49 protein-coding genes, 2 tRNA genes and 2 rRNA genes are annotated in these 56,537 nt (G+C 57.4%); 21 read left to right on the top strand and 32 right to left on the bottom strand.

Translation table 11 applies throughout. The features are described 5' to 3' along the window. Positions 1–361: 361 nt before the first annotated feature. A complete protein-coding gene (locus E3E27_RS10520) occupies positions 362–1,093 on the top strand; it encodes a helix-turn-helix domain-containing protein (protein WP_014789194.1) in 732 nt (243 codons plus the stop codon). On the opposite strand, the gene E3E27_RS10515 is transcribed toward E3E27_RS10520, so the two are convergent. Further along, complete coding sequence (locus tag E3E27_RS10515) at positions 1,094–1,876, bottom strand: 4-phosphopantoate--beta-alanine ligase (protein WP_167774557.1); 783 nt, start codon at positions 1,874–1,876, stop codon at positions 1,094–1,096. A gap of 203 nt (positions 1,877–2,079) precedes the next feature. Between E3E27_RS10515 and E3E27_RS10510 the strand changes: the two genes are divergently transcribed. Continuing rightward, complete coding sequence (locus E3E27_RS10510) at positions 2,080–2,922, top strand: sulfide/dihydroorotate dehydrogenase-like FAD/NAD-binding protein (protein ID WP_167774539.1); 843 nt, start codon at positions 2,080–2,082, stop codon at positions 2,920–2,922. Then, positions 2,923–4,356, top strand: a complete 1,434-nt coding sequence (gene gltA / locus E3E27_RS10505; protein WP_167774538.1) for an NADPH-dependent glutamate synthase — start codon at positions 2,923–2,925, stop codon at positions 4,354–4,356. Between the two features lie 13 nt (positions 4,357–4,369). Here gltA and E3E27_RS10500 read toward each other — a convergent pair whose 3' ends face one another. Next, positions 4,370–4,834, bottom strand: coding sequence for a hypothetical protein (locus E3E27_RS10500; RefSeq protein ID WP_014789190.1), 465 nt, complete (start codon positions 4,832–4,834; stop codon positions 4,370–4,372). A gap of 126 nt (positions 4,835–4,960) precedes the next feature. Between E3E27_RS10500 and E3E27_RS10495 the strand changes: the two genes are divergently transcribed. Beyond that, positions 4,961–5,863, top strand: a complete 903-nt coding sequence (locus E3E27_RS10495) for an MBL fold metallo-hydrolase (protein ID WP_167774537.1) — start codon at positions 4,961–4,963, stop codon at positions 5,861–5,863. Here E3E27_RS10495 and E3E27_RS10490 read toward each other — a convergent pair. Further along, positions 5,855–6,652, bottom strand: coding sequence for an SDR family NAD(P)-dependent oxidoreductase (locus E3E27_RS10490; protein ID WP_206204888.1), 798 nt, complete (start codon positions 6,650–6,652; stop codon positions 5,855–5,857). The two genes, E3E27_RS10495 and E3E27_RS10490, sit on opposite strands and share 9 nt — an antisense overlap. An 84-nt stretch (positions 6,653–6,736) precedes the next feature. Here E3E27_RS10490 and E3E27_RS10485 point away from each other — a divergent pair, with 84 nt between their 5' ends. Next, positions 6,737–7,909, top strand: a complete 1,173-nt coding sequence (locus E3E27_RS10485; protein ID WP_167774555.1) for a nicotinate phosphoribosyltransferase — start codon at positions 6,737–6,739, stop codon at positions 7,907–7,909. Between the two features lie 68 nt (positions 7,910–7,977). Here E3E27_RS10485 and E3E27_RS10480 read toward each other — a convergent pair whose 3' ends face one another. The 3 genes from E3E27_RS10480 to E3E27_RS10470 all read right to left on the bottom strand — a co-directional run bounded on the left by E3E27_RS10480 (position 7,978) and on the right by E3E27_RS10470 (position 9,650). Next, entirely contained in the window at positions 7,978–8,181 is a 204-nt protein-coding gene (locus E3E27_RS10480) for a ferredoxin (RefSeq protein WP_088865231.1), read from the bottom strand. 131 nt (positions 8,182–8,312) lie between these two features. Continuing rightward, on the bottom strand, positions 8,313–8,846 hold the full coding sequence (locus E3E27_RS10475; RefSeq protein WP_167774536.1) for a metal-sulfur cluster assembly factor: 534 nt from the start codon (positions 8,844–8,846) through the stop codon (positions 8,313–8,315). A 63-nt stretch (positions 8,847–8,909) separates the two neighbouring features. Continuing rightward, complete coding sequence (locus E3E27_RS10470) at positions 8,910–9,650, bottom strand: ATPase (protein ID WP_167774535.1); 741 nt, start codon at positions 9,648–9,650, stop codon at positions 8,910–8,912. Between the two features lie 109 nt (positions 9,651–9,759). Here E3E27_RS10470 and bpsA point away from each other — a divergent pair, with 109 nt between their 5' ends. After that, the gene (gene bpsA / locus E3E27_RS10465) at positions 9,760–10,815 is read left to right on the top strand and encodes a N(4)-bis(aminopropyl)spermidine synthase (protein ID WP_167774534.1); all 1,056 of its coding nucleotides are present in this window, start codon (positions 9,760–9,762) and stop codon (positions 10,813–10,815) included. A 19-nt stretch (positions 10,816–10,834) separates the two neighbouring features. Here the strand turns inward: bpsA and E3E27_RS10460 are convergent, their stop codons facing one another. The 5 genes from E3E27_RS10460 to E3E27_RS10440 form a co-directional block, all read right to left on the bottom strand. Beyond that, positions 10,835–12,604, bottom strand: coding sequence for an LPXTG cell wall anchor domain-containing protein (locus E3E27_RS10460; RefSeq protein WP_167774554.1), 1,770 nt, complete (start codon positions 12,602–12,604; stop codon positions 10,835–10,837). 43 nt (positions 12,605–12,647) lie between these two features. After that, positions 12,648–14,624, bottom strand: coding sequence for a S8 family serine peptidase (locus E3E27_RS10455; RefSeq protein ID WP_167774533.1), 1,977 nt, complete (start codon positions 14,622–14,624; stop codon positions 12,648–12,650). Positions 14,625–14,925: 301 nt separating this feature from the next. Beyond that, complete coding sequence (locus E3E27_RS10450) at positions 14,926–16,743, bottom strand: aldehyde ferredoxin oxidoreductase family protein (protein WP_167774532.1); 1,818 nt, start codon at positions 16,741–16,743, stop codon at positions 14,926–14,928. Positions 16,744–16,975: 232 nt separating this feature from the next. Next, positions 16,976–18,100: a tungsten cofactor oxidoreductase radical SAM maturase gene (locus tag E3E27_RS10445; protein WP_167774553.1), complete on the bottom strand. Its 1,125-nt coding sequence runs from the start codon at positions 18,098–18,100 to the stop codon at positions 16,976–16,978. A 174-nt stretch (positions 18,101–18,274) separates the two neighbouring features. After that, positions 18,275–18,352 (bottom strand) — tRNA-Arg (locus E3E27_RS10440). A gap of 135 nt (positions 18,353–18,487) precedes the next feature. On the opposite strand from E3E27_RS10440, the gene E3E27_RS10435 reads away from it, so the two are divergent. The 3 genes from E3E27_RS10435 to E3E27_RS10425 are packed head-to-tail and all read left to right on the top strand — an operon-like array spanning position 18,488 to position 20,184. Continuing rightward, positions 18,488–18,853, top strand: coding sequence for a BlaI/MecI/CopY family transcriptional regulator (locus E3E27_RS10435; RefSeq protein WP_014789178.1), 366 nt, complete (start codon positions 18,488–18,490; stop codon positions 18,851–18,853). A 5-nt stretch (positions 18,854–18,858) separates the two neighbouring features. Further along, positions 18,859–19,641 carry a M48 family metallopeptidase gene (locus E3E27_RS10430; RefSeq protein WP_167774552.1) on the top strand — a complete coding sequence of 261 codons (783 nt, stop codon included), beginning with the start codon at positions 18,859–18,861 and terminating at the stop codon, positions 19,639–19,641. Positions 19,642–19,647: 6 nt separating this feature from the next. Further along, positions 19,648–20,184: a cytidine/deoxycytidylate deaminase family protein gene (locus E3E27_RS10425; RefSeq protein WP_167774531.1), complete on the top strand. Its 537-nt coding sequence runs from the start codon at positions 19,648–19,650 to the stop codon at positions 20,182–20,184. Here E3E27_RS10425 and E3E27_RS10420 read toward each other — a convergent pair. After that, positions 20,174–20,545: a DUF2304 domain-containing protein gene (locus E3E27_RS10420; RefSeq protein ID WP_167774551.1), complete on the bottom strand. Its 372-nt coding sequence runs from the start codon at positions 20,543–20,545 to the stop codon at positions 20,174–20,176. The genes E3E27_RS10425 and E3E27_RS10420 overlap by 11 nt on opposite strands. 5 nt (positions 20,546–20,550) lie before the next feature. Continuing rightward, positions 20,551–21,873: an HAD family hydrolase gene (locus E3E27_RS10415; protein ID WP_167774530.1), complete on the bottom strand. Its 1,323-nt coding sequence runs from the start codon at positions 21,871–21,873 to the stop codon at positions 20,551–20,553. Positions 21,874–21,930: 57 nt separating this feature from the next. Here E3E27_RS10415 and E3E27_RS10410 point away from each other — a divergent pair, with 57 nt between their 5' ends. Continuing rightward, positions 21,931–22,839, top strand: a complete 909-nt coding sequence (locus tag E3E27_RS10410) for a glycosyltransferase 4 family protein (RefSeq protein ID WP_167774529.1) — start codon at positions 21,931–21,933, stop codon at positions 22,837–22,839. Here the strand turns inward: E3E27_RS10410 and cas6 are convergent. Next, the gene (gene cas6, locus E3E27_RS10405) at positions 22,796–23,545 is read right to left on the bottom strand and encodes a CRISPR-associated endoribonuclease Cas6 (protein WP_167774528.1); all 750 of its coding nucleotides are present in this window, start codon (positions 23,543–23,545) and stop codon (positions 22,796–22,798) included. The two genes, E3E27_RS10410 and cas6, sit on opposite strands and share 44 nt — an antisense overlap. 214 nt (positions 23,546–23,759) lie before the next feature. Here cas6 and E3E27_RS10400 point away from each other — a divergent pair, with 214 nt between their 5' ends. Further along, positions 23,760–24,956: a proteasome-activating nucleotidase gene (locus tag E3E27_RS10400; RefSeq protein WP_014789171.1), complete on the top strand. Its 1,197-nt coding sequence runs from the start codon at positions 23,760–23,762 to the stop codon at positions 24,954–24,956. Here E3E27_RS10400 and E3E27_RS10395 read toward each other — a convergent pair. After that, positions 24,943–26,067, bottom strand: a complete 1,125-nt coding sequence (locus E3E27_RS10395) for an MFS transporter (protein WP_167774527.1) — start codon at positions 26,065–26,067, stop codon at positions 24,943–24,945. The two genes, E3E27_RS10400 and E3E27_RS10395, sit on opposite strands and share 14 nt — an antisense overlap. 98 nt (positions 26,068–26,165) lie before the next feature. Between E3E27_RS10395 and E3E27_RS10390 the strand changes: the two genes are divergently transcribed. Both E3E27_RS10390 and E3E27_RS10385 read left to right on the top strand, forming a co-directional pair. After that, positions 26,166–27,098, top strand: coding sequence for a serine/threonine-protein kinase RIO2 (locus E3E27_RS10390; protein WP_167774526.1), 933 nt, complete (start codon positions 26,166–26,168; stop codon positions 27,096–27,098). After that, positions 27,088–27,579 carry a hypothetical protein gene (locus tag E3E27_RS10385; protein WP_014789168.1) on the top strand — a complete coding sequence of 164 codons (492 nt, stop codon included), beginning with the start codon at positions 27,088–27,090 and terminating at the stop codon, positions 27,577–27,579. The genes E3E27_RS10390 and E3E27_RS10385 overlap by 11 nt, the downstream gene beginning before the upstream one ends. On the opposite strand, the gene E3E27_RS10380 is transcribed toward E3E27_RS10385, so the two are convergent. The 4 genes from E3E27_RS10380 to E3E27_RS10365 are packed head-to-tail and all read right to left on the bottom strand — an operon-like array spanning position 27,548 to position 31,598. After that, entirely contained in the window at positions 27,548–28,516 is a 969-nt protein-coding gene (locus E3E27_RS10380; RefSeq protein ID WP_167774525.1) for a radical SAM protein, read from the bottom strand. The genes E3E27_RS10385 and E3E27_RS10380 overlap by 32 nt on opposite strands. A 2-nt stretch (positions 28,517–28,518) precedes the next feature. Next, positions 28,519–29,703: an MFS transporter gene (locus E3E27_RS10375; protein WP_167774524.1), complete on the bottom strand. Its 1,185-nt coding sequence runs from the start codon at positions 29,701–29,703 to the stop codon at positions 28,519–28,521. Next, positions 29,703–30,623 carry an isoaspartyl peptidase/L-asparaginase family protein gene (locus E3E27_RS10370; RefSeq protein ID WP_167774550.1) on the bottom strand — a complete coding sequence of 307 codons (921 nt, stop codon included), beginning with the start codon at positions 30,621–30,623 and terminating at the stop codon, positions 29,703–29,705. Before E3E27_RS10370 ends, E3E27_RS10375 begins: the two co-directional genes overlap by 1 nt. Positions 30,624–30,683: 60 nt before the next feature. Next, complete coding sequence (locus E3E27_RS10365; RefSeq protein ID WP_014789164.1) at positions 30,684–31,598, bottom strand: phosphate uptake regulator PhoU; 915 nt, start codon at positions 31,596–31,598, stop codon at positions 30,684–30,686. Between the two features lie 88 nt (positions 31,599–31,686). On the opposite strand from E3E27_RS10365, the gene E3E27_RS10360 reads away from it, so the two are divergent. Continuing rightward, complete coding sequence (locus E3E27_RS10360; RefSeq protein ID WP_167774523.1) at positions 31,687–32,853, top strand: MFS transporter; 1,167 nt, start codon at positions 31,687–31,689, stop codon at positions 32,851–32,853. An 11-nt stretch (positions 32,854–32,864) separates the two neighbouring features. On the opposite strand, the gene E3E27_RS10355 is transcribed toward E3E27_RS10360, so the two are convergent. Continuing rightward, a complete protein-coding gene (locus E3E27_RS10355; protein WP_167774549.1) occupies positions 32,865–33,449 on the bottom strand; it encodes an indolepyruvate oxidoreductase subunit beta in 585 nt (194 codons plus the stop codon). 119 nt (positions 33,450–33,568) lie between these two features. Continuing rightward, on the bottom strand, positions 33,569–35,149 hold the full coding sequence (gene lysS, locus E3E27_RS10350) for a lysine--tRNA ligase (protein WP_167774548.1): 1,581 nt from the start codon (positions 35,147–35,149) through the stop codon (positions 33,569–33,571). A 129-nt stretch (positions 35,150–35,278) separates the two neighbouring features. On the opposite strand from lysS, the gene E3E27_RS10345 reads away from it, so the two are divergent. Then, on the top strand, positions 35,279–36,163 hold the full coding sequence (locus tag E3E27_RS10345) for a PhoI (protein ID WP_167774522.1): 885 nt from the start codon (positions 35,279–35,281) through the stop codon (positions 36,161–36,163). Between the two features lie 31 nt (positions 36,164–36,194). Beyond that, positions 36,195–36,806: a hypothetical protein gene (locus E3E27_RS10340; RefSeq protein ID WP_167774547.1), complete on the top strand. Its 612-nt coding sequence runs from the start codon at positions 36,195–36,197 to the stop codon at positions 36,804–36,806. Here the strand turns inward: E3E27_RS10340 and E3E27_RS10335 are convergent. From E3E27_RS10335 to E3E27_RS10305, 7 genes are all read right to left on the bottom strand, one after another. Next, complete coding sequence (locus E3E27_RS10335) at positions 36,800–37,366, bottom strand: DUF366 family protein (protein WP_167774521.1); 567 nt, start codon at positions 37,364–37,366, stop codon at positions 36,800–36,802. The genes E3E27_RS10340 and E3E27_RS10335 overlap by 7 nt on opposite strands. Positions 37,367–37,370: 4 nt before the next feature. Continuing rightward, the gene (locus E3E27_RS10330; RefSeq protein ID WP_167774520.1) at positions 37,371–37,847 is read right to left on the bottom strand and encodes a magnesium-dependent phosphatase-1; all 477 of its coding nucleotides are present in this window, start codon (positions 37,845–37,847) and stop codon (positions 37,371–37,373) included. Positions 37,848–38,012: 165 nt separating this feature from the next. Beyond that, a 23S ribosomal RNA gene (locus E3E27_RS10325) occupies positions 38,013–41,041 on the bottom strand. 120 nt (positions 41,042–41,161) lie between these two features. Next, a tRNA-Ala gene (locus E3E27_RS10320) sits at positions 41,162–41,238 on the bottom strand. Positions 41,239–41,290: 52 nt separating this feature from the next. After that, positions 41,291–42,779, bottom strand: a 16S ribosomal RNA gene (locus E3E27_RS10315). Together the 16S and 23S rRNA genes with 1 tRNA gene alongside form the textbook arrangement of a ribosomal RNA operon. 403 nt (positions 42,780–43,182) lie before the next feature. After that, positions 43,183–44,022, bottom strand: a complete 840-nt coding sequence (locus tag E3E27_RS10310; protein ID WP_167774546.1) for a ribose-phosphate diphosphokinase — start codon at positions 44,020–44,022, stop codon at positions 43,183–43,185. Between the two features lie 54 nt (positions 44,023–44,076). Then, on the bottom strand, positions 44,077–44,781 hold the full coding sequence (locus E3E27_RS10305) for a DUF1614 domain-containing protein (RefSeq protein ID WP_167774545.1): 705 nt from the start codon (positions 44,779–44,781) through the stop codon (positions 44,077–44,079). Between the two features lie 159 nt (positions 44,782–44,940). On the opposite strand from E3E27_RS10305, the gene E3E27_RS10300 reads away from it, so the two are divergent. Together E3E27_RS10300 and radB are read left to right on the top strand one after the other, a co-directional pair. Next, the gene (locus E3E27_RS10300; RefSeq protein WP_167774519.1) at positions 44,941–45,576 is read left to right on the top strand and encodes an MBL fold metallo-hydrolase; all 636 of its coding nucleotides are present in this window, start codon (positions 44,941–44,943) and stop codon (positions 45,574–45,576) included. 11 nt (positions 45,577–45,587) lie between these two features. After that, a complete protein-coding gene (radB, locus tag E3E27_RS10295) occupies positions 45,588–46,253 on the top strand; it encodes a DNA repair and recombination protein RadB (protein WP_014789152.1) in 666 nt (221 codons plus the stop codon). A gap of 63 nt (positions 46,254–46,316) precedes the next feature. Here the strand turns inward: radB and E3E27_RS10290 are convergent, their stop codons facing one another. Together E3E27_RS10290 and E3E27_RS10285 are read right to left on the bottom strand one after the other, a co-directional pair. After that, the gene (locus tag E3E27_RS10290) at positions 46,317–47,732 is read right to left on the bottom strand and encodes a DUF402 domain-containing protein (RefSeq protein WP_167774544.1); all 1,416 of its coding nucleotides are present in this window, start codon (positions 47,730–47,732) and stop codon (positions 46,317–46,319) included. After that, complete coding sequence (locus tag E3E27_RS10285; RefSeq protein WP_014789150.1) at positions 47,698–48,441, bottom strand: hypothetical protein; 744 nt, start codon at positions 48,439–48,441, stop codon at positions 47,698–47,700. Before E3E27_RS10285 ends, E3E27_RS10290 begins: the two co-directional genes overlap by 35 nt. A gap of 124 nt (positions 48,442–48,565) precedes the next feature. On the opposite strand from E3E27_RS10285, the gene moaA reads away from it, so the two are divergent. The 3 genes from moaA (at position 48,566) to E3E27_RS10270 (ending at position 51,401) form a co-directional block, all read left to right on the top strand. Continuing rightward, a complete protein-coding gene (moaA, locus tag E3E27_RS10280; RefSeq protein WP_167774518.1) occupies positions 48,566–49,492 on the top strand; it encodes a GTP 3',8-cyclase MoaA in 927 nt (308 codons plus the stop codon). Between the two features lie 81 nt (positions 49,493–49,573). Beyond that, positions 49,574–50,413 carry a DUF835 domain-containing protein gene (locus E3E27_RS10275; protein WP_167774517.1) on the top strand — a complete coding sequence of 280 codons (840 nt, stop codon included), beginning with the start codon at positions 49,574–49,576 and terminating at the stop codon, positions 50,411–50,413. Then, the gene (locus tag E3E27_RS10270; RefSeq protein ID WP_167774543.1) at positions 50,385–51,401 is read left to right on the top strand and encodes a class I SAM-dependent methyltransferase family protein; all 1,017 of its coding nucleotides are present in this window, start codon (positions 50,385–50,387) and stop codon (positions 51,399–51,401) included. The genes E3E27_RS10275 and E3E27_RS10270 overlap by 29 nt, the downstream gene beginning before the upstream one ends. 12 nt (positions 51,402–51,413) lie before the next feature. On the opposite strand, the gene E3E27_RS10265 is transcribed toward E3E27_RS10270, so the two are convergent. After that, positions 51,414–52,910, bottom strand: coding sequence for a replication factor C large subunit (locus E3E27_RS10265; protein ID WP_167774542.1), 1,497 nt, complete (start codon positions 52,908–52,910; stop codon positions 51,414–51,416). 5 nt (positions 52,911–52,915) lie between these two features. Beyond that, positions 52,916–56,537, bottom strand: a 3,622-nt coding sequence (locus E3E27_RS10260; RefSeq protein WP_240910732.1) for an LAGLIDADG family homing endonuclease, incomplete at its 5' end; no start/stop codon positions are given.

The raw sequence follows: 56,537 nt of genomic DNA, 5'->3' as shown, positions 1-56,537 counted from the left end.
GACTGTTTTTAAGGTGGAACTTTTCAAAGTGCTTCTTTGGTGTGGGTTTAACCTTAAATCGACGCCCTTCGGGCGTCAGGAGGAGAGTAAACACCTTATCGGGGCTTACCTAACGTGTTCTCTTCTGGAAGATGGCATTTAATGGGTAAAATCCTCCCCTGCTGGGCTTTTCGACGGAGAGCTACGAACTTTTGGTCAAGCTTTTTTCCAAAAGCTCCCTTCGCAAGCGCTGGCAGAAGTGGAGGTGCATGTTTTGAAATGCAAAGTTGTCTCCCCCAGATTACCGGTTTTATAGGATCCAGGCAGGAAAAGGTTAGGCAATTGCCGAAAAGCTTATAACGATTGACGAATATCCTCCACTATGCTTGAAAAGGAAAAAGAAGCTCTGGCAAAGAGGATAGCGGGGGAAATAACCCTTTCCTCAGACCCCGGCAAGACAATGCGCAAATGGCGCGAGATATTCGGAATCAGCCAGACAGAGCTGGCCGAATACCTTGGCGTCTCTTCTTCGGTCATAAGCGACTACGAAGGCGGAAGGAGAAAGAGTCCTGGAGCATCTACCATTAGGAAGTTCGTTGAAGCGCTCCTTGAGATAGACGAAAAGCGCGGGGGAAACGTCATTAGGGCCTTCAGCAAGACCATCGGTAGTGAGCTACCAACGAGCGCTATACTTGACATCAGGGAGTTTGCGCTCCCGATAACCATAAAGGACCTCGTGAATGCTATCAAGGGGGAAGTAGTCGCCAACATACACCTCCTCGACAGGCGCATCTACGGCTACACCGTCGTTGATAGCATAAGGGCGATCCTCGAGATGAGCAGTGAAGAGTTCCTCAAGCTCTACGGCTGGACGACGGAGCGGGCGCTGATATTCACCAAGGTCACTACTGGGAGAAGCCCAATGATAGCGGTCCGCGTCCAGGGCCTCAAGCCGGCGGTGGTTGTTCTCCACGGCGTAAAGAAGCTCGACGAGCTCGCGGTCAAGCTGGCCGAGCGTGAAAGGGTCCCGCTGGTGGTTTCCAACGTTGCGAGCGAGACCGAGCTCATAACCGGCCTCAGGAGGCTGGTGGAAAAGACTGAAAAGGAGCTGTGATCACTCGAGCTCCTTCCTTCTCCAGATTCCCTCGCCTGCAAGTCGGGTTAGCCGGTCCCTCATGTGAAGGAGAACGTCGCTCAGGGTCTTGCCGTTGTCATACTCCTCAAGTATGCCGAGAAGCTCCTCCCGACTGTAATCCTTCATCTCCCTCGCCAGCTCGGTCATTCTGGGGTACGCCCTAACTACGTTGTCTACTATCGTTATGTCCGCCATTCTGGCGCTCCGCGAGAGGGGGTTTAGATCCACCGTTATCACGAACTTGCCCATTCTCACGAGGGCCTCCGTCCTGTCACCGTCCTCAAGCGGGACGAGAACAACGTCAGCCTTCCAGATGCCGTTTTCATCAACCTTCCCCCTCTCGTGCTCAAGGCCGGGGATTCTTTTGGTCGGGTTTATTCCGAGTATCTCCTCCGCCCCGTGCTTTCTGAGCTCCTCCGCTATGGCCTTAACGCGCTCCTCCGTGCGGTAGAAGAGGTTTATCTCGAGCTTGGCGTTTAGCGCTTTTGCCAGCTCTATCGTTTCCTTTGGGACAAGTGCCGCGACGTTGCCGTTTACGGAAACGACGGGGTGCTTAGCCAGGAGGAACTTCGCGACCGCGGCGCGCATGGCCCTCTCGGCCGGCTCTATGGTTTTCTCCCCTATCAGGTAGTCGAAGGCCTCCCCCCTGCCGTGGGCTATCAGTCCGGCCTTCGCGGTCATCCCCTTCTCCATGCCCTCGATGATCCTCTCCCGGTAGTACAGGCTCCAGTAGCGCGGGTGGCTCTTTGGAATCTCGACCATCTCGATCACCGGATTCAAATAGTGCCACCCGCTAAAAAGACTTCCGAAACTTGAAAAAACCCCACTAGTCTTTAAAGAAGACACTACGGCGCTTTTTTCAGCGGGAAGAGAGTTCTAAACCTTTGGTTCAGAAAAGGCCTATAAACCATGGGTTCCAAACCTTTTGTGAACAAGGTTGTACAAATGACCAAGGTGATGCATCTATGTACAGGATAACGGCCAAGGAAGAGCTGGATGTGAGGGACTTCTTTCTCGAGGTCGAGGCACCGCACGTGGCCAGGGCCTGGAAACCGGGCCAGTTTGTCGTTTTGATGATACATGAGAAGGGCGAAAGGATCCCCATGTCCATCTACTACGCCGACGGGGAGACCGGAAGGATAGGCATGTTCATCAGGAGGCACGGGAAGACCACCTTCGACCTCTGGGACAACTTCGACGTTGGAGACTCCCTCTACGCCGTTGCGGGACCTCTTGGAACGCCGATCGAGGTCAAGCACTACGGAAACGTCGTCTTCGTCTCCGACGCAGTCTGCGGCCAGGCGGAGAACTACGCCACGCTCAAGGCCATGAAGGAGGCGGGCAACTACACAATCTCCATCCAGACCTTCGAGGACAAAGCCCACTCCTACCCGGAGAAGTTCCTGGCGAAGCCCGTCGCGGACGAGCACTACCTCACAACAGAGGACGGCTCGCGCGGAATCAAGGGACACTACCTCGACGTTCTGAAGGAGCTCATCGAGAAGGATAAGGTGGATATAGTCTTTGGCGGTGGAAAGCTGGGGTCGCTCAAGAAGCTGGCTGAGCTTACGAAGGAGTACGGAATCCCAACAATCGTCACGGTAAGGCAGATAATGGTGGACGGAACCGGTATGTGCGGTTCCTGCAGGATACTCTACGACGGCGAGATAAAGTTCGCCTGCCGCGATGGTCCGATGTTCGACGCCCACAAGGTGGACTGGGACGACGTCATAAGGCGCGACTCCCGCTTCGTTCGCGAGCAGGAGATTGCAAAGAAGCACTACCTTGAGTCCAAGGGGGTGGTCTGAATGGCGAGGCCAAAGCTCATCAAGGAGCGCGTTCCGACGCCGGAGAGGCCCGTTGAGGAGCGCATTAAGAGTTTCGTCGAGGTCAACCTCGGCTACGACTTCGCCTCGGCGGTCAAGGAGGCGGAACGCTGCATACAGTGTCCACCCGAGTACGCCCCGTGTATCAAGGGATGCCCGGTGCACATTAACATCCCGGGCTTCCTGAAGGCCCTCCGCGAGAACGCGGACAACCCTGACGAGGCCGTCAAGAACGCCCTGCGCGTTATATGGAACGACAACACCCTGCCGGCCGTTACGGGCCGCGTCTGCCCGCAGGAGGAGCAGTGTGAGGCCCCGTGTGTCATGGGAAAAGTGGGGGACCCCATAAACATCGGCAAGCTTGAGCGCTTCGTGGCCGACTACGCGAGGGAGAAAGGAATTGACGAAGAACTTCTCGGGGAGTTCATAGCCGAAACTGACGGAAAAGGAAAGGTCGCCGTCGTCGGCGCCGGGCCGGCTGGACTCACCTGCGCCCTCGAACTTGCAAAGCTGGGTTATAAAGTGACCATCTTTGAGGCCCTCCACGAGGCCGGTGGAGTTCTTATGTACGGAATTCCGGAGTTCAGGCTGCCCAAAGAGGTTCTCAAAACCGAGCTTGACAAGCTGGAGAAGCTCGGCGTTGAGGTCAAGACCAACTACATCGTTGGCAAGACCGTTACCGTTGAGGAACTCCTCCAGGAGTACGACGCCGTCTTCATCGGCACCGGTGCTGGAACGCCGAAGCTCCTGAACATACCCGGAATCCTCCTCGACAGAATTTATAGCGCCAACGAGTTCCTGACGAGGGTAAACCTCATGAAGGCTTACCTGTTCCCCGAGTACGACACGCCGATAGCCGTTGGAAAGAAGGTCATAGTGATAGGTGCCGGAAACACGGCAATGGACGCGGCGCGCTCCGCGCTCAGGCTCGGGGCTGAAGTTACCATTGCCTACCGCCGTGGAAGGGAGGATATGACCGCGAGGATAGAGGAGATAGCGCACGCCGAAGAGGAGGGAGTTAAGTTTGAGTTCTTCCTCACACCGGTCGAGTTCCTTGGTGAGAACGGTAAGGTAAAGGCGGTCAAGTTCATGAAGATGCGCCCGCTGGAGGAGCGCGACAGTCGCGGAAAGAGGAAGATAGAGCCAACCGGTGAGTACGTTACCCTTGAGGCCGACACCGTCATCATAGCCATCGGCCTTGAGCCGAACAGGATACTCGTTGAGGCCAGCGGATTTGAAGCCAACCCGGACGGAACGCTCGTTGTGGATGAGAACCTGATGACCAGCATTCCGGGAGTCTTCGCGGGCGGAGATGCAGTAAGAGGCGAGGCAACTGTCATTCTGGCGATGGGAGACGGAAAGAAGGCCGCGAAGGCGATAGACGAGTACATAAAGTCCAGAAAGGCGAACGCGTGAGTTCTTTCTTTTTTCACCACTGTCTTTTTCTGTCGCCGAAGAAGAACTTCATGAATCCCGAGAAGTCCTCGCCGCGGAAGGCCGCGTAGAGTTCCTGGGTTTCTTCCGGCGTTAGCCACTCTATCCTCTCGGGGATTCCCTCCTCGAAGAGGTAGAGTATCTCATCACCCTTTCTGGCCACGTCAAGGGTGTAGATTTTCTTTCCGTGCTTTTTGGCCATCTCAATCTCCCTGACGACGAGGGAGGTGAACTTCCCGACTATCGCTATGGCCACGAATATCTCGGCATCTGGAATCATGTGGTCGGTTGTCCTGAGACCGTAGTCGGAGGGAACCACGAAGTTGTTGGAGCCGAGCTTCTCCTCGAGTATCTCAAGAATGGCCTTCTCAGTGCGGGTGTGGTAGAGTATCGTGGGCTCGCTCAGGTAGACGAGCGGCCCGTAGGTTTCCTTCTTCTTTTTCCTGAAGAAACCAAGCATGGGACCACCTCAGGTGGGGATAATGTCATCATCTTGGCATCAGGAGGGATGACACTCTTCATCGGTCAACCTTCACTAACGGGTATGGCTTATTAAGGTTTAGTCTGAAAGTTCATGGGAAGAGCCATGAGAGTTGTTCCACTCGCGTCAGAAAGCCTCGGCGTGAGGAGCCTGGCAACGTTTGTAGAGGCCAGAGGAATAAAAATCCTCATCGACCCCGGTGTGGCTCTCGGGCCGAAGCGCTACGGCCTGCCGCCGGCTAAGATAGAGCTTGAAACCCTCCAGAAAATGAGGAGGAAGCTCCAGGGCTACGCGAGGAAAGCGGACGTGGTGGCTATCTCTCACTACCACTACGACCACCACACTCCTTTCTTCGAGGGACTCTACGAGAGCTCGAGCGAGGAGTATGCCAAAGAAATCTACTCGGGAAAGCTCCTCTTCATCAAGCACCCTAAAGAAAACATCAACTTCAGCCAGAGAAAGCGCGCCTGGGCCTTCCTCAAGAAGGCGGAGCCGATAGCAGAGAAGATAGAGTTCGCGGACGGGAGAAAATTTGACCTCGGCGGGGTTAGGCTTGAGTTCTCACCGGCGGTTCCCCACGGGAGCGAAGGTTCCAGGCTCGGCTTCGTTGTGATGACGCTCATTGACGACGGCTCTGAGAGAGTAATCCACGCGAGCGATATTCAGCTCCTCAACAGAAAAGCGGTGGAGTGGATAATCGAGAAAGTTCCAGACCTGCTCGTAACCGGTGGCCCGCCGACATACCTCGGTAAGCGCGCCGAGGGAAGCTGGGAGGCGGGCATTAAAAACCTCAACGAGATAATCCGCGAAACAGGGGCGGAGATAATCCTCGACCATCACATAGTGAGGGACAGGAACTACCCGCGCTTTTTCGACGAGCTGGAGGAGAGGCCCAAGACCTTCGCCGCCTACCTGAAGGTCGAGGACAGGCCGCTAGAAGCCTACAGGAGGGAGCTTCACAAAAGGGAAGGGGGCGAAAAGGTGGAACTGCCCTTCAGGCTAGGTTGAGAGAAAGCCGCCGTCCACGGGGATCACGGCTCCGTTGATATAGCTGGCAAGGTCGCTCGCGAGGAAGAGCATCACCCTCGCCACCTCGTCCGGCTGACCGAAGCGACCCATCGGGAGGCGTGCGTTGAAGTTGAAAGATATGCCTATCTTCTCCATGTCGAACTTCATTATCGCCTCCTTCTTGAGCCTCTTCACGCCCTCGGTCTCTATCCCACCGGGGACTATAACGTTCGCCCTGATTTTCTTCCCGTAGTCCCTCGCTATCGCCCTCGTCAGCGCCACGACGCCGAGCTTGGCCGCGTCGTAGTGGGCAAGGCCCTTTGCGAAGGGCAGGAAGGCCTCTATCGAGCTGACGTTGATGATGACGCCGCCTTTATCCTTTCGCGCCCTGACGAAGTGCTGGCACATCCAGAAGACGGAGTGGAGGTTTATCTCCATGACCTTTTCGTAGAAGCCCTCATCGACCTCCGTGAAGTCCCTGAACCAGTAGACGCCGGCGTTGTTGACGAGTATGTCCGGCTCGATGCCCTCCAATTCCTTCCAGAGCGCGTCTATCTCGATTTTCCTGGAGAGGTCAACGCGGTGGGTGCTAACGCTCACCCCGAACTCCTCCGCGAGGGCCTTCGTCTCCTCCAGCCCGGACTCGTTGAGATCCACGAGTTCTAAATCCGCCCCGGCCTCGGCAAATCTAATCGCCGCCGCGCGGCCTATCCCTGAAGCGGCCCCGGTTATGAGTGCCCTTCTCTCCTTCAGGGAGACGAGTTCGTTTAGGGGTTTCAGGGTCACCATGTTTATTGATTTGCAGTTTTCCCGATAAACTTTACTCAGAAAAGCCTTAAATCCAGAGAGGAAAAGTTGTTTCAGGTGAGGAAGATGAGGGATTTCTACATTGCCCACGAGGATGATATAAAAGCCGGAAAGACCACCGACGTTTACTTCATCAGGACGCGGAAGATACTAGTCGAGAAAGGCATTCACAGGAAGGTTTTCGCCGACATAACCACGACGGGACTTCCAAAGGGCTGGAAGTGGGGTGTTCTGGCGGGAATCGAGGAGGTTGCCAAGCTCCTTGAAGGCCTGCCGGTGAACGTCTACGCGATGAGAGAAGGCACGATATTCCACCCCTACGAGCCGGTTATGCAGATCGAGGGTTACTACGAGGAGTTCGGGATTTATGAAACCGCTTTACTCGGCATGCTCAGCCAGGCGAGCGGCATAGCCACCGCGGCACTGAGGGTGAAGATAGCGGCCAACTTCAAGCCGGTCTATTCCTTCGGCATAAGGCACATGCACCCCGCCATCGCCCCGATGATAGACCGCTCGGCCTTCATAGGCGGCTGCGACGGTGTGAGCGGAGTCCTCGGCGCGGAGATGATGGGAGAAAAGCCCGTTGGGACGATGCCGCACGCGCTGATCCTCACCGTTGGCGACCAGGTCAAGGCCTGGAAGTACTTCGACGAGGTGGTTGAGCCAGAAGTCCCGAGAACTGCTTTGGTGGACACGCTGTGCGACGAGAAGTTCGAGGCCCTAATGGCGGCTGAAGCTTTGGGAGAGAGGCTCACCGCCGTCAGGCTCGACACTCCGGGCTCAAGGAGGGGCAACTTCAGGCGCATCATAGAGGAGGTTCGCTGGGAGCTCGACCTGAGGGGCTACGAGTGGGTTAAGATATTCGTCAGCGGTGGCCTGAACGAGGATAGCATAAGGGAGATAGTTGACGTAGCCGATGCCTTCGGCGTTGGCTCAGCAATAGCGAGCGCGAAACCCGTGGACTTCTCCCTTGACATAGTCGAGGTTGAGGGGAAGCCCATCACCAAGCGCGGCAAGCTGAGCGGGAGGAAGCAGGTCTACCGCTGCGAGAACGGCCACTACCACAGGGTTCCAGCGGATAAAAAGCTGGAAAAGTGCCCTGTCTGCGAGGCGAAGGTCGAGCCGCTCCTCAAACCGCTCATCGAGAACGGCGAAATCGTTGCCGAGCTTCCGAAGGCGAGGGAAATAAGAGAATACGTTCTGGAGCAGGCGGAGAAGTTCGGGCTTAGCCTGGAGTGACCGTTCTTCTTTTATTCTTATTAAATCTCCAGAAAAGCAAGGTGCAATGAAGGGAAAAAGAAGAGGCTTCAGGCCTCCTCGATGTAAATGCAGCTGACCGGGCAGGCCTCGGCGGCCTCGACGGCGCAGTTGTAGAGGTTCTCGTCCTCGATAACCTCGACAATAGGAACGCTCTTGCCCTCGTCGTTCATCTCGAAGACGTCCGGGCAGAGGCTGGCACAGATGGCGTCTCCGATACAAACGTCCTGGTCAACCCTAACCTTCCAAGCCATGGAACATCACCGGACTTAGATGAACTCCGGCGAATATAAACTTTTCGTCGGGGAAAAGAACCCCAAAGGGCGAAAATCCGTGGAAAAAGGGAGCGAATAGCCCGTCAATGAACAGAAATTGACAGAATGGATCAGTAAAGGCCCAGCCTCTTCTTGTACTCGGGACTTATCCTGTCGGGCGTCCAGGGCGGGTCGAATGTTAGTTCGATTTCGGCGTCCTTGACGCCGGGGATCTCCAGTATCTTGTCCTCGACGGCCCTTAATATCCACATAGTCATCGGACAACCGGGAGTGGTCATCGTCATCTTGACGTAAACGGTGTTATCGGGGTTTATCCTCAACTCGTAGATGAGGCCGAGGTTCACCACGTCGATTCCGATCTCTGGGTCGATGACCTCCTTGAGCTTCTCAAGGATCATGTCCTCCGTGAGCTTAACGTTTTCGCCGCCTTCCTGAACTTCGCGCTCGCGGTTGATGGTTATCAAGCCGATTCCCTCGAGCTTCCCGAGCTCCGAGTGGAGCTTTATGAGGACGTTGTCTATATCCGGAGTGTCCTTCGCGAGTGTAACGGTAACGTCCCCCTTATCGTTCACCTCGATGGATCTGACAAACTTCCCATCGACTATCTCATTAACGATCTTTTCGACTTCTTCCTTCGTGACCATTACTCACCACCTGGGCGGGGTTCGGGAAGACAGATTTAAACCTTTTGGGTCAGAATTGTGGAATCAGCGGGTGAGAACGTCGAGTATCAGAGCCTCGGCTATCTCCGGTGTTATGGCCCTGGCCCTCAACTCGCGGAGAACCCGCTGTAGTGCAAACCGCTTGACGCTCGGTGCCCTCCGGAAGGTCTCCCAGAGCAACGGACAGCCGAACCTGAGATCGTACTTTCCTCCAATCAGCTCGATTATCTCGGCCTTGTCGAGGGCAAGGAATGCGGGAAGGTTGAGGGTCACCAGCCCATCGGTCTCGTAGATCGATATCAGCCCCGAGCTAAGGAGGTCGCCGCTGGCGAGGATCCCTATCCCGTTCTCCCGTGCGTAGCGCTCAACGGCCTTCATAACCATCGCGTGGCATTTACCGCATATTGGAGCGCCCTTGTCCATCTGGTCGGTTATCACGTCGAGGTAACCGGGCACATCAACGAAAACCGCTCCCTCGGAGCTGGCCCTCCCAATAACGCTCCCGTTCATCTGGGGAAGCCTGGCCGTTACGGGCACGACGTCGAAGCCGGCCCAGCGGAGTATCCTTAGCGTCGCCGTGCTGTCGGAGCCGGCGGAAAAGGCAAGGGCTATCCTAACTCCGATCGGCGAGCGGTCGAAGTCCTTCCCGCTAAGACGGTATTCCACCAGCGCCCTCAGCCTGGAGTAGGCTCTCTCCCCGATTTTCTCCCTGACCCTTTCAAGGGCCTCGAGGTTGTACTCGAGGCGGTAGCGCTTGACGAAGTCTTTCTCAACTGGCCTTATCATCGTGGCCAATAACGCCGGACACTTATTAAACTTGCCGCCGGGAAAAACCTTAAAAGAGGCCCACCCTAACCCCGTTTACGAACCAAAAATCCTTCTGGAGGTGCTTGCGATGATCGAGATAGTGGAGAAGGTTAAGGAGAAGACGAGCATTCCGGTTTACGAGAGAACCATCGAGAACGTTCTGAGCGCAGTTCAGGCCAGCGGTGACGTCTGGAGGATAGTGGATCTCAGTGAGGAGCCGCTTCCGCTCGTCGTGGCGGTCATAACGGCGCTCCACGAGCTTGGCTACGTCGCCTTCGACGGTCCGAACGTCGTCCTCACCCAGAGCGGCAGGAAGCTGGTGGAGAAGTACGGGATCGGCGCGAGGAAGGACTACACCTGCTCCCACTGCGAGGGCAAGACCGTGGAGCTTGAGGCCTTCAAGGACCTCCTCGAGCAGTTCAGGGAGATAGTGAAGGACCGCCCGCAGCCAAAGCACGACTTCGACCAGGCCTACGTTACGCCGGAGACGACCGTCGCCAGGATAGCCCTGATGCACACGAGGGGAGACCTTGAAAACAAGGAGGTCTTCGTTCTCGGCGACGACGACCTGACCAGCATAGCCCTCATGCTCTCCGGCCTGCCGAAGAGAATAGCTGTCCTCGACATTGACGAGAGGCTCGTCAAGTTCATCGAGAAAACTGCAGATGAACTCGGCTACGAGAACATCGAGATGTTCACCTTCGATCTCAGGGAGCCACTCCCGGACTACGCGCTCCACAAGTTCGACACCTTCATAACCGACCCGCCCGAGACCGTTGAGGCGATAAGGGCCTTCGTCGGCAGGGGGATAGCGACGCTTAAAGGGCCCGGCTGCGCCGGCTACTTCGGCATAACGAGGCGCGAGAGCTCACTCGACAAGTGGCGCGAGATCCAGAGGTTGCTCCTCAACGAGTTCAATGTTGTCATCACCGACATAATCAGGAACTTCAACGAGTACGTGAACTGGGGCTACGAGGAGGAGACGCGCGCCTGGAAGCTCCTGCCTGTCAAGGTCAGGCCGAGCTACAACTGGTACAAGAGCTACATGTTCAGGATCCAGACGCTCGAGGGCTCGAAGGGCTTTGAGGAGAGGATCACCGTCGGCGACGAGCTCTACAACGACGAGGAAGCCTCGACCACCTGAAAACCAGAAAAGAGGGGATTTACTTCTTCCCCTTTCTCCTGCCTCTCAGGACCACGATCCCGGCCAGGCTAATCAGCAGGACTCCGGCCCCGATGTAGAGGTAGGCCGTTTTTCCTTCCCCCGTCTCAGGTTCGGCGGCGCGGAATCCATTGACCCCGTAGGCGGTTATTGCCAGGGGGTTCTTCGACGGGTAAATGACGACGTAGCCGTCCAGGCCCCCAACCACCGCCTCCCCCGTTGCGTTGCCAATGTAAAAACCATCCCTCACGAGCAGGAAGGTGGCGTTGGCCAGTTTCACCGTTTCGCCCTCTACCTCCGGGTCAGGTATCTCCGCGTAGAGAAGGTTCCTGAGGAACGAGACCGCCCTCTCGTAAATCTCAGAGTCCTCAAGCCCCGCTTCCTGAAGCGCCCAGGCGACCCTTGCCGTCGAGGTAATCCCGGCTATAGAACCCTGGGTGTAAGGGAAGGCCCCGTTGGGATACTGCCTCTCCGCAAGCAGGCTCAGGGTTTCGTTGAGCTCCCTATCCATTCCGAACTCGCTGAAAACTATGACCCCGTAGGCGAAGTAGTATGTCGGGACGTTGTAGTAAACGGGGTTTCCAGTTTTTGGATCCTTTGTTTCGAGCATCCATGTGAGGTTTTTGCTGAGGTAGTCAAGGGAAGAGGAATAGTTGTAGCTCACGTTGAGCAACCTGAAGACCCATACGACGTACTCGGTGTTGTAGAAGTCCCTCCAGACGCCGCCCTTCCCAGTTGAGAGGAGGTAGTCCACCTCGTCGTCGTAGTCCAAGCCCATGAGGGCCTTAACCCTCGCGAGCTCCGCCACCTGCCAGGGAAGAAGGCCTGAGATGCCGGAGGGCAACTCGGGGGTCTCGTTGCAGAGAAGGCGGTAGTCTGCCAGGATTATCCTCTCCCAGTCGTCGGTGGGGTTTATCTTGGAGAGGTACGGGCAGGCTATGGGACGGAGCTCCTCAAAGCCCTTGATTTTGGAAACGCTCAAAAGATCGAGGACGCGGTAGTGAAGGACGCCCCAGAAGCCGAAGTGCTCCCTCTTGAGCAGTCCCTCGCGGTATTTCTCATCTCCCGTCGCGTAGAGTGCCATTGCCACGGCGACTGTGGAGTCAAAGTCCCCGTTAAGCTCAACCTCCTCGCCGAGGTAGGCGAGGGCGAAGGCGCGGTAGGCTTTCATCTCGCCCTCCACTTCCATCTCCCTGAGCTTCTCCCTTTCACCGAGCGCCATGTAGCCGAATATCCGCTCCGTATCTGTCCCGGGCTCGGTTCCCATCAGCCAGCCCTGGGCGCGGTTTATGGCCTCTTCCACCTGCTTCCTGAAGCCCACGAGGGTCTCGTTGATGTAGCCCCCATCAACGAACTCCCTGAGGGCTATTAACGCCAGTGCCGTGTCGGTGTAGTCGTTCCAGGAGCCGTCAGGGTTCTGCTTGTATATCAGCCAGTATGCGGCGCTGTTGAGGGTCTTGCCGTACCTGCCGCGGGCGACGTTTTCGCCCCTCATCAACGCGAGCATCGCCATAGCCGTGTACTTGGCCTCGTGCTCCTCCCCGCTGGCGAAGCCCCAGGAGTCGAAGGGCGTTCTCATCGCCAGCAGCCACTCGCAGCCCTCCAGAACCTTCCCGTAGTCTCCGGTTCTGTAAAGGGCCAGAACTGCAAAGGCTGTGTCCGGGACGGTAGGCTCGTAGACGTAGGGCCTGATTTGAGCCTCTCCAGCGCGAATCGGCACGGCGGATAAAAGCATGAGCGTGAGCAGGGTTATTGCCAGAAGCTTCCTCACTTCGATCACCCCAGAAACGAAAGAAAAGAGGGGTTAAAAGGGTTCACCCGTAGTAGACCTTTCCGTAGAGGGTGTAGGAGGCCCAGCCGTAGGTGTTGTAGGCGTAGACGAGGAACGTCCAGTCACCAGGGGCGGGGTTGCTGTACTCGACGTGCTCGTTGCTGTCGTAGCTCTCGGAGCGGTCCACGATGTTGCCGTTCGGGTCGTAGAGGTAGAGGTCAAGGTCGTGGGCGCTGGTGTCGAAGACGAGGTCGCCGGTTATCTTGGTCGCGCCGCTGTTCACGGTCATGGTGAAGCTGTCGCTCTTGTCATAGTAGTCGTGGACGTACCCGGTGAAGGTCTGCTCATCGACGGTTGGCTCGGTCGGGGTGGGAGTGGTTCCGCCGGACTGGCTCAGAGAGCCGTCGCTGACGACGTCAACCTGATAGTTGGCTGCACCGCTGTAGCTGACGACCTTGAGCGTCCAGGTTCCGGCGGTCGGGTTGTAGTAGCCAACCTTTTCGAAGCCGTAGTAGGCGGTGTAGGAGTAATCAACCTGGTTGCCGTTCGGGTCGTAGAGGTAGAGGTCAAGGTCGCTTCCGCTGTTGTCCCAGTAGAGCGTGGCCGTGACGAAGGTGGCTCCGCTGATATCGAAGGCGTGGGTGGCGCTTCCCTTATCGGCGACGGAGCCGGTGAAGACGAGCTTGGAGAGGCTGTCGTAGTAGGCCGCCTTGTAGGCGTTCACCCTACCGGCACCGTAGGCGATGTCCGCTATCTCGTCGGGCTTGACTATGTCGGCGGTCTCGATGAGGGCGGTCTTGACCTTGTCAGGGGTCCAGTCCGGGTGGGCCTGGAGTATGAGAGCGGAGATTCCGGCGACGTGCGGGGTGGCCATCGAGGTTCCCGGGGCGGCGACGTAGTAGTCACCGATGGTAACGTCAGTGAGCTGGGTTCCGCTGGCTCTAGCCGCTATGATCCAGTTGCCCGGAGCGACGACCTCGGGCTTGAGCCTGTTGTCGGCGGTTGGTCCCCTGCTCGAGAAGTCGGTTATGACGTCGTACTTATCGACGGCGCCGACGGTGATGACCTTGCTGGCCGCTGCCGGTGAGCCGACGGTGTACTTGTCAGGCCCGCTGTTTCCAGCGGCAACCACCACAACGAGTCCAGCGTCCCAAGCGTTGTTAACGGCCTGGCTGAGTGAGTCGGTGCCATCTGAACTCTGGCTCGAGCCAAGGGAGAGGTTGATGACCCTTATCCCGTACTTGTCCTTGTTCTGGACCGCCCAGTCCACGCCGGCTATGATGTCAGATATGCTCCCCGAACCATCGGCACCGAGGACCTTGATGCCCACGAGCTTAGCACCGGGGGCCATTCCCTTGTACTGGCCGTTGCTGGCCGCTCCGGTTCCGGCTGCTATGGAAGCGACGTGGGTTCCGTGGCCCTGGTCATCGTAGGGGGTGGTCTTTCCGTTCACGTAGTCCACCCAGCCGATGACCTTGCCCTGGAGGTCCGGGTGGGAGGCGTCGATACCGGTGTCGATGATGGCAATGGTTATTCCAGAACCATCATAACCGAGGTTCCACATATTGGTGGCCATGACCTGAGCGGCCGACTCGTCAAGACCCTCGGTTTCAACGTTGACCTGAACCTTGTAGTCCTCCTGAATGAACCTTATTCCGGAAACCTTCGTGCTGCCGAAGAAGCCGGTGTCGATCATGCCGGCGACCACGAGCAGATCCCTGACCTTCATCTTGACGGCAACCGCAGGGATAATCTTGTAGGTGTACTTAATTTCAGCACCCATAGCCTTGAGAACCCTAAGGGCCCTGTCCCTGTCGGCCGGGCTGTTGAACATCATGACGGTGCTTACCTCCTGGTTCCAGTTCATTCCCTGAACCTTCTTGAACAGCCCAGGGGTCAGGAGGCCGTAGTTCTTCTGGACCTGCGGGGCAACCGCGGGCTTGGCCGGCACGGCTGCAACCGCACCCGCCATCATTCCAACGAGTAACAGGGCAACCACCAACGCCTTCCAACCTTTCATTTCGAGACACCTCTTTTCAACGGTGTGTTTTAGTATCCATCTGGGTATTATACCCGTCATCAAGGTTCTAATGTGGACACCCAAATATAAGGTTTTCGGACATCAAAACGTACGTTGAACATATCGGGCGAAATTTCCGGGAATTTTGTTGATATTTGTAAACTAATTGCATACCATATCGTAACTTAAGATTGAATAAATCGTGCCCAATTGACCAGTCAACTCCCAATTATATACCAAGAATACCACATACTGGAAAATCTACAAAATATGGAAAATAAACCAAAGTGGAAAACTTGCCTCAGAACTCGTCGATACCGAGCTCCTTCATCTTCTCCTCGGTTATCTTTCCGTCCTCGGTCCAGCCGCGGAACTTGTAGTACTTCGGAAGCATCAGGTGCAGCCTGACGACGTGCCCCTTGTTCGGCCCGTTCCTGACGGGCTCCTCAAGCAGTCTCTTCGGCAGGGTGTCCTCCTTGAGCGGGTCGAGGCCGGCCCTGAGGTTGAAGAGCCTCTCGGCGTTCCAGATGCGCTCGCCTATCTTGAGGTACTCCTCGGTCGAGAGGTCCCAGCCAAGGGCCGCGTTCAGCATGTCGCGGTAGTCGTCCGCTCCGAGACCGAAGGTCGTGAAGACACAGAGTCCGGCGGCGTCAATGAGGGCAGTTAAGTCCTGGAAGAGTATGACCATCTTGACCTTCTCGTCGCTTATGTCGTGCGGGTCCATCTTGTAGGGATAGCCGAGTATCTCTGGGCTTATCATGTACTGCTTGATGTGGCAGCCGCCGCGGTTGTTGGTGGCGTAGCCGAGGCCGTGTCCCTCCGCTCCGCGCGGGTCATATGCAGGAAGCTCCTGCTTCTTGACACCCATGAAGTACTCCGTACCGTTGTACATCTCGGCCAGGCGGTAGCCGCCCTCGGCGAGCTTGTCACCGAAGCCCTCCCTCTTGGCGATCTTCTCGATGTAGTAGTGCAGAACCTCCGTGTTGCCCCACCTGAAGGGCGGAGCCTCCTCGCCGAGGTCCTCCTGCTTGAGCAGGCCCTTCTCGTAGAGCTCCATCGCAGTCGCGAGGGTTCCGCCGAGGCTTATGGTGTCCATACCGTACTCGTCGGCCCAGTGGTTGGCCTCGATTATGCTCGCGAGGTCGTTTATTCCGTTGTGCGCTCCGAGCGCCCATATGCTCTCATACTCAGGCCCTTCAGTTATGCCGAGGGTTGGGAGCTTGTTGACCCTTCCACAGCCTATCGGACAGGCGTAGCACGGCTTGTTCCTGATGAGGTACTTGGCCGCCATGGCCTCACCGCTCTGCTCCTCCGCGTACTCGAACTGGCTGTACTGGAAGTTCCTCGTTGGGTAGAGGCCGTTCTGGTTGATGATGTTAACTAAAACGGCCGTTCCATACTTCGGCAGTCCACCGCCGGCGGTCGGGTCGTTCCTGAGCTTGTCGGTCTTCTCCTTGACGACGCTCGTGAACTTCGCCCTGTCGGCAACCTCAACGCGCTTGTGTCCGCGGACGACTATCGCCTTCAGCTTCTTGCTTCCCATCACTGCACCAACGCCACCCCTACCGGCGGCCCTGTGCTCATCGTTCATCACCGCGGCAAAGCGAACGAGGTTCTCGCCGGCAGGACCTATGAGTGCAACGCGGATTCTCTTGTCTCCGATTTCCTCCTTGAGGGCCTCCTCGGTCTCGGTGGAGGTCTTGCCCCAGAGGTGGCTGGCGTCGCGAATCTCAACGCTCTCGTCGTTTATGTAGAGGTAAACCGGGTGGTCGGAGGCTCCTTCCACTATGATGGCGTCCCAGCCCGCGAACTTGAGCTCCGCACCAAAGAATCCACCCGAGTTCGCCATTGCAATATAGCCCGTCAGCGGGCTCTTGGTTATCACCATGTACCTCCCACCGGTGGGAGCGGTGGTTCCGGTCAGAGGCCCGGTGGCGAAAATCATCTTGTTCTCCGGGCTGAAGGGATCCACGGTCGGGTCCATCTCCTTGAGGAGGTAGTAGATGCCGAACCCCCTCGTCCCGAGCCACTTCTTGGCGAACTTCTCGTCGAAGGTCTCTTCCTTGATGGTTCCATCTGTCAGGTTCACCCTCAAAATCTTACCCCAGTACGCGAACATACATTCATGCCTCCAAAGGTTCTTGGAATCATTTTTGTACATTAATGCTAATAAATTTGACGAAAGCAAAAAAAGGGACAATGATGAACAAATTAAGCATTTTTGTTTAACATTCCAATACAATCGGTCGAAAACCCGAATGGTTGTTTTCCACTTCAAACCACTTCCCGTTTCCGTCAGTCCCCGGGAGAAGCCAGAAAAAACCGAACTGACGGAAAACGAAAGAATGTAGTCACCAGAAGCCCTTCATGCCCTTCTCGGGAATCGGGCAGAGCACTATTCTCCTAGCCCATAAACAGTCGGCACAGCTGGGGGTATTTCCCCAGCAGTCGTAGTTGGTGTCCTGGACGAAGGAGCAGGACTCGTTGAGGGGGCAGTCGGTACAGCTCGGGTAGAGGGCGTTTTTAACAACGTAACGGAACCAGCTGTATTCCCTGCTCGTCCAAATCTCCTTCAGGCTCTTCTCCCTGACGTTGCCGAAGGAGTAGGCGTAAACCTTCTTCTCCCTACCGAAGACTATCTCGGGGTAAGTGTGCAGGAAGCGGTAGCATGGGGCGACTTCGCCGTCCCACCTGACGACGGCGACCTTCTTCTCGACGAACTCGCACTTCCTCTCGGTTCTCAGGGAGAACTCGGCTATTTTGTGCAGGTAACCGTGGTAAATTGCTTCCAGCTTATCGACGATGGGCTTCATATCGACGCTCCCATCATAAACGATTAGCTCGGAGTGCTCCTTGGTTATTGGGATAAGGTTTGAGATCAGGAGCGTATCAACGCCGAGGGAGCCGACGTAGTGCGCTATCTCCGGTAGCTCCTCGTAGTTCTCCTTCGTTGCGACGACCTCGACGCCGATGTGCGGAACGTCGCTTCCCAGTTTCTCCTTCACCTCCTGAATCTTCCTTATGCGCGAGCTCGTGTAGTCCGGCTTTATGTGGCCGATGTCAACGGGCTGAGTTGGAACGGAGTCTATGGAGAAGTAAATCAGGTCGAGGCCAAGCTTTACAAGCTCCTCTATCCTCTTGTCCGTTAGAAGGAAGCCGTTGGTGCTTATGCCAAGGGCGAAGCCGCGTTTCTTGACCTCTCTGGCCATGTCCATGAAGCGCGGGTGAACGGTCGGCTCGCCGATTCCGCCGAAGTATATCATCTCAAGCTCCGGAAGCTCCTCGGCGTCGTCGAGGATTTTGAGGAACAGCTCCCAGTCCATGTCCCCCTCTGGGTCCTCCCAGTACTGCTTGAAGCACATCTCGCACCGGAGGTTGCAGCGGTTGGTTATCTCGAGGTAGAGGTAATGGATATCGGGCTTCTTCGGGATTAAAACCTTGTAGTCCGACAAATCGAAAAGGTGGTGGTCCTCCATAACTGACACCTAACGGGAAAGTTAAAGGTGATCCCTTATAACGGTTGGTGGACAGTCTTGGGCAACGAGTTTCTCAACCAAAAGATTCCAAACCCAGACACTCCAAGTGACTGAAGAAAGCCTCTAGGAGGAGCCACAACTCTGATCAAACTTCGCGCAGGCGAAGTTTGTAACTGGCGGGCCGGGCGGGATTTGAACCCGCGACCTTCGGCTCCGGAGGCCGACGCTCTATCCTGGCTAAGCCACCGGCCCAGGCCCATAACTACTCAATCACTGACTTTAAAAATCTAATTCCCGACGGCCACAGTACAGAAGAGAACACTCCTGCACAAAAACTTTTTAGCCACGATACCCTATCAAATACCAAGAGAAAGGACGGTGATGGGCATGGAACCGCACGAGTTCAAGCTCACTGAAGAAGGAATGAAAGCCGTTCTCCCGCCCCTCGAGGCCGAGATAATGGAGCACATGTGGAAGGTCAAGGTGGCGACGGCAGGCCAGGTCTACGAGTACATGAAAGAAAAGCACCCTGACATAAGGCGCTCGACGATAAGCATACTCATGAACCGCCTCTGTGAAAGGGGGCTGCTCAAGAGGAGTGTCGAGAAAGGAAGGGGAGGAATGAGATACGTCTACACAATAACCACCACGAGAGAGGAGTTCGAGGAGAAGGTCGTCCAGAGCATCTTGGACGCTCTCATGACGAACTTCAAGGAGGCGACCTACGCGTACCTGTCCAAGATTAAGAAGTGATGAAGATGCTGTTCATCGTTATAGCCCTTGAAGTTCTGCTGGCGGTAATAGCGCTGGCGGAGCTGGGCCTAGAGATATCGCTGGTGGCCTTCGGAACAGTGCTGGCTCTCTACCTCTGGGTCTCCACCATGGACGTAAAGGGGAACTACGTTCCCCTCCAGAGGGAAGAGATGCCCTGGCTCTACGACGGCATAGCAGAGATGGCCAAAAAGGCAGGCCTTCCAATGCCCAGAGTATATATCCTCGACGACTACATACCCACGGCGTACTCCTTCAAGAACACTATAGTGCTCTCCCTCGGCCTCTTCGAAGTTTTAGACCAGGGGGAAATACTAGCGGTCGCAGCCCACGAGCTGGGCCACATAAAGAACGGCGACACCAGGACGTTCCCCCTCCTCGCCTACGGGAGGTACCTCATGGTGCTCTTCACAGCCGTGCTCGTACTCCTCACCAGAAGCCTCGCCGTAAGCCTGGCGGCCGTTACTCTGCTCGCCCTCTACGAGGTAACCAGGGCGAACTTCCACAAGGAGCGCGAGTTCCAGGCGGACGAGACCGCGCTGAGACTGCTCGACACGCCGATGAACCTCAAGCGCGCCCTCGAAGAGCTCAAGTACTACGAGGACCTGCGCGTTGGCGTCAAGATGGGCGCCCTCCCTAGCATCGAGCCGTCCATCGAGAGGAAACAGAAGGTTCAGATAATCGAGACCCACCCGAGTTACGACGAGAGGATATTCAGAATCCTGGTGGAGATGAGCGGGAACAACATGTTCAACAACCGCGTGCAGTGATGTGGTATGCCGGTTGAGATATTCCTCGACAGGGAAAAGGCGGGGAGGATAAAGAGAATCCGCCCCACCAAGGACGAGTACTTCATGCTCATAGCCAAGCTGGTCTCTCTCAGGGCAACCTGCCCGCGCCTGAGGGTAGGTGCAGTTGCGGTCAAGGACGGCTACATTCTCGCCACCGGCTACAACGGGGCGCCAAGGGGAATGGACCACTGTATAGACATCGGCTGCCTGATCGTCGATGGCCATTGTCACAGAGCTGTTCATGCGGAGCAGAACGTCATAGCGATGGCGGCAAGGAAGGGGATAAGCCTTGAGGGAGCGACGCTCTACGTCACCCACTTTCCCTGCGACACCTGCTTCAAGCTGGTCATAAACGCGGGCATAAAGGAGATAGTCTACGAGGAGATGTACCCCAACGAGGCCACCGAGATACTCCTCAGGGAGGCACAGGAAAAGGGGATAGTGAAGATAAGGCAGTTCAAGCTGCCGAAGGAGAGAGTGAGGGCGTTCCTCGAGGAACTCTTCGGGGAGTTCAGGGATTGAGCCTCTCCTCGATTTTCTCCAGCTTCTCGTTTATCTCCTCCAGTTCTATCGCCACCTTTCTCGTGAGTTCGGTGATTTCCCTCTCGGTCTTGTCCACGGCGAGGTAGACCTTGAAGATCAGGATATACGAAAGGCCGATACCTATGACGAAGAGGGCATCGAGGCCCCTTCCCAGGCCCAGGAGCTTCTTTATCTCGTTGGCTATCTCGACGGGGAAGATGGAAACTATCAGAAGGCCGAGGAGTATGGTCTCCCAGAAAAGGAAGTCGCCCCACTCGAACTCCTTCTTCCCGTACCTTCCCAGGACATAGACCATCAGCACGAGAACGACCGTTATAGCTATGTATTGCACCGCGTACATCACCATCACCTCAGCTTGTCAAACAGCAGGTTGAGGGCTATCTTGACGCCCTCGAGTATGTTGGTACCCTTCTTCATCGAGTACTCCGTGTAGACAGCCTTGATTGGAACCTCAACGATTCTGCAACCTGCTTTAGAAGCCTCGATGATGATCTCGCTGGAGACTGCGTAGCGGTCGCAGGTTATCCTTATCTTCGCGGCACAGTCCCTACTGAAGCATCTCAGCCCGCTCTGGCTGTCGCTCACGTACTTTCCGGCGAAGACGGCAGTTATGGCGTCGAGAATGAAGTTGCCAAAGCGCTTCACGAAGGGCATCTCCCTGGTGTCGCCCTTGAGCCTAGAGCCGACCGCGAAGTCGGCCCTTCCCTCAGCGACTGGCCTCATGACGCGGAGGGCGTCACTTACAAGGTGCTGGCCGTCGGCGTCGAAGGTAACCACCAGCCGAGCGCCTTTCCTGAGGGAGTACGCTATTCCAGTTCCAAGGGCCCCGCCAAGACCCCGGTTGATGAGGTGGGTTAGGACTCGAACGCCCCGAGAACGCGCTATCTCCCCCGTTCTGTCCATGGAGCCGTCGTTCACAACCACTATCTCATCGCGCCTGAAGTAGCGGAGGAGATCGTCGAGGACTTTGCCCACCATCAGCTCCTCGTTGTATGCGGGGACAACGATGTAGGTGCTCAGGAGATTCTCAGCGAGGGTCGTGAATTCCCTCATCGTGGGAACCTCAAAGTCCGGCTCGGCATCGACCGAGAAGCTCATTCTTCCCGACTCATGGGAGGTCACAATAACGGAGAGCGCGCCCAGCTCCCTGGCCGGAAGAACATCGTAGCCGTGGTCGCCGACGACGAGGGTCTTCTCGGGGGGGACGCCGAGGGTCGAGACTATGCGCTCCAGCTGGCCGGGATTGGGCTTGAGTTCATCGGCCGTAACGTCGTCCCTGGTGGAGACCACATCGAAGTAATCAGAAATTCCGTGCATCTCAAGGGCCCTGAGCGCTGCTTCCCTGGAGCTTCGGGTCATCACCGCCAGCCGAACTCCCCGGCTCCTCAAGAAGTCTAAGGCGTCGATAACACCGTCAAAGAGAAAGCTTTCCTCCATTCTCTCCGTCTCAAGCCTCACGAGGTGAGCGTAAAGCTTCCCGAATTCCCGTCCGGTTTCCCGGGCTATCCTCTGAAGGCTCTCGTACATCGGCGTGAGATCGCCAAGAAGGCGCTCTGGAATGCCCTCTGCCAGAAGGCGTGTCTTAAGCTCCTCCTTGAGTTGAGCGAAGGGCTTCGGCGCACCGACGAGGGTGCCGTCAAGGTCGAAGACCACCAGCTTGATGTCCATGCCATTTCACCGAAGGATTTATTTTCGAACGCTCGTAAAGGGGTAGGGTGCCTGAGTATGATTGAGGTGGCTCCGCTTATAGGTTTAACCCTGACGCTCATCCTGACGCCTTACCTGGCCAAAACCTTGAAGAACGCAGGGGTGGTGGGAAGGGACATACACAAGCCCAACCGCCCGGAAGTGGCCGAGATGGGCGGGCTGGCACTGCTCATCGCGATTCCCTTTGCCCTCGCGCCGTTCCTCGACGCTGAAACCGCGAGGGCCCTCATCACGTTCCTGCTCTTTGGCGTCGTTGGGGTGATAGACGACCTGACGGCATTAAAGCAGTCCCACAAGGTTGCGCTGTCCCTGCTGGCGGCCGTTCCCGCGGCCTTTCTCGGCGCCTCCAGCGAGGTGAGCGTTTTTGGATACACGATAAATCTAGGAATCCTGTACCCAGTCTTCGCCGTTCTCTTCGTCACGGGCTCCGCCAACCTTGTGAACATGCTCGCGGGATTCAACGGGCTGGAGGTGGGAACGAGCGCGATAGCCCTGGCTTTCCTCGCCGCCATAACAGACGGCCCGGCCAGGTGGCTGGCACTCACCGGGACGGGAGCGGCCCTCGGCTTCCTCTGGTGGAACCGCTATCCAGCGAGGGTATTTCCGGGAGATACCGGAACCCTGAGCCTAGGCGCGCTGATAGGGCTGGTAGGGATAACCGGCAAGGTCGAAGTCTGCGCGGCGGTTCTGCTGGTCCCGCACTTCCTGGACTTCACGATAAAGGCCCTCGGCGTCCGTTTCGGCGTCAGAAAGCACGGGAGGACGGAAGTGATGCCGGACGGAACGCTGAAAGCTCCACCATACCCGAGCTTTCTGGGGCTGATAATGAGAAGGGTCAGGGTAACGGAGCCGCGGCTGGTGGCTATAGTCTGGGGGATAGAGTTTATTCTCGGCCTCCTGGTTCTTGCTCTTCATCTATCACCTTGACCATTCCAAAGCCGTACCTGGTCTTCTCCCCAAAGCCGTTCTCGTAGCCGAAGCGGGCTATCTCCCTCGAGCCGGTGTAGCGGAATATCATGAGAGAACCGCGGTAGTAGGTGTCCTTGACGAGTATCCTAACGGGCTTGAACTTAACGACCTCGATTGAGAAATCCCTCTCCTCGGGCATCTCCCCCATTATAGCCGAGTAACGCATTAGCATTACCTTGCGGAGCTTGTCAAAGAAGCTCTCCTCGTTGGGGTAGAGATCCCATATCTTCATTCTGTTACCGCTGAGCTTGACGGTCCTTACCATTATCGGGCTGAGGGTCGAGAAAAGGGCACTTCTCTCAATTTTAGGCTCCTTGAGAACCTTTATGTCCTCGGCAATAAAGGCGGCATCACCTATCTGGAGAACGGGACTATCGATGAAGCCCTCAACGACGGCCTTTATCAGCTCGCTCGATGAGGAGGAGACGTAGAGAGAAACGTCATCTGAGAGAACCCTTATCCCGCGGTCTGGAATGAGTTCGCGCTTCCTCACCATTATGCGAGAGAAAGTGAAGTAATCGACATGGCTCACCTCGGCTTCCCTAGCAATCTCGGGAGAAACTATCGCCATCTTCTCGAGGAGCTGCGTGTAAACGTCATAGTTGTAGTTGAACGGAAGAATAGTGCCCTCCTCCGCGGGCCTGAACTTTATCTCCACCCTCATTACAACCCACCCCTCGGTATAACCTCCCTTATACTCCGTGTTTAAAGTTAATAAGAATTTCGCAAATTAAACCACCTGGAAATTACCTCGAAGCATCGTCCAGCAAATCCGCACGTCCGAGGCCAAAAGTATATAAGGCAACGCATCAACATTGGGAGAAGGATAGAGTTAAAAAGACCCTTCTTCAGATAATTCCATGTGAGAGGTGAAAATTATGAGCGTTGAAAACGTTGGTGTCAAACCATCGGACGAGTACGATGATTACGTCACGTATCTCAAGAGACGCATAAGACAGCTCGAGCTACAGGTGAGAACCCTCGAGGCTGACAAAGAGAGGCTGGAAAGGGAACTCTCGCGCCTCAGAATGGAGATGTCGAGGTTAAGACAGCCACCGGCCTTCGCAGGAACGCTCCTCGAGGTCCTCGACGATGATAGGGCCATAGTCCAGAACTTCAACGGACCACGCTTTGTCGTCAGGATAGCCCCCTGGATAGAGAGAGACAAGCTCAAGCCCGGCTCCAGGGTAGCCCTCGACCAGAGAACCATGGCCGTCGTCGAGCTTCTCCCGAGCGAGAAGGATCCGAGCGTCCTCGGTTTCGAGGTCATCGAGAGGCCCAAGGTCAGCTACGATGACATCGGCGGCCTGGACAAGCAGCTCCAGGAGCTGAGGGAGGCGATAGAGCTCCCGCTCAAGCACCCCGAGCTCTTTGAGAGGGTCGGAATAGAGCCGCCCAAGGGAGTCCTCCTCTACGGACCTCCCGGCTGCGGAAAGACGCTGATGGCCAAGGCCCTGGCCCACGAGGCCAACGCAACCTTCATACGCGTCGTCGGTAGCGAGCTGGTGAGGAAGTTCATCGGTGAGGGAGCAAGGCTCGTCCACGAGTTATTTGAACTCGCCAAAGAAAAGGCCCCAACCATAATCTTCATCGACGAGATCGACGCCATCGGAGCGAAGAGAATGGACGAAACCACCGGCGGCGAGAGGGAAGTGAACAGGACCCTCATGCAGCTTCTCGCCGAGATGGACGGCTTCGACCCGAGGGGCAACGTGAAAGTGATAGCGGCCACCAACAGGCCGGACATACTCGACCCGGCCCTGCTAAGGCCCGGACGCTTTGACAGGCTGATAGAAGTTCCACTCCCCGACTTCAGGGGAAGACTGGAGATACTCAAGGTGCACACGAGGAAGATGAACCTTAAGGACGTGGACCTGCGCGTAATCGCGGAGATGACCGAGGGAGCGAGCGGTGCCGATTTGAAGGCCATAGCCACCGAGGCGGGAATGTTCGCAATAAGGGATAGGCGCGAGTACGTTACCCAGGAAGACTTCCTCAAGGCCATAGAGAAGGTCTTCGGAGCAGAGCAGAGGTTGGCCCAGCAGATAGCGATGCACGAGGTCATGTACGGCTGATTTCTCTCTTTTCAGCCACTTCCTCAACTTTTATTATCGCTAAGGCAACCAGATACATCGCCGGCATAGCCAGAAAGGCCCTCTCATAGCCAGTTTTGTCTATCAGGAGTCCGATGAAGTATGGCCCAACAGTGGCACCGAGGAAGCCAACCATGTTAACGAAGCCCATGACAGGACCAAGGTTCTCCTCACCCGCCTTCTCCGCGGTGTAGGCGGTAACGATGGCCCCGACCGAGTAGAAGGTCAGGCCCAGGGGGACAACAACCCACGGCGAGGCCGTCAGCGCCAGAACCAGCGTTAGGAGGGCGTTGAGACCAAAGACCATAGCTATGCTCCCCTTTCCGATTCTATCGTAGAGGGCGCCGCCGAAGATGGACCCGGCTATGCCGATGAGGGACAGCAGGGAGAAGAACAGGGAAGCTTCCTGCACCGAAACCCCAGAGTTCACGAGGAACGAAACGAGGAACGTGAGGAGGCCGAAGAAGGCCGCCAGAACTATGAAGTTTGCAACGCTAAGGGGAATGACGTTCCGCGGAATCGAAAACCTGACTCGGGACGGCCTGGAAACCTCGCCTCTGACGGCGAGAGCGAGCGCTATTCCGACGGCAAGGCTCATAACCGAGAGCACCGGAAAGGCGTAGCGCCACTTGAGGTTCACCGCTATCGGAACCACTATCAGGGGGGCTATCCCGCTCCCAACGGGAGGGCCCACCATGAAGACTCCCAGAGCGGAACCCTTCCTCTCCCTGTAAACATCGCTTATGAGCGCGGTGGCCGGGGCGTAGTACAGGCCGGAGAACAGGCCGTAGAGTGCGCGAACTGCAATCAACTCCCAGTACTGGCTGGCGAAGACTATGAGAGCCGATGATATGGAGTATCCGATTATGCTGATGAGCAAGAGATACTTCCTTCCTATCCTGTCCCCGATATAACCAGCAGGGACCTGAATAAGGGCGTAGGGAAGCAAGAGGGCCGTCATCAGAAGCCCGGCCTCCGCGTTGCTTATGCCCAGCTCGGCCCTTATCATCGGTATCAGTGGTGGAACGGCCATTCTATGGGCGTAATTGAATATCCAGCCGAGGCTCACAAGGGCGAGGAGCTTCCTGCGCATGGTTTTCGATAGACAGTTTAACGTTTAAAAGTCTGTTGGGCAGGAGCGGCCAACTACTTTTATAAATCTCGACAAAAAAGCAGGTTCAGGGAGAGAAGATGGTGAGCAAACTCCTGGCGCTCGAAGCTTATCCCAACCTCAGGGACCTTGACTTCCGGATACTCAGAGGGGTAGAGCTGAACATGCGCCACCACCGCTGGGTTCCCCTGGAGGACGTGGCGAGGTTCGCGAGAGTGGACGTTGAGACGGCCTCCTTCAGGCTCGGAAAGCTCGACGATTGGGGCCTGGTGGTGAGGAGGGGAGACATAGGCTACATAGGCTACCAGCTCACGATACACGGCTACGACGTCCTGGCGATAAGGGCCCTCGCGAGAAAGGGAGTGGTGGAGGCCATAAATCCCGCCCAGGTTGGGGTGGGTAAGGACGCTGACGTCTATGTTGGAATAACGCCCTCGGGCGAGAGGGTGGCGGTCAAGTTCAACCGCATAGGTGGGAGAACCGCATCGAGGAGAGCCAGTTACCACAGGCACGTCTTCAAGGACAAGCACCACACGAGCTGGCTCTACGTTTCGAGGCTGATAGCCAAGAAGGAGTACGAGGCGCTGACACTGCTTAGCCCAATAGCGAGGGTTCCGAGGCCGATAGCATGGAACAGGCACGTGGTGGTCATGGAGTTCGTCGAGGGCACCGAGCTGGCGGAGCTTCGCGATACCGATCTGAGCAGGGAGGAGGCGGGGGAGATACTCGAGAAGGCCCTCGAGGAGTACCTCAAGATAGTCCGCTTCGGCATAGTGCACTCGGATATGAGCGAGTTCAACATCGTCCTGACAGAGGGGGGAATACTCATCATCGACTGGGCGCAGTACATAACCACCGCCCACCCCGAGAGCTACGAGCTGCTAAAAAGGGACGTAACAGTTCTCCTGAACGCGTTCCGCAGAAGGTGGAGGGTTGAGCGCAACTTTGATGAAATCTGGCCTGCCTTTGAGGAGGCCTGGAGGGAGAGCAGGGGTGAGGGAGATGGTGATTAAGTACGAACCCCTCAACAGAAGGGAGAGAATCGTGAGGCTCTTCCGCGAGGCTATAGAAGCCGAGAACAGGCGCGACCTCGAGACGGCAAAGAAGAAGCTCGACGAGATAATGGATCTCGCGAGGGAAGAAGAGCCGGAGTTCTACTTCGAGGCATGCTTCAGAATGGCCGATATCTTCGTCCAAGAGGACAACTACCGCGGGGCTGTCAAGTGCGCCTTACGGGGAATCCACAGGGCGCCGAGTCTCGACCTCTACCGGCTGGGCGTGAAACGGCTGGGGGACATACTCTTCATAATGAAGCAGAACGGCCGGCTCGGCGAACTGGCGAGCGAGATGGACGTCACGCTGGGCCTGATAAAGGAGGACGAGGAACTTCACAGCTTCGCCCTGGCACTCGTCAGGCTGGCCCGGGGAGAGGAGGTGGCGGAGGAGTTCTCCCTTGAGGAGTTCAACGAGGTTCTGAGGAACCTCCGAGGATAGAGTCAAGGATCCTTTCCACGTACTCCGTTTCCGGCCTTACCGGGAAGTTGTACGGCTCTTTTCTGGGCCTCTCGTTGTAATAAGGCCTGTTGCAACCGGGGCAACCGTGAGTTGTAAAGACCTCTGGCGGAACGAGCTCGAGGAGCCTCTCCCTGGACAGGCCGAGGCCGACAAGATTGCCGTTTCCATCGAACTCCAACTCATCAACCCCGACCAGACCCTCACGAAGGAGGTAGCTGACCAGCTGAATCCTGCGATAGCGGGCGAGACTCGGGGGTCGGTGGTTTTCCAGGCGGGTCCCCCTGACCGGAGTGAACGCGAAGAGGGAAACGTCGGCGTCCATCGAGTATGCCCTGGCCAATGTCTCGACGGCCTCCCTGTCGGTCTCGCCGAGGCCTATTATGATGTGGATTAGGGCCTTCCCTGGGCCGAACACATCGATGATGTCCTTGGTAAAGTCCCACATATCGCCCCAAGAGTAGGGGGAGTCCTTTATCTCAGGGTAGAGCCTCTCGCTCGCCACGTCCAAGCCAACGCCGATGTAGTCCACCCCAAGGGAGCGAAACTTCTTGAGGACGGTTTTCTCAACCGGCGTTATCGAGACGGAAACCGGCAGTCCAAGGGGTTGGAGCTCGCGGAGCAGGCTGAAGGTGTCCTCGACCATTCCAGGGTAGTCTATCGTCTGGAGGCATATCCTCGCAAAGCGGCCCGAGGGAAGGGCCTCAACGACTTCCTCCACCTCAAAAGCTGGCCAGGTTATGCGGGAGAGCTTTTTCAGGTCCGCCCTGCTCTCCCTCGCCTGGGGACAGAAGGCGCAGTTGTTGCGACAGCGGCCCTCATGGTAGGTCATGAGGTACGCGGTGGTTGGTCTGGCAAGCATTCTAGCCCTTATCAGTCCCATAGCTATCGCCGTTCCGTAGGAGACCCTGACGAGCATCTCTACCCCCCACCCGGCTCACTTCCAGAGCTTAAAAACCTTGGGAGCTGAACCGAGAGCAGGGCCAGGAAGGCTATCCAGGGGAGAAGCGGAAAGACGGCGCCGTAGCCCGAAGCTTTGGCCACGTAACCGAGAAGAAGCGGACCGATGAGGAAACCGAGGTCGAAGAACATCGTGTATATGCCCGAGCCAAAGGAGCGTATCCTCTCGGGGAGGTAGGCCAGGGCCATCATCTGGAGCGACGGAACGGCCAGGCCGAAGCCGGCTCCGATTATCGCGGCGCTGACGTAGGCCCCGGGAGGGAAGAGGCGGGCGTTGAGAATAACGTAGGCCGCTATGATTAGGGAAAGACCCAAAGAGGCTACTTTGACGGGGCCCCTGAGGTCGGCCTGCCTTCCCCCAATGACCCTTGTAAAGAGGGAGGAGGCGCCCATTATGCTGGCGTAAGTCCCGAAGGCGGCCGTTCCAAGGCCCGAGACCTTGTAGATAGCAGGTAAAAACGTGTTGAGGCCGCTGTAGGCGAGGCTCATGAAGAGCAGGCCAAGGGAGGCGAAGACGAAGAAGGGGCTGAGGAGCTGCCGGTAGCTGGCCCTCTCCTCGCTCTTCCTCCGCCTGGGCAGGTGCTTACCCACGTGACGGTAGGCGTTGAGGACGAGAAGCGTGGAGACCAGCGAAAGAAAGGCCGCGACTGAAAAGGCTACGGTGAAGCCCGAGAAATCGGTTATGTAGCCCCCCAAAGCGGGACCGATGAGGTTGCCGAGCGAGAACATCGTGCCCCTCCAGCCAAGGGTCTCTCCAACGCGGCCCTTAGGCGCGAGGTCTATGGCCGTGGAGAGGTTCGGCGGGAAGAATATGCCCATCGCGAAACCGTGAAGCCCCCTACCGAGGGCGAAGAGCCAGAGCTGGGAGGTGTAGTAGGAGAGCACGTAGAGAACCCCAGCGACGATGCCCAGAACCGTCCCGGCCACCATCAGGTGAAACCTCAGCCCTCTGTCGCCGAGGAAGCCGCCGAGGGGCTTCGTCACGAGGGCCACGACCGCGGAGACCGCGGCGACTATTCCAACCAGGAACGGGTCGGCGCCGAGGGATATCGCGAAGGGCGATATGAGAGGACCGACTAGGGCTATTCCAAGAAAGAAGAAGAACGTCGCGAAGTGCAGGTACCAGATGTCCCTGGTAGCGCCCACTAAACACCAGCCTCCGGTTCCTCCATGCCGTCCTTCATGAAGGCGTAGCTCATGTGTTTAGTATTTTTCGCGAAGCCGACGTTGCCCTTTGCATCGACCATTATGATGCCCATGGTATCGGGGCCAAAGTACTTGGTCGCGAGGCTTATCGCGGCTTCGCTCGCGCTCTGGGCGTCCATGCCCAACCTGACGAAGTCGGTGGCGCTTTTAGCCAGGGCGAGCTTTATCGCGACCTCGCCGAGGCCCGTGCAGGAAGCTCCAGCCACTTCGTTGGCGTAGGTGCCGCCGCCGATTATGGGGGTGTCACCGACCCTGCCGAACATCTTGAGGAAAACTCCCCCGGTTGATGTCCCTGCAACCACCTCCTCGCCGTCAAAAGCCACCGCCCCGACCGTGCTCCTCAGCACCTCGGGGTACTCCCTGATGAGCTCGTTCAGCTTCTTCCAGTGCCTCGTTTCGCCCCTCTCGATGAGCTTCTTTCTGAGCTCCTCCCACTGCTTCAGCCGCTCCTCGGTAACCGGGTCGTACTCCTCGAAGCCGAGAAGCCTCGCAAACTTTACAGCTCCTTCCCCGATTAAAAGCACGTGGTCGGTCTTCTCCATGACCTTCCTCGCAACGCTTATCGGGTTCTTGACCCCCCAGATTCCGGCAACGGCTCCTGCATCGAGGGTCTTTCCGCGCATTATTGCCGCGTCCATCTCCACCTTCCCGTCGAGGGTAAGAACACTCCCCGTTCCCGCGTTGAAGACCGGATTGTCCTCGAGGGCCTTCACCGCTTCCTCGACCGCGTCTAAAGCTGAGCCCCTCTTAAGCTCCCTCCAGCCCGCTAAAACGGCCTCTTTAACACCAGCAATGACCTTTGGAATGCGCTCCTCCTTCCTTATCGTTCCGGCGCCGCCGTGAACTATTATCGCGACCATGAGAACCACCGTAATAAAAAGCCCTCGAACGGTTAAAAGGGTTATGGAAACGAGGAGAAATCAGCTGAGGGCCATGTTGATGACGGTCTCACCTATATTCTCGAGGTACTCCAGAATCCTGCGGTAGCTCTCAAGCGCGATTGACTGGCGGTAGTCGATGGAGCGTATCTCCTCCTTCAGCTCGAGCATCAACCTGTCTATCTTGCCCAAGTCCCTCGCCTCTATCTGGGCCATCATCTGGTCGAACTTCTCCTTCAAGTAGGGAACGTTGATTTCCCCCGGGTTCTCGGCTATGCGCATTATGTGATCCCCTATGCGCTCGATGTTGCGGACTATGAAGAGTATGCCGAGCAGGTCAAAGGTTCTCCTTATTATCCCACTCTCCTCGGTGACACCGCGCTTGGTTAGGAGCCTGTTCACCGCGCGGATTATGAGGAAGTAGAACCTGTCCAGCTCATTCTCGAGATCGCTGATGTCCCGGAGTATTTCACCGTCCCCGGGGTTCTGAATGAGGAGCTCAAGATCACCAAGCATAGATATTATGAGGGAGCGTATTCTGTTTAGGAGTTCGGCCAGATTGACCTCCTCCTCGTCGAGGAGACTTTTGGCGACGATGCGCTGGGGCTCGTCGAGGATTATCTCCACTCCCGGAAGGCTCTGGAGAACCTTTCGCATCTTGACCTTGTATATCGGCATCTCCTCCGCCAGGTGTATCTCGAGGACGTCGTAGCCCTGAATGTAGGCAGATATTACCAGGCGGACGGCCATGTCGGGAGAGTACTCCCTCGATATGCGGAGAACCTTCTTCTCGCTTACCTCCCTCGGCTCCTTGGGGAATATGGTTATGCTCCCGTCAGGGTTTATGGAGAGGGGAACGACGTCGCCCTGGCCAAGCCCGTGCTCCCTGACCCATTTCTTTGGGAGTGAGATTATGTATGAACTCCTGCCGGTAAATTGTATCTTTCTGAACTCCATAGATACCACCGCCGATATATAGAAGGCGCGGGAGGTATAAAAGGCTTCGATTCGATAGGCTTATAAACGCTATGAGGGACGTTTCACTATGCTCTCAGGCTACGGCAGGGACGCGAAGATACTCATAGCGGCGAACGCGGCCGGTCAGCTCTTCCTCCAGTTCTCCATATTCATTATGCCGTTCTATCTGGCTGTTCTCGGCTACGACATGGCACAGATGGGGACGTTCTTCTCGATACAGACGTTTACCGGCGGGCTGTTCTTTCTGGTAGCCGGCCAGGTTTCACTGAGGCTTGGCTACAGAAAAACCCTCATCATCTCCGCCCTCCTGGGGCTGGCCGGGAGACTCCTCCAGGTGGCGGCGGTGAACGACTACGTCCTCGCCCTCGGGTTTTTCCTAGTCGGCGCCAACATGGGTATGAGACAGCCAAACTTTACCGCCCTCCTCAGTGAGGAGGTCGGAGAGGAGCAGAGGCACCACACCTTCTCGATAAGCTTTGGCCTAGGAACAATATTCAACGCCCTCGGAGTCCTGATAGCGGGCTTTGCACCCGACTTCTTCACCGGACTGGGACTGAGTGAGGGGACCGCCTACCGGCTGGTCGTCTCGCTTGCGCTCCTCCAGTTCGCCCTCGTGATCCCGGCGCTGCTCATAATAAGCGACGTCCCGGTCAGGAACCCGAGGATAAACTGGAACCGTGAGCTGGTCGTGAAGATACTCAAGTTTTCCCTGCCGAGTGCTCTGATAGGCTTCGGTGCCGGAATAACGATACCCTACATGAGCATCTACTTCAAGCTCCAGTTCGGACAGACGCTCGCGACCATAAGCGGGGTATTCTTCCTCCAGCAGCTCGCGATGGGCCTCGGCTCCTTTGGCCTCCCAAAGCTGGTGGAGAGAATAGGCCCGGTCAAGGTCATAACGTCCTTCCAGAGCATGGCGGCCTTTCTCTTCGCCATATTCCCCTCGATAGAGACCTTCTTGCTGGCGGCGGCCCTCTACATAATCCGCTCGATCCTCATGAACATCGTGTGGCCCATAAACGACTCTTTCATGATGGGATTCTTCTCAACGGAGGAGAAGGCGACCGCGGCGGGAATCAGGAGGGCCTTCTCCACCTTTATGCGCGGCGGTGGAAACTACGTCGGCGGTCTGCTCTTCGGAATGTCCCTGAGTTATCCCTTCTACGCAACGGCGACGCTCTACGTGATAGCGACGGCGATATTCTACGCCTTCTTCATAAAGCACAATGAGTGAGAGAAAAAGAATCACCCTCCAGCCAGCTCCATTCCCCGCTCGAGCGCCCGGAAGTTAATCTCCCAGAGCTTCTCGCGGAGGGTCAGCTTTATGCCCTCGTAGAGGGACTCCTTCCTGAGCGGTACCAGGCCCTTCCCGTAGGCATAGCCGAGCATCAGGACACCGAGCGTTCTGGGGTTTATCCTATCCGCCTCGCGCTGAAAGTTCATCATGTGAACCTGGCAGATTCTCGCTACCGCTTCCTCGATTTCATTGAGTTCAGGATACCTCTCCTTGCCGACGAGGGTCGTTGCGGTATGTATGGGATAGGCGTTGATGACGGCCACGCTGTTTTTACCCAGAAAGCGGGCGTTCCTTAGTGCCTCGGCCGGCTCGAGGGCCAGCATGAGGTTGGCTCTACCTTCTTCGATGAGGGGCGAGTAGACCTCCTCCCCAAAGCGCAGGTAGCTTAGAACGCTCCCGTAGCGCTGGCTCATTCCCAGGGTCTCCCCTATGCGGACGTTGTAGCCCTCGTGCATCGCCGCGTTCCCAACGATGCGCGAAAGGGTTAATCCTCCCTGACCGCCGACGCCGGTGATTATCAGGTTGAACTCCATGAGCACCACCGGATTCAGTTGGAGTGGAGGGATAAAAACCTGTTGCCGAGAAACTTCGGCAGATGAAGGGAGCACCCGAAAATACTGTGAATCACACCGGCAAAACTTGAAAAAAGAAATCACGCCTCCATGCGGAGGCGCTTAACGACGAACTCCCTATCGAGCGAGGCCAGAAAGCTCGCGAGCCTCGGGCCGCGGTCCTTTCCGATGAAGAGGTTGTAAAGGGCCTTGAACCACTCCTTGCTGGGTATCCCACGCTTCTTGGCGGCATCGTAGAGCACGTTGTTGAGTTCATCAACGGTGAACTTCTCGCGGCTCTCAAGCCAGTCCGCGACCTCGAGCATGGCCTCCCGTACCTCCGGCCTGAGTTCGAGCTCCGGAACCTTCCCAAGGAGGCTGAACTTCACGTTCTCCGGAGCGTACTTCTCGACCCAGTTTCTGGCTAGCTTAATCCTCAGCTTTATCCTCTCGACGTCTTCATCGCCCAGTTCCTCCGGAACGTGTCCCTGCTCCTGGAGGACGCGGATTATGCCATTTTCGTCCAGGTGCGGCATCTGGACGAGTGTAACGAGGAACCTGAAGGGGGCCTGAGCAGTCAGCCTCTCCGGAACCCTCGGCATCGAAAGCTCGTAGGTTCTCTTCAGCTCGGCCTCCTCATCGGGATTCTTGGCCCGTTCAATGCCAAAGTAGATGCGCTCCACCCTGTCAAACTCGTCGTAGAGGTTGAGCAGGCCGAGGCCGAGGTCTATCTTGAGCTCCTTGTTGGGCCTTGCTTTAGCGTAGATGAAGCGGATTATTCCTGGCTCGAGAACCTCGTAGAGGTCGCTGAGGAGTATCACATTACCCTTCGAGCCACTCATCTTGCCCTTCTGTCCCTTGATTCCGACGAACTCGTACATCAAAGTGAGCGGTGCTCTCCAGCCGAAGACCTTCTCCGATATCTCCTTTCCCGTGTCGTATGAGCTCCCAGCGGCTAGGTGGTCCTTTCCGGCCGGCTCGAAGTCCACCCTGAAGTGGGCCCAGCGCATCGGCCAGTCCACGCGCCAGCGAAGCTTGACGTTGCCCTCCCTTATGTCCGTCTCTCCCTCGCTCCCGCAGTGGGGACAGCGGTAGGAAACCTTCCACTCACCGTCCCAGGAGATGAATTCGGCCTCCCTCCTGCACTTCGGGCAGTAGACCATGACCGGCTGCCAGCTCTCCTCGAGGGGCGGCTGCTTGGCCCTCTCGCGGTACTTGTCGAGTATGGCCTTTATCTCATCGCGCTTTTCAAGGGCGAGCTTTATCTCCTCGGCGTACTCGCCAGACTTGTACAGCTCGTAGGCGTGGAGAAAGTCCACCTCTATGCCGAGCCTCCTAACTTCCTCCTCAAAAAGCTCCATAAAGTGCTCGGCGTAGCTGTCATGGCAGCCCCATGGGTCGGGAACCTCGCGAACCGGCTTCGTGAGGTGCTCCTTCCACTCGGGCGGAACGTTCTTCGGCACCTTTCTAAAGCGGTCGTAGTCGTCCCACATGTGAATGTGGCGAACCTTCTTTCCCCTGTCCCTCAAAGCGTGGCCCACTATGTAGGCTGTGAAGAACTCGCGGAAGTTGCCTATGTGAACGTAACCGCTCGGCGTGATTCCGCTCTCTACCACGTACTCCTCCTTGTCGCCCCTTTCGCGGATTATCTTTTCGGCCATGTAGTCAGCCCAGTGAACCATTCTCACCACCGCGCTTAGCTCTGACGAGGGCCTTTTAAGCTTAAGCTCGGCAAACTGAACAACCCAAGAACGGAAAATTTTATAAACTAAAAGGGTAAAACTACCTGTGGGAGTAAAGGAGGGCTGTCCATGGAAGTTGAACTGAGGAGGGCACAGGTTTTCTTCCCTGCTTCTCTGGAAATCCAGGAAGAGCTCCTCAAGGCGGGCTTTAAGGTGCCCTACGACAGGGAGAGCGGGAAGAAAACACCCATCCCGGTGGTCGTCAGCTCGCGGGGGGAACGGCGGGTTCGCAGGGGGTGCCTTCTAAAGGCGAGGGACTTTGAAGGCGATGGCAAGTTTACCGTGGTTCCGGGCGAGAGGTCTTCCCTGGAGCTTGAGCTCACGGAAAGGGGTTTTCTGGTGCTCAGGCCCAGGCCCAAGGAATACCACCTGGAGGAGCTCGGCTTCGTCTCGGTTCCTCCACGTGTTTGGGGGACATGGGCGAGCTTTTCGCTGCCGTTCTCTGCATACGAACGGCTCTTGGACTTCCTCACTGAATTCCGAAACGGCGAAGGAAACGGATTTTACACTGCCTCCCGGGGCTCGGGAGGAAGGATAGAGGTCTACGCCTACAAGGGGAGGAGGGGAAAAGACCTCGGAATCCCGGTTTTCGGATACTCCCTTGGGCTTCACGGGCTGACGCTTGCGGAGGAGTACTTCAGGGAGAAGGCCAAAGAGAACGGGGTTCCCAAGGAGAGGCTCCGCTACCTGAAGCTCGGCCTGAAGAAGAGGAAAGATACAAAGGCAGGACTGAAAGTTGGCATCGTCTGGGAGAACGGAAGGCCGGTCGAGATAACGCTCAAGCTCTCGACGACGGAACCGAGGGTTAAAATCCAGGGGCTCTACGGTGAGGTGGTCGGCAAGTCGAGGGGAGAGCTGACAAGAACGGATGACTGGTACATCGTAGTCCATGCGAGTGATTTCATCACCGCACTGGAGACCGTTGGGAAGGCCTTCGGGGGCAACCCATATTAACCCCAACCCCCTCTCATTTTTGGTGGAAAGCATGCTCCCTGGCTGGGTCATCTATGCGGCCATCGCAGCGGCGTTCATACTGCTCGCGATAGGTCTTACAAAAAAGCTCGGGCCGGAATGGGCGTGGGTGAACAGGAAGATAATTCATTTCAGCATCGTCCCGGCGGTTCTGATGTTCTACTACGGCCTGATTCCAGAGGAAGTCTTCAGCGCGGCGGCGTTCATCTTCGGGGTCTTTCAGCTCTGGCCACATCTGAAGAGAAGGGAGTTCTCGTGGTACCAGATAGAGCACAACTACGGCGAGGTGTTCTTCGCGTTTTCGGCCTCGGTGATACCTCTGATCCTGCCGAGAAGCTATGCGACGGCCCTCTTGCTTGCCATGGCGATAAGCGACGGCGTCACCGGGATAATCAGGCACTTCTACTTCAAACGTCACGGCTTCAACGTGAAACTGAGGAAGCACTGGACGGGAAGTCTCGGCTATCTCGTAACGGCGGTCATTATAGCGTTCATCTTCCTCGACGCGAGTGCAATGGGGAAAGTAGGCTGGGCTGCCCTTCTGATGCTCGCGGAATACCAGCCCTGGCTCGACGACAACCTGGCGGTTCCGCTGGTCGGAAGCCTGTTGTTCCTCCTCTACTGAGCCCATCTTACCTTGAGGCTGTCCTTCTTCACCTTCTTGAACTCCTCCACGAGGGCCTTTCCGGTTTTTTCCATGAAGCCCTCCACGTCTATTATACCTAGCTCCTTCAGGCCGATGGCATCTACGCCCTTAGGAATACCCTTCGCCTCGACGTTTATCCCGATGTGGATTTTTACGCTCACGGGCGAAACGGTTGCTATGGATATGCTGAGCTTCCTTCCGTTGACGTAGATGTCATCGCCCTTTCTGGTGGTTTTCACGCCGTATTCAGCCAGAACCTCGCAGAGCCTTGCTATGAAGAGCTTCTGAAGGGTTGAGGCGAAGAGCGTGTTCACGAGGTCGAAGATCTCAATGATGTAGTGAACCATGTCGTCGCTCCTGATTTCCTTGCTCTGGCGGAGGTCCTCGATGTCAATCATCTCCTCGACCTTGACGTCGCACTTTCCACGGAAGACTATGAGGGAATTCCCCAGTATTCCGAAGTTCCTGTAGGCCCAGTGGCTTCCTATCGCAGAACCGTCATAGTCGATGCGTCTATCCTTCACGATGAGCAGCTCCATGGTATCACCCCATCCTTTCAAGGAGTTTCCTCAGCTCCTCAAAACTTTTGGCATCTTTCCACATATGGATGAACTGAATAGAAGGGACTATGGTTTTAACGTCTTCGATGTGTATATCCCTGTCATCCACGTAGATGACTCCCCCAACATCGTATCCCGAAAGCTCCAGCTCCCGGAGCGTTCTCGTTATCATATCCGCCTTGTCCGGGTGGTTCTCTATCTTTGGAAACCTAAAGTAGTCCCAAAGGCCAAAGCCTTCGAGGATTGGCCTAACCTTCTCTTCAACGTTCCAGCTCGCTATGCTCAGAACGAACCTCTCACCCGACCATTCGAGGAACTCCCTGACCCCTGGAAAGAGATGGAGTTCCTCGCCTGTAGAATCAACCAGATAATCGCCGTGGAACTCGTAGGGTGGACTGAGTCGGGAGGCGTCGGGGTGATCCCACAGGGTGCCGTCCAGATCGAGAACGAGCAGTATCATCATACCACCAAGAAAAGCTCCGCTGGAGGATTTTAACAGTTGCGGAGAAGCACCATAACTGGGGTTCAACATAGCAATGCAATCAACCAGAAGGGAAACGAGATTTAAGGGCTTGAGGACCGTGCACAGGCCGATTGACCTATCAAATGCCCAGCCCCCCTTTCAGAGGCAGAAACCTCGGGCTGTTGGGAGCGGCAGGCTGAACGGGTCGGTTTCCCTTCCCGCTTACACCCCCGCCCCATCAAACGGGTCTTCTTCCCGAGCCCTCGTCCCAGGCAAAGGACCGGTCGCCCGACCCCCTGCGCCTGGGAGTGGCCGCCTATTTTCGGGGACCGCTTCGGCCTTAGATGCTTTCAGGCCTTATCGGACGCGGCGTAGCTGCCCGGCTATGCCCTGTAGGACAACCGGTAGACCAGAGGCCGCGGCTCCCTGTTCCTCTCGTACTGGGGGAGCCTTCCCCTCAGGCGGCCAACACCTCCGGTAGATAGCATCCGACCTGTCTCACGACGGTCTAAACCCAGCTCACGTTCCCCTTTAATGGGTGAACACCCCCACCCTTGGCCCCTGCTGCAGGGCCAGGATGGGAAGAGCCGACAGCGAGGTAGCAAGCCTCGGGGTCGATATGGGCTCTCGCCCGAGACGACTCTGTTATCCCCAGGGTAGCTTTTCTGTCATCCCTGGCCCCCACCGGGGAGGCACAGGGGTTCGCTAGGCCACGCTTTCGCGGCTGGACCCGCCTCTGTTACGGGTCCAGTCAGGCCGGCTTTTGCCCTTGCACTCTACGGCGGATTCCTGACCCGCCTGAGCCGACCTTAGGGCACCCTCGATACCTTTTCGAGGGTGTGCCGCCCCAGCCAAACTGCCCACCTACCGCTGTCCCCCCATCGGGGGTTAGCCATACGGCAGAGGGTGGGCGGTGTCTCATGGACGGCTCCACCCGCCCCGGAGGACGGGCTTCGACGCCTCCCGCCTACGCTGCGCACCCCCCGCCGTATGGCAACGGCAGGCTGCAGTAAAGCTCCATGGGGTCTTCGCTTCCCACCGGAGGTCCCAGGCATATGCGCCTGGCAGTGGTTTCGCCGGGCCCCAGCCGGGGACAGTGGGGGCCTCGTTACGCCATTCATGCAGGTCGGCATTTAACCGACAAGGAATTTCGCTACCTTAAGAGGGTTATAGTTACCCCCGCCGTTTACCGGTGCTTCACCCGGTTGTACCCGGGCTTCACATACCGGCACTGGGCAGGCGTCGGCCCCAGTACAAACCCTTTCGGGCTAGCTGGGACCTGTGTTTTTACTAAACAGTCGGGCCCCCCTAGTCACTGCGACCTGCGGGTTACGCACCCGCAGGCACCCCTTCTCCCGAAGTTACGGGGCCAATTTGCCGAGTTCCCTCGGCTGGGTTTCCCCCGACACGCCTTAGGCTTCTCACCCAGGGGCACCAGTGTCGGTTCTCGGTACGGTCGCGGTGGATCGTTCCCAGAGGGCTTTTCACGGGCCCCAGGGATCGGCGGAACCCCCCTTACGGGAGGCCATTCGCGCTTTCACCCGGTTCTCGCCATTACGGCACTCCCCGGGCTTATACGCTTAGCCGGCCTTGTGGACCGGTCCGCCTACCCCGAGGCGTCACCCTCTGGGCTTGCGTTGCCGCACCTACCACCGCGGTACGGGAATATAAACCCGTTTCCCTTTCGCCAGCGCCGAGTTACGGGCTGGCTTAGGACCGACTAACCCACGGCTGACGAACATTGCCGTGGAACCCTGGCCCCTACGGCGGCCGGGATTCTCACCCGGCTATGCTGCTACTCCCGGCAGGATCCACAATACCGACGGGTCCACCGGACCTTACGGCCCGGCTTCCACCCCACCGGCACGCCCGCCTACCCGATCACGGACCAATCGGTCCGTGCGCCGGGGTCTCGGCAGCCGGCTTAAGCCCCGTCCATTTTCGGGGCCCCTGACCTCGACGGGTGAGCTGTTACGCACTCTTTAAAGGATGGCTGCTTCTAAGCCTACCTCCCCGCTGTCTAAGGCCAGGGACACCCTTTGGAGTAACACTTAGCCGGCATTTAGGGGCCTTAACCCCGGTCTGGGTTGTTCCCCTCTCGGGTGACGGCTTACACCGCCCCCCTACTCCGGCCTTCTACGGCGGCGGTGGGTTCGGAGTTTGACAGGGAGCCGGGGGATTTCTCCCCCTAAACCCCCAATCAGTGCTCTACCCCACCGCCTACCTCCAGCCGGGCTATCCTGAGGGATAATTCGGCGGGAACCAGCTATCGCCGGCCTCGATTGGCCTTTCACCCCTAGCCCGGGGTCACGGGAGCGAATTGCACGTCAGCATCCCTAGCGGGCCTCCATCCCTCTGTTGAGGGACTTCACCCTGCCCCGGGCTAGATCGACCGGCTTCGGGTCTCACCCGAGCGACTCCGGGCGCTTTCACACCCCGTCCCTCGCCCTTACGGGCTGCGGACCTGTCGGTTTCCCTTCGGCTTCGGGGTTGAACCCCTTAACCTCGCCGCTCGGGTGAACTCCCTGCCCCGTGATCCAAGACGGACGGTGCGACCCCGGTCGCCTCCCCTCGTACTCCACGGTCGCCCGTGTTTCCTTCGGGGAGGGTCAGCCCTTTCGAGCCGCACCCACCTATCGCCGCCTGGTTTCAGGCTCTTTTCACCCCCTGCCAGGGGTGCTTTTCAGCTTTCCCTCACGGTACTAGTTCGCTATCGGTCTCGGGACGTATTTAGGGTTGGGAGCCGATGCCTCCCAGCTTCCCGCCGGATATCCGACCGACGGTACTCAGGGACACCCCAAGACCCTGCGGGCTTGCGCCTACGGGGCTTTCACCCTCTACGGCGCCGCGTTCCAGCGGACTTCGGCTTCACCCGCGAGGGTCTTTCGGGGGCCCTACAACACCACATCCCCCGAACCTTTCGGCCCGGGGTTCAGTTTGCCCTGTGCCGCTTTCGGTCGCCCCTACTCACGGCATCGCTTTTGCTTTCTTTTCCTGCGGGTACTAAGATGTTTCAATTCCCCGCGTTCCCCCTCCCGACTGGGAGTGCGGCAAGAGCCGCGGGAGGTCCCATTCGGGAATCCCCGGTTCGACGGCTGCCTGCGCCTCGCCGGGGCTTATCGCAGCTTGCCACGCCCTTCGTCGGCGCCCCGAGCCGAGCCATCCACCAGGCGGCTTAGGTTTTCTGCCCCCTACTCAGGGGGCTGGGCATTTTTTGGGTCAATCGGCCTGTGCACGGTCCTCATCGTGACCCCTGTTCGGGGTCTCGGACCCTTCCACCCCGAGCCGTGCTCGGGATGTGCACCTCTTCGTGGTGGACCGGCCGGGATTCGAACCCGGGGCCTTCGGCTTGCAAAGCCGACGCTCTCCCAGGCTGAGCTACCGGCCCACGATGGCAGGCCCGGCACCTCTTAGACCCCCCGGACGGACTTTCCGGCGATAGGAGGTGATCGAGCCGTAGGTTCCCCTACGGCTACCTTGTTACGACTTCTCCCCCCTCACGGAGCCCAGGCTCGACCCGGCCTCCCCGAAGGGAGACCAGGCCTCACCCAGACCCCGCTCGGGTGGAGTGACGGGCGGTGTGTGCAAGGAGCAGGGACGTATTCGCCGCGCGATGATGACACGCGGGTACTAGGGATTCCAGCTTCACGCGGGCGAGTTGCAGCCCGCGATCCGAACTGGGGGCGGGTTTAGGGGATTCCCTTCCCCTTTCGGGGTCGGATCCCATTGTCCCGCCCATTGTAGCGCGCGTGTAGCCCGGGGGTTTCGGGGCATACTGACCTACCGTCGCCCGCTCCTTCCTCCGGCTTATCGCCGGCGGTCCCCCCAGAGTGCCTCCTCCCCAGCGGGGAGGACTGGCAACTGGGGGCGCGGGTCTCGCTCGTTACCACACTTAAGTGGACGCCTCACGGTACGAGCTGACGGCGGCCATGCACCTCCTCTCGGCGTGTCCGGCAAGACCTTCAGCCTGGCCTTCATCCTGCCGTCGCCCCCGGTGAGGTTCCCGGCGTTGAATCCAATTAAACCGCACGCTCCACCCCTTGTAGTGCTCCCCCGCCAATTCCTTTAAGTTTCAGCCTTGCGGCCGTACTCCCCAGGCGGCGGGCTTAACGGCTTCCCTTCGGCACCGGGCGAGCTCGAAGCTCGCCCGACACCTAGCCCGCATCCTTTACAGCCAGGACTACCCGGGTATCTAATCCGGTTCGCTCCCCTGGCCTTCGTCCCTCACCGTCGGACCCGTTCCAGCCGGGCGCCTTCGCCACTGGCGGTCCTCCTGGGATTATAGGATTTCACCCCTACCCCAGGAGTACCCCCGGCCTCTCCCGGTCCCAAGGCCCGCAGTATCCCCAGCAAGCCCCACGGTTGAGCCGTGGGATTTCGCCAGGGACTTACGGGCCCGGCTACGGACGCTTTAGGCCCAATAATAGCGGCCACCACTCGGGCCGCCGGTATTACCGCGGCGGCTGCCACCGGCCTTGCCCAGCCCTTATTCCCGGAGCTCTTTACACTCCGGAAAAGCCGTGGCGATGCCACGGCACTGGGGGTCCCCCCGTCGCGGTTTCCCGCATTGCGGAGGTTTCGCGCCTGCTGCGCCCCGTAGGGCCTGGACCCGTGTCTCAGTGTCCATCTCCGGGCTCCCACTCTCATGGCCCGTACCGATCTTCGGCTTGGTGGGCCGTTACCCCACCAACTACCTAATCGGCCGCCGGCCCATCCTCGGGCGGGCGAAAGCCCCTTTCGGCCTGAGGACCTTCCAGTACCTCAGGCCTATGGGGGATTAGCCCCAGTTTCCCGGGGTTATCCCCCTCCCGAGGGTAGGTTACCGACGTGTTACTGAGCCGTCCGCCGGTGCGCGCAGAGCGCGCCCCATGACTCGCATGGCTTAGTCGGACCCCCATAGCAGTGGCCTCCGGCAGGATCAACCGGAATTGAGCAAGGAGTACGGCCGGTGGGACTTCCCTCAAAGGGGAAGTACCTATGTCCGTCCGGGGTTTGGTCGAGGTGCCGGGCCTGCCTTACCCCCGAGGGGTCCGCCTTTCGGCGTTTCCTCGGGAGCGCACATTGCTGTGACCCGGGCTGGAGGGCGGGGTTCATTGTGGGTGCTTTGCACCCTGTCCCCCCGACGCCGCCGTCTTGGCGCCCGGGTTTTGTCGCGCCCTGTTCGGGCGCTCCACCCAATAGGGCGGAACCCCACCGATACAAAATTTTTGCAAAACCCTTAAGCGGCCCTATTTTTAAAAAAGAGCCAGTCAAAATTCTCCGACAAAATGCACAAATTTAGACATAAAAACGGCAAAAATTTTGTACCTCCACCGTAGAAAATGAGGGAAAATCACAGGGCCAACACATCGGGCACTATGCTTATCCTCGAAACGGGGGTTGGTATGGTGTTGGTGACAGCCAGCTCGTCCACAGCCCTGCTCACCCTCCCTATGGCCCCCTCCGCGAAGACCCCGTGGGTGGCGGCAACGAAAACCTTCTCCGCGCCCATCTCTCTGAGCAGGTTCGCCGCTTTAATCATCGTCCCACCGGTGCTTATGATGTCGTCCACTATAAGCACGTTCCTCCCTTTAACGTCCACATCAACAGGCCTCATCTGAACCTCCGTGGGCGAAATCCTCCTCTTTTCAAAGTGGCTGTACTCGAGGCCGAGCTTTTCCGCAACCGCCGCCGCTCTCTCCAGCGCGCCCCGGTCTGGGGCAAGGACTATTCCCTCACCCAACCTTTCCGCGAAGTACTCCGCTATTGCCCTCGCCGGTGAGAGGTTCACGGCTTTTCCAGGGAAGAACTTCAGCGTTTCTGGGTTGTGAAGGTCAAAGACGTAGAGCTCGTCGTAGTATAACCCGAGAGCCCTCATCACCGCCCTAACGCTTACCGGCTCGCCCTCTTTTGTAACCCTGTCCTGCCTGCTGTAGGCAAAGTATGGAACGACGGCTCTAAGCCTCTCCACCCCCCGCTCCCGGAGGGCATCGGCTATGAGAAGGAGCTCGATTATCTTCTCGTCCTGGGGCGCGAAGGTGGACTGGACGACGGTAGCCTCTTCACCGGAGCCGAGAACGCGAACGTACTTCTCGCCGTCCGGAAACTTCCTTATCTCGACCTCAATCAGCTCGCCTCCAAGGGCCCTTATCTCGTCCTCAAGATGCCTGGCACCGCTTCCAACCACTATCATGAGCACCACCTCTTTGTCATGGGAATGTCTAATCCTTGCCTTAAAAACCCACCGTCATACCAGAAGAACGGCAATTATTCCGGCGAGGAAGATTCCATCGAAGGTTCCGGCCCCTCCTATGCTGACCATCGGCGCGCCGAGCCTCTTTATTCGGTTCCAGTTCATGAGGTCGGCCCCTATGAGAACCCCGAGGGTTCCGCTTATGTAGGCTATCGCGTTCGGGTTGCTCCCTCCCAGGAGCCAGCCGAGTGCTATAGCTATGATGGGCGGAAGGAAGAGCGGCATGGCTATGCCGAGACCCCTTACCGGCCGAGCAACGGCGTGGCTGAAGAGGGCCGCTATGAGAACTGCAAGGAGGGCATTGAAAAGCAGTCCCCAGTTGCCTTGATAGATCATTCTTAGGATCTCGTACAAGGCCACGCTAACGGGAACGATGGCCCCACCGACGTTCACTGCTATGATCACCTTCCTCTCCTCCCAGTCGAAGACGGGGACCGGATAGGGTATGCCGAAGAACCTCACCTCCCTCACTTTCAGAACGGGCTCGTAGGAGGTCTCCTCGGCCACGGGTATGTTGATAAAGCTCCCAAAAAGGGCCAGCAAGAAGAGAGAGTAAGCAACCTCAGGCGGAATTCCGAGTTTCTCAAACGCCGCCATGACCGCCCCGGAGAAAAAAACGAATGCAATGATGAAGATGAGTCCCATTATTATGAGCACCGGGAGCGAAACCGGAGGAACTATCAGGCGGCGGTTGCCCATCATCACAGCCTCCCGCCCTTTGAGGGCCTGGATTTCCGCTCTTACAATTTGAAGGGGAAGGAGGATATATAAAGCCTGCGCCGGGCAAGGGCGTCCCCCGAGTTCCTCAGGAAAAACTTTAAGTCCACCTCGCCGAAACCTCCAGAGGTGGTAGAGCAGATGAAGATTATCTGGTACGGACACGCGTGCTTTTGGGTCGAGACCAACGGCGTGAGACTGCTGATCGACCCTTACCCAGAGGTTGATGACGACAGGATAGGCGAGGTGGACTACATACTGATAACCCACGAACATACCGACCACTACGGCAAAGTAGAACTCCTCTCAAGGCTCCGTGGTGCCACGGTGATAGGGCCGAAGCCGGTTTACATGATGGCCCTCAGCGATGGAGTGACCAGGGTCAGAGAGATAAGGGACGGGGAAACCATCGAGCTCGAGAACGGGGTCAGAGTTACCGCCATCTACATGGAGCACCCCTCTAGCCAGTATCCGCTGGGCTATCTGATAGAGGGCGACAAGAGGCTCTTCCACACCGGCGATACATACTCAACCCCCACCCTTCAGAGGCTCAGGGGGAAGGTCGATGTCCTCCTCGTACCCATAAGCGGCCGCTCAACCGCCAACGAGCGCGAAGCGGCCCAGATAGTGGAGGACATCAGGCCCAGGATAGTTATCCCAATGCACTACGGGGTCTATGGAACGGGAAGTCCCGACAAGCTCCGCGAGGAACTCCAGAAAAGGCGTATCTGGGCCCTCGTCAAGCCCCTGGAGCACTACGAGGAGTTCACCGTCTAGCGGTGGAACCGATGCTCTCAACCGGGGTAAAATCACTGGACGAGCTCCTGGGTGGGGGCATCGCTCCCGGGGTTCTCACCCAGATTTACGGAGACTTCGCCACGGGGAAGACGACTCTGGCCCTCCAGATAGGCCTCCTGAGCGGGGGAAAGGTCGCGTACGTGGACACGGAAGGGGGTTTCTCCCCCGAGAGGTTGAGCCAGATGGCTAAAGCTAGGGGGTTCGAGCCGGAGGAGGCCCTTCAGCGCTTCATTCTCTTCACGCCCCTCGACTTCAAGGAGCAGCGCAGGACGATAGGGAGCCTGAAGAAGGTCGTGGATAGAAACTTCTCCCTCGTGGTTGTAGACTCAATAACCGCACACTACAGAGTGGAGGAAAGCAGGAAAGGCCTGAGCTCAGAACTCGGGAAGCAACTCCAGGTTCTCCTCTGGATAGCAAGGAAGAACGACGTCCCCGTCATCGTCATCAACCAGGTCCACTTCGACAGCAGGAGAGGGCAGATGAAGCCCGTGGCCGAGCACACCCTCAACTACAGGACGAAGGATATTCTGAGGCTCGACAAACTACCAAAGCCTGGCTTAAGGCTTGCCATACTCGAAAGGCACCGTCTCCGGCCGGAAGGTGGAATGGTCTACTTCAGGATTACCGAGAAGGGAATAGAGGACGTCGGGGACTGAGGGATATTACTCAACCGGTATTACGATTTGGCAATATTTAGAGAGTTTGAAAAAAGAAACGGCTCAAATCCGCTCGTAAACCTCCTGGACTATTCTCAGCACCGCCCGGTAGAGCTTCTCGCTTATTACGCCCTCCTCGTAGTGTTCAGCTAACTTCTCCTTGTCGATTATCTCCTTCTTGCCGTCGGGCCACCTGACTATGTCCACCTCGAGGTCCACGTAACGGGCCCTGTCCGGGTATATCTCGACCGGCGTGTTGATGTTGTAGTACTCGCCCTTCAGGTTGCCGTCGCGGTCGTAGTAGCGGTGCACGAACCACCACTTTCCAGCCTCTATCTCGGTTATCACGTAGTCGCCGAACTCTATGGGCAGGTCGAGGCCGTCGTAGAACTTGCCGGGCTTGAGGTGCCTCTTTACCGTGACCTTGAGCGGCTCCATTGACACCTCTTGAACCTCGCCGGGGCCTATCTTTATCCTCTGACCGTCCGGCTTGTAATGCTCCAGGCTGAAGAGCCAGCCCCTCCTCGGTCCCTTGTTCTCAACTAGGGCCTCCCAGAGCCCCTGCTTAACCTTCTCCCTCTGTCCAGGAACCCTGGAAAGTATCCCCTCCGCTATCTCGACAGCAAAGCCGAGCTCCAAATCGTACGCCTTGAGCTGGTGATGGCCATCAACGGTCGGAACGACCCTGTTCCGTATCTCGTCGAGCTTCTTCTTCGCCCCGCCGCCGAACTCGACCTCGTAGATGTTTCTTCCCTCAATGATGAGCGCGGGGGCGTCGTGGGAGTCTGCCTTCTTGAGGCTGTCGGCCAGCTTGGAGAGCTTTATTATCTCGTCTCTGAGGAGGTTCCAGTCCTTGTAGGCGGCGGCGGTTCTCCAGAGTATCCCCCACTCACCCAGATCGACGCTCAGGCCGAGAATGCGGAGCCTCTCGCGCTCGCTCTGCTCCCTTATCTTGCGGGATATCTTGACATGTCTCTGAGCACCAACGGGCTTGGGAATCAGCACGGCGTAGTCACCGGGAATTGTGAGCGTGACGCTCAGCTGGGGGAGAACGTTGTGCTTCTTGACCTGGACGAGGAGTTCATCACCCTCCCTCGCACGGGGAATGTCCTTAACGGGAATCGTACCTATCGCGCTCCCTATGTCCACGTAAACGTACCTTTCATCTCTCTGGACGACTATGCCCTTGTATATGCCGTAGAGCTGGTAGGGGAGCTTCCTGAAGAAGACGTCTATGAACTCCTCCTCGAGAACATCCTTGACGGCATCGACCTTCGTGCCAACGAGCACGACCCCGTGGTGATCCTTCTTGTCGTAAACATCGACGTCGAACTCGTCGTAGGTCTTCTCAAGCCCAAGCCTCTCAACGATCTTGTTGCTCGGCTGGGAAATTCCGAAGCCCCTGTCGAGGAACAGCTTGGTGAGGGCAGTGCTGTATATGCCCCTAACCCGAACTGTAACTCCTGTGTCTGTAGACACCTTCACCACCCCTCATCTTCTTTTCCACCACTCCTATGAGCGCCAGACCCTCCAGTATCTCGCCGGCGTTCTCGACGCCGCTCAACTTCTCCACGTTTCTCGCCTCGACCCAGAGCAGGCCCCTGGAGTGCCAGTCCCTCAGGGCCTCCTCGACCTTGTGCACGTCCCCTGGGTGAAGGTAAAGCCTGAGGAGGAACCGCTTGAGAGTATCGAGTTCGGCCTCAAGCGTCTTGATTTTTCTAAGCTCTTCCATTATACCAGCAGGTACCTTTTTCTCCTTTTCGCCTTCCGCCAGAAGAGCCATTCCCTCGACCTCACCCATCAGCTCACCGAGGGCCTTTCTGACCGCGTAGTCGTAGACTCTATGGAACTGGACGAGACGCTCCATGGTGGTCTCAAGCTTCATGCGGGCGTCGTAGTCGTCCCTGGACAGAAGGGAGAGCAGTTCCTCAAGCCTGAACTTCATTTGGTGCTCGTTTCGGTAAAGCTCCTTGGCCTGGGCCTCAGCGTGGCTTCCAATTCCGCTCATCTCTCGGTAGAGGGAGGAGGATACCTCGAGCTTCTCCCTTGATACGGCGTGAAGGGCCTTGATGGTTTCCAGAAGGGACTCTCTGTCTTTCTCACTGTAGAGCGCCGGAAATCTGGCCTCAAAAGCGGAGTGGAGAGACTCCAGGCGGGAAAGCTGGGCCTTAATTTCCTCTATGTTCATGGAAAACCCCCTGCTCTTAACTTGCCCCTCCACGTACTTGTAGTTTTCGATTAGGACTGTTAAACGAAACCACTTACCCAAAACCTTTTTTTAAGCCCTTCAATCTAATCAGTGCGGTGGTTGAATGACCCTCTACGACCGCTTCGGCCGGCCAGTAACGAACCTGCGCATCTCCCTCACCCAGGACTGCAACTTCCGGTGCTTCTTCTGTCACCGCGAGGGGCAGCACTTCAACGCGAGACTCGAGCTGACGCCCGCTGAAATAGAGAGGCTCGTCAGGATAGCCTCCAGGCTGGGAATAAGGAAGGTAAAGCTCACGGGCGGGGAACCAACCGTTAGGAGTGACATAATCGAGATAGTGAAGAGGATAAAGCCCTATGTGAAGGATCTAAGCATGACCACCAACGGGAGTCGCTTAAAGGAGCTCGCCAAGCCACTGGCCGAGGCCGGCCTCGACAGGGTGAACGTCTCACTTCACAGTCTAAGGCCGGACGTTTACAGAAAAATCACCGGCGTCGATATGCTCGATACCGTTTTGGAGGGCATTGAAGAGGCCGTCAAGTATCTCAGCCCGGTTAAGCTCAACATGACCGTGATGAGGGGCTTAAACGACGCCGAGATATGGGAAATGATCGACTTCGCGGCAAAGACAGGGACGATTCTCCAGCTTATCGAGCTGGAAGCGCCGAGGGAGATGACCCAGACGGGCTTCTTCAGGAAGTACTTCTATCCCCTCAAGCCAGTGGAGAGAGAGCTGGAAAAGAGGGCAGTTGAGGTAAGGGAGAGGAGAATGCACAGGCGGAAGAAATACTTCGTCCCCACGGATTATGGCATTGCGGAGGTTGAGGTGGTCAGGGCGATGCACAACACCGTCTTCTGCGCCAACTGCACGCGCCTGAGGGTTACCTCGGACGGCAAGTTCAAGACCTGCCTTCTGAGGAAGAACGACCTGGTGGACTTCGCCTCGGCACTGAGAAGCGGCGCGAGCGATGCCGAGCTCGTGGGCATCTTCCGAGAGGTTGTCCAGATGAGGGAGCCGTACTGGAAATAGTTTAATACCCCTCCGATCAATGGAGAATGGTGGGGGGCCATCGATGCGGTAACTTTCGTTGAGGGACTCCTGCTGGCAGGGGTGTCAGGGTACCTGCTCGTCAGGATATGGCTTCTTCACCTCCGAGGCGAATCCCAAAAGGTAGAGTACTCTCTTGAGCTGTCGGTAGTCTTCACCCTCTTCACGCTGGCAGGCATTGCCCTGACACTCGGCGCGTTCCTTGGGAGCATCCCCCCAAGGGCCCCTGAAATCGTTGCACTGGCGGCCTTTGTTACCATATCCCTGCTCGCGATGAGGGAGCTTTTCAGGGGAACCCCCCGGATACTCCCGATGCCAGGAGTTGGGATAGGAGAGTCCAGTGTTTTCCTAGTGGAAAACGAGGACGAGGCGGAGATGGTGCTGAAAATACTCCACCTCAAGAAGGTGCCTTTGATGGTCATAAGCAGGAGACCCCGCGAGGAATGGATTTCGACCTTCGGATTCCAGCCCAACGTGTTCCTCTGGCTCAGCAACGTGCGACATCCCCTGGCGGTCAGTCCAAGCAGTCTCCACGTTCTAAGGGAAGAGGCAGTAAGGTTCATGAGGGAACACCCCGGAGGGGCGGTTTACGTCGAGGGTATCGAGTACCTTATGTTCTACTCCGACTTCAGAGCGATAGCTAAGTTCCTCTTCACCCTGCGGGACTACGCCCTTGCCGCAGGGGCATATATGATAGTTATGGCTTCACCAGAGCTCCTGGGTTCAAAGAGGTTTGCAGTGCTGGCGAGAGAATTTAAAAGGCCAGATTTCAGGGAGATCGAGGATATTCTCTCAGAGAAGGCGTTCTTCGGAACCGTACGGAGGGAGGACCTCGAGAGGCTCACAGGAAGTGAAAAATCGGGAGAAGATGATAATGCCGGCGGTAAAGGTAGCAAGGACTGAAGCAGAGTACGCGAAACGGAAGCTGAAAAAGCTGAACCTCTACGACGGGAAGAGAAGGCCAAGGAGGGAGGGTAACTTTGTCCTCCTACCGGTCATTGAGGACGAGAGGGCTCACTCGCTCGGCTACGAGGTTCTCCCGGTGGAGCTTCCCCTCAGGCCGGAGAGGCAGATTTACAGGAACCTTGAGAGCGTCTTAGCTGAAAGGCTGAGCGCGGAGGAGCTGAAACACCTCAGGAGGTACGACGTCGTCGGTGACATAGCGATAATCCAGATTCCACCGGAGCTTGAGCACCGCGTTGATGACATCGTCTGGGGGCTGAGGAAGGTCCACCCGTTCCTGAAAGTCATTGCCAAGAAGGGCTTCCACGAGGGAGCGTTTAGGATAAGGGACTACTCGATAATCTGGGGCGAGAACAGGCTCGAAACTGTCCACAGGGAGAACGGCGTCGAGATCAAAGTTGACCTCTCCAGGGTTTTCTTCAACCCGAGGATGAAGGGCGAGCGCTACCGCTTAGCCCAGCTCGTCCGCGACGGCGAGAGGATTCTGATTCCCTTTGCAGGGGTTCTGCCCTATGCGCTCGTCATAGCGCGCTATAGAAAGGCCAAGATAACGGCGGTGGAGCTGAACAGGGACGCCTACGAGCTCGGCCTTGAGAACATCGAGCGGAACAGGAAGAGGCTGAGGGGCGAGATAGAGTTCATACACGGCGATGCCTTCAAGGTTCTCCCCCAGTTACCAAATTATGACCGCGTGGTAAGCCCGACGCCGAGGGGCGTTGATGCCCTCGCCCTAACGCTGGGCAAAGCCAAGAGGTGGCTCCACTACTACGACTTCGTGCATGAGAGTGAGCTTGACGCCTTCCGAAGAAGAATCCTTGAGGAGTGCGCAAAGCTCGGAAGGGACTGCTCGGTGAGGGTGAAGAAGGTGAGCGACTTCAAGCCGCACGTCTTCAAGGTGTGCGCCGATATCGAATTAAAAGAAGGATAAAGAGCAGTTCCTTCACTTCTTCCCGAGGAAGTCAAACAGCGTCGCCTGCTTGCCCTTCTTCTTTTCGGACTTCTTCCTGCCGAGGGGCTCGATTTCTTTCTCGGCCTCTTCAAGTTCTTTCTCCGTGAGTTCCCCTTCAGCCGTCTCGGGTTTGGCAACTTCCCCGGTCTCTTGCTCCTCAGCAGTAGGAGCCTCTTTGGCTTCTTCCTTCGCCCTCGCGAGGCCCTCGCGGACGCTCTCCTCCAGCCTGCCCCGCTCCTTGAGCTTCTTCTCGATGTTCATCGCCTTGCCCCAAATCGTCCTGGCCTTCTCTGAATCCCCTGCCAGAAACTCGACCTCTTTCTCGCTCAGGTCGAGGAAGACTGTGAAGTGCGCCGCCAAATCGGGGTTGTTCTCGAAGATTACCCTGAGGTAGTGGAGCGTCTCCAGGGCTTCTGGCCTCGCCATGTGCATCTCGCTCATGACCTTCTTGACTATCGAATCCCTCAGCGAGCGCTCCGCCTTGCTCTCGGTGAGGAGCTTTATCGTCTTCGGCGGGTAAATCCTCACGAAGCCCTTCTTCTTAACCCCCGCGACGGCAACTCCAGCGGTCATCATGTCGGTGGCGTACTTCCATAGCGAGTAGTTCCCTGTCCTCTGTGCCCTGCCGAGGTATATGTCGGCCCTGCTGAGGGCCTCGTAGGCTCTTGCTATGTCCTCCGGCCTGTAGTAGACGTAGGGGACGTTCTCGTCTATCCACTGGAGGAGCTCGTGGGGAAACATGTCCACGCCGAGAGTGGCCATCTTGGCCTTCTTCGCGTTGTCCGTGGCGAATATCTGCGCCAGCGCCTGGAAGACGCTCTTCTCCACGTCGCGGTAGGCGAGAACCTGAACCGCGTCCTCAGTTCCGCCGGTAACCACCGTCTGGAGGTCGTTTATGGCCGCCCTCAAATCACCGCTGGCGCGCTTGGCTATCTCGTATAGAATTTCCTTCGGGACGGTCTTGCCCTCGCGCTTGAGAATCCGGATCAAAGCTTTGATGATGTCCCTCTGCGTTAGGCGCTTGTACTCGACTATCTGCGCCTTGTTCCTTATCTCCCTCGGCACCTCCCAGTAGTGGTTGGCGCTCATTATTATCGGGTTCCTGGCCCTGTCGATGAGCTTCGCTATCTCCCTCGCCCCGCTCGGCTCGATGTTGTCAGCTTCATCGAGGAATATCAGCTTCCTCCTCTTCCCGAGGATGTCGAGCGTGTAGGCTGCCTGGACGTAGCGCTCTATCTTCTCAAAGGTTCTCTCATCGCTCGCGTTCAGCTCGATGACCTCGAAGCCGTACTCATTTGCTAAAGCGTAAACCGTCGTCGTCTTGCCCACTCCCGGCGGACCTGCCAAGATCAGCGCCTTCTTCTTCGGCGGGTTGCCGTGGAGCCAGGCCTCCACCCAGGCCCTCACCTGCTCTATGGCCCTCTCCTGGTTCACTATCTCGCTGAGCTTCCTCGGCCGGTACTTCTCAACCCAGGGCACTTCCTGCATGGCCATCACTTGCCCATAATCGTGAACTGCGCGAGTAAAGCCTCAAGCTGTATCATCTCGTTCGCCCCTTCAACGAGGCGGAAGTTGTACTCGCCTATCTTGTCGGCCAAAGCCACCTTTCTGTCCTCCGGAATCGGCAGGTTGAACACTTCCTTGTGCATCTGAATCAGCACGTCCTCGCCGCTGAGGCCCTGTTTGAGGAGTATCTCGCGGAGCTTCTCCCTCGCCTTCAGGAAGTTGCCCTCCAGAGCGAGTTGCATCATCTCGCGGACGTCCTCTGGCCTGGCCCTGCTTGCCACAAGGAAGACGTTCTCATCGGTTATCTTCCTGTCGAGGGCCGCTGCCGCCTGCAGTACGTTTATCGCCCTCCTGAGGTCCCCCTCGGCGACGTACAGTATGGCCTGCAGGCCGTCCTCGGTAAGCTCCAGCCCCTCGTTCTCGGCTATGTACCTTATGCGCTTCGCTATGTCCTCGTCGCTCAGCGGCCTGAAGCGGAAGATGGCGCATCTCGACTGTATGGGTTCGATGATCTTTGAGGAGTAGTTGCAGTTGTGGCTGATGAGGCCGTTTGAGATGAAGCTGTGGTCCCTCGCGCAGGTGACGTCGTAGACGTCGAGGTACCCCAGGTTTTCCTTCCGGATTACCTTCTCGACCACGTAGCCGTCGAGGGTTCTCTCCCGGAGGAATTCCTCGAACGTCATGAAGTCCCTCGTCAGGCCAATCTCTTTACCCTTGAGCCTGCTGACCACGAAGTCCCTCTTGACGCCCAGAAGCCTGGCGGCGCTGGTCGGGTTGGACGACGTTGCCAGCTCAACGGCCTTCTCTGCCAGCTCCGGGAGGACGATCTCCTTGTAGGCGAGCTTGATCCTGAGGTACTCCCCAACGAGCCTCGCGTGGCTGTCCTTGGCGTAGGCGTAGCCGACCCTGCTGAGGAAGCGGAGGTAGTTGGCGTCGTTGGGAGTAACCACGAGGCGGACTATGAACCTGTCGCCCACGGGCGAGACCGTGACCCTGGACTCGACGTCGAATTCCCTCAACAGCTCGGAGAGGTCGTTGAAGAACTCCGTCGTGAGCTCAAGGCTCTCGCGGGTCGCGCGCATCTCAAGCTTTATCCCGTTGAAGTTGTAGCGCCTTCCGCCCGGCCTTGTCCCGTCGGCGCCGAAGAGGCCGCGCAGGAACTCCCTCTTGACGAAGAGGCTGCCGTTCTTTATCCACTCCGGCACGCGGTAGCCCCTGCGCGTTTTGTTGCCGGCCTCGACACCCCAGTAGCGCATGAGGGCATGGAAGGCCGAGCTGTCCACGTAAAGCATGTGGATTCTGCCCTTAACAGGCCTCCCGTTGATTTCCGAGCTGGATTCGCGCTCGATTATCTCAGAGGGTGAAAGGCCGAGCTTCCGGAGGTCTTCGGCGAGCATCTCAAGCTCTTCCCTGTCCGAGTTGAACCACACCCTTACTCCCTTGGCCAGGTGGCCGTCCCCGAGCAGGAATCCAAGAACCCTCGCGAGGATTCCGGCCCTCTCGTCGTCGTAGCGGACGAGCCACTTCTCCCTGACCTCGCGGAGTATGTCGTAGGCCATTCCGCTGACCTCGCCGGCCAGGAGCTTCCTGACGGTGGTGTAGCTTATCCTTATCCCGAACTCCTCCTCAAGGGCCCTCTTCACGTCCATCGGGTTCCTCAGGGGCCTTCCTTCACGAACCTTCCTGACGAGCTGGGCCTTCCCCGAAATCCTCCTCTCGACGTAGCCCTTCTCCTCCAGGGACTTCAGGAGCTGGTTGATCCTCACGCGGGAGAGGCCGGTCTTCAGCTGGAGCTCCTCCCTCGAAATCCACTCCCCTGGCGTTAGCTCAAGTACCTCCGCCTCCCTCGCCGTGAGGCCGTTCTCCATCTCCGCCTTGAGCTCCAGTGCCCTCGCGAGGATTTTCTCCTTCTCCCTGGTCAGTAGCTCCCGGAAGGTTCTGGCCTCGCCAAGGGGCTTGAGCCCGTGCTCCCTTTCGATCTTCTCCAGGAAGGCGTAAAAGTCCCCCAGGTCAATTATCGGCCTCGGGTCCTCCTCGTAGGGGGTTCCCTCAAGCGTTGGCCTGACGAGAACCTCCGAGCCCTCCTTGAGGTCGTACGTCTGAACCCAGCCTTCAGGGGTGAGGAACATGTGGTCGCCGGTTGCCTCTATCGTCCTTCCGCTCTCAAGGGTCAGCCCGAAGACCGGGTGGCCCACAATCCTGGAGTTGAAGGCAACGGCGGCAATAACCGTGTCCCTCCCGGCGCGGTTGCTGACCTCCCTCAGGAGCCCCCTCTCAAAGTGTCCCAGGAAGTCCCTTATCCTGACCTCCCTCTCGTCGGGGGTGTATATCCTCGTATCGCCGGTAACGCAGCTCAAGATAAAGCGGACGTTGTTGGAGAACATCTCCATCGTTCTCCTCAGGGCCTGCTGGGCATCCTGGGTCAAAGCGTCTGCCTCGTCGAGGAAGATTATCTTGAAGCTCGCCCCCGCGACCGGCTTAGTCCTTGCAAATTCTTTCACCTTCTCTCGGATAACGTTTATCCCGCGTTCATCGCTTGCGTTCAGTTCCAAAAAGTTGTGCCTCCAGTTCTCGCCGAAGAGCTCGCGAGCGAGGGCCAGAGCGGCGGTCGTGTTGTGGAGAACCGTCGGGAGGTTCCCACCGATGAAGTTGTGGTAGCCGGGAACGTGCAGGTCGTAGATCACAAAATCTCCCCTGAGCCTCTCGACCTCAACTATCTCGTCCCACACGAGCTCGTTCTGGGCGAGGAAGATCAGATAGGCCACTCCCCTCTTGAGCTTCTCATCATTCAGTATGCCCCTGAGGAGTCCCAGCTCCGCCTTCCTGATCTCCTCTAGGGCCGCTATCTTCTCCGTGTTGCCCTCAAGGATTATCCTGACGCTTGAGTTCCACGTCCCAACGAGCCTTCCAATCTCCGCATAGCTGGAGTACTTCATGGCAAAGAGGCGCATTGCCTCTACCGTCTCCTCAAGGTCAATGCCGAGTGCCTTTGCTATTCTCAGGTAGTTCCTCAGGCTCGGCTTCCTCTTGCCCCTCACGTACTCGAGGATCCTGTCGGCCCTTATCCCGGTCTTCTCCGCTATCTCCTTCCTCCTCTCCTCGACCTGGTTCCAGTCTATCAGAATGCTCCTCGACAGAGCTTTTTCCAGCTTCTCAAGCTCATCGAGGCGGTGGTAGATTTCCTTCATGAGCTCCCAGGATATTTTCCTGGCTTTCTCAGGGCTCCAGCGGGCTTTGTCATCTGGGAACCTCAGCTTGAGCCTGTCCCTGACGTAGGAAATCAGCTCCCTGTCAGCGTAGAGGGAACCGACGTTAGGGTTGGGGTTCCTTATGAGTGCCTCCGCTTTCCTTCTCTTCTCCTCAATCGAGAATCCAACCTCAGCCAGGAAGCGCGACACGTTGTTCGAGCCGGATATGACGACGTAGTAGTAGGGACGTTTCTTCACGCGCCTTTCCTTGACCTTGGCCGTGATTCCCAGCCCGGCGAGGGCGTAAGAAATCTGCTCCGCCATCTCCCTGCTGGCGGTGGAGAGGACTATACCCCCCCTCTCAACGCCGGCGTCGCAGTCGAAGTAGGCCCTCAGGAAGGAGCGTAGGCCCCTCCACCCC

The organism is Thermococcus sp. MV11 (assembly GCF_012027285.1).
GTDB classification, from domain to species: Archaea; Methanobacteriota_B; Thermococci; order Thermococcales; family Thermococcaceae; genus Thermococcus; species Thermococcus cleftensis.
The sequence above is the reverse complement of the archived record's forward strand: the minus strand, read 5'-3'. Positions and strand labels throughout refer to the sequence as shown.

What these genes read in the sequence shown, in the direction of transcription:
- E3E27_RS10400 (WP_014789171.1), top strand. Translation starts at nt 23,760, where the DNA reads ATGAGCGTTGAAAACGTTGGTGTCAAACCATCGGACGAGTACGATGAT.
- bpsA (WP_167774534.1), top strand. Translation starts at nt 9,760, where the DNA reads ATGATCGAGATAGTGGAGAAGGTTAAGGAGAAGACGAGCATTCCGGTT.
- E3E27_RS10495 (WP_167774537.1), top strand. Translation starts at nt 4,961, where the DNA reads ATGAGAGTTGTTCCACTCGCGTCAGAAAGCCTCGGCGTGAGGAGCCTG.
- E3E27_RS10270 (WP_167774543.1), top strand. Translation starts at nt 50,385, where the DNA reads ATGCCGGCGGTAAAGGTAGCAAGGACTGAAGCAGAGTACGCGAAACGG.
- E3E27_RS10380 (WP_167774525.1), bottom strand. Translation starts at nt 28,516, where the DNA reads ATGCTCGTCAGGGTCTCCTACGGAACGGCGATAGCTATGGGACTGATA.
- E3E27_RS10330 (WP_167774520.1), bottom strand. Translation starts at nt 37,847, where the DNA reads ATGATACTGCTCGTTCTCGATCTGGACGGCACCCTGTGGGATCACCCC.
- E3E27_RS10345 (WP_167774522.1), top strand. Translation starts at nt 35,279, where the DNA reads ATGGAAGTTGAACTGAGGAGGGCACAGGTTTTCTTCCCTGCTTCTCTG.
- E3E27_RS10520 (WP_014789194.1), top strand. Translation starts at nt 362, where the DNA reads ATGCTTGAAAAGGAAAAAGAAGCTCTGGCAAAGAGGATAGCGGGGGAA.
- gltA (WP_167774538.1), top strand. Translation starts at nt 2,923, where the DNA reads ATGGCGAGGCCAAAGCTCATCAAGGAGCGCGTTCCGACGCCGGAGAGG.
- E3E27_RS10340 (WP_167774547.1), top strand. Translation starts at nt 36,195, where the DNA reads ATGCTCCCTGGCTGGGTCATCTATGCGGCCATCGCAGCGGCGTTCATA.
- lysS (WP_167774548.1), bottom strand. Translation starts at nt 35,149, where the DNA reads ATGGTTCACTGGGCTGACTACATGGCCGAAAAGATAATCCGCGAAAGG.
- E3E27_RS10360 (WP_167774523.1), top strand. Translation starts at nt 31,687, where the DNA reads ATGCTCTCAGGCTACGGCAGGGACGCGAAGATACTCATAGCGGCGAAC.
- E3E27_RS10455 (WP_167774533.1), bottom strand. Translation starts at nt 14,624, where the DNA reads ATGAAAGGTTGGAAGGCGTTGGTGGTTGCCCTGTTACTCGTTGGAATG.
- E3E27_RS10390 (WP_167774526.1), top strand. Translation starts at nt 26,166, where the DNA reads ATGGTGAGCAAACTCCTGGCGCTCGAAGCTTATCCCAACCTCAGGGAC.
- E3E27_RS10510 (WP_167774539.1), top strand. Translation starts at nt 2,080, where the DNA reads ATGTACAGGATAACGGCCAAGGAAGAGCTGGATGTGAGGGACTTCTTT.
- E3E27_RS10265 (WP_167774542.1), bottom strand. Translation starts at nt 52,910, where the DNA reads ATGCAGGAAGTGCCCTGGGTTGAGAAGTACCGGCCGAGGAAGCTCAGC.
- E3E27_RS10490 (WP_206204888.1), bottom strand. Translation starts at nt 6,652, where the DNA reads ATGGTGACCCTGAAACCCCTAAACGAACTCGTCTCCCTGAAGGAGAGA.
- E3E27_RS10475 (WP_167774536.1), bottom strand. Translation starts at nt 8,846, where the DNA reads ATGGTCACGAAGGAAGAAGTCGAAAAGATCGTTAATGAGATAGTCGAT.
- E3E27_RS10370 (WP_167774550.1), bottom strand. Translation starts at nt 30,623, where the DNA reads ATGGTCGCGATAATAGTTCACGGCGGCGCCGGAACGATAAGGAAGGAG.
- E3E27_RS10335 (WP_167774521.1), bottom strand. Translation starts at nt 37,366, where the DNA reads ATGGAGCTGCTCATCGTGAAGGATAGACGCATCGACTATGACGGTTCT.
- E3E27_RS10420 (WP_167774551.1), bottom strand. Translation starts at nt 20,545, where the DNA reads ATGTACGCGGTGCAATACATAGCTATAACGGTCGTTCTCGTGCTGATG.
- E3E27_RS10425 (WP_167774531.1), top strand. Translation starts at nt 19,648, where the DNA reads ATGCCGGTTGAGATATTCCTCGACAGGGAAAAGGCGGGGAGGATAAAG.
- E3E27_RS10355 (WP_167774549.1), bottom strand. Translation starts at nt 33,449, where the DNA reads ATGGAGTTCAACCTGATAATCACCGGCGTCGGCGGTCAGGGAGGATTA.
- E3E27_RS10365 (WP_014789164.1), bottom strand. Translation starts at nt 31,598, where the DNA reads ATGGAGTTCAGAAAGATACAATTTACCGGCAGGAGTTCATACATAATC.
- radB (WP_014789152.1), top strand. Translation starts at nt 45,588, where the DNA reads ATGCTCTCAACCGGGGTAAAATCACTGGACGAGCTCCTGGGTGGGGGC.
- E3E27_RS10435 (WP_014789178.1), top strand. Translation starts at nt 18,488, where the DNA reads ATGGAACCGCACGAGTTCAAGCTCACTGAAGAAGGAATGAAAGCCGTT.
- E3E27_RS10285 (WP_014789150.1), bottom strand. Translation starts at nt 48,441, where the DNA reads ATGAACATAGAGGAAATTAAGGCCCAGCTTTCCCGCCTGGAGTCTCTC.
- E3E27_RS10305 (WP_167774545.1), bottom strand. Translation starts at nt 44,781, where the DNA reads ATGGGCAACCGCCGCCTGATAGTTCCTCCGGTTTCGCTCCCGGTGCTC.
- E3E27_RS10300 (WP_167774519.1), top strand. Translation starts at nt 44,941, where the DNA reads ATGAAGATTATCTGGTACGGACACGCGTGCTTTTGGGTCGAGACCAAC.
- E3E27_RS10415 (WP_167774530.1), bottom strand. Translation starts at nt 21,873, where the DNA reads ATGGACATCAAGCTGGTGGTCTTCGACCTTGACGGCACCCTCGTCGGT.
- E3E27_RS10310 (WP_167774546.1), bottom strand. Translation starts at nt 44,022, where the DNA reads ATGATAGTGGTTGGAAGCGGTGCCAGGCATCTTGAGGACGAGATAAGG.
- cas6 (WP_167774528.1), bottom strand. Translation starts at nt 23,545, where the DNA reads ATGAGGGTGGAGATAAAGTTCAGGCCCGCGGAGGAGGGCACTATTCTT.
- E3E27_RS10485 (WP_167774555.1), top strand. Translation starts at nt 6,737, where the DNA reads ATGAGGGATTTCTACATTGCCCACGAGGATGATATAAAAGCCGGAAAG.
- E3E27_RS10385 (WP_014789168.1), top strand. Translation starts at nt 27,088, where the DNA reads ATGGTGATTAAGTACGAACCCCTCAACAGAAGGGAGAGAATCGTGAGG.
- E3E27_RS10445 (WP_167774553.1), bottom strand. Translation starts at nt 18,100, where the DNA reads ATGGAGGACCACCACCTTTTCGATTTGTCGGACTACAAGGTTTTAATC.
- E3E27_RS10395 (WP_167774527.1), bottom strand. Translation starts at nt 26,067, where the DNA reads ATGCGCAGGAAGCTCCTCGCCCTTGTGAGCCTCGGCTGGATATTCAAT.
- E3E27_RS10515 (WP_167774557.1), bottom strand. Translation starts at nt 1,876, where the DNA reads ATGGTCGAGATTCCAAAGAGCCACCCGCGCTACTGGAGCCTGTACTAC.
- E3E27_RS10470 (WP_167774535.1), bottom strand. Translation starts at nt 9,650, where the DNA reads ATGATAAGGCCAGTTGAGAAAGACTTCGTCAAGCGCTACCGCCTCGAG.
- E3E27_RS10410 (WP_167774529.1), top strand. Translation starts at nt 21,931, where the DNA reads ATGATTGAGGTGGCTCCGCTTATAGGTTTAACCCTGACGCTCATCCTG.
- E3E27_RS10430 (WP_167774552.1), top strand. Translation starts at nt 18,859, where the DNA reads ATGCTGTTCATCGTTATAGCCCTTGAAGTTCTGCTGGCGGTAATAGCG.
- E3E27_RS10500 (WP_014789190.1), bottom strand. Translation starts at nt 4,834, where the DNA reads ATGCTTGGTTTCTTCAGGAAAAAGAAGAAGGAAACCTACGGGCCGCTC.
- E3E27_RS10450 (WP_167774532.1), bottom strand. Translation starts at nt 16,743, where the DNA reads ATGTTCGCGTACTGGGGTAAGATTTTGAGGGTGAACCTGACAGATGGA.
- E3E27_RS10480 (WP_088865231.1), bottom strand. Translation starts at nt 8,181, where the DNA reads ATGGCTTGGAAGGTTAGGGTTGACCAGGACGTTTGTATCGGAGACGCC.
- moaA (WP_167774518.1), top strand. Translation starts at nt 48,566, where the DNA reads ATGACCCTCTACGACCGCTTCGGCCGGCCAGTAACGAACCTGCGCATC.